This window comes from Candidatus Brevundimonas phytovorans (assembly GCA_029203145.1).
Taxonomy (GTDB): domain Bacteria; phylum Pseudomonadota; class Alphaproteobacteria; order Caulobacterales; family Caulobacteraceae; genus Brevundimonas; species Brevundimonas phytovorans.
The window spans coordinates 2719949-2773983 of the sequence record CP119309.1 but is presented as its reverse complement, the minus strand read 5'-3'; the positions used below and the strand labels follow the sequence as shown (position 1 = coordinate 2773983).

The following is a 54035-nucleotide window of genomic DNA, read 5'->3' as shown; positions in this document are numbered from 1 at the left end:
TCGCTGCTTGAGCGCGAAGGCGATGTTCTAGTGGAAAGGGCGTCTGGAGATTTCTCCGGGCGCCTTTTTCTTTCAGCCCTTGCGGAACAGGTAGTGGCCGAAGCCGAGGTAGGGGGCGCCGAAGTCGAGCATCATCTTGATGCGGTGGGCCGTGGCGGCCACGGTCGGGGCGTCGGCGTGGTCAGGGTGGGCGTCGAGCCAGTCGGCGATGGCCGTCTCCATGGCCGTGCGATAGGTCGCCCATTCGGCCTCGTCGCTGATCTCGGCTGAGACGACCTCAAGGCCTGCGTCGCGGGCGGCGGTCTGCCAGGCCTCGTGGCTGACGTAGTAGCCGCCGGTCTCGACCAGCTGGCGCAGGGGCGCGGGCGGCTCCTCCTTCCAGAACAGGTCGCCCCACAGGAGGGCGCCGCCGGGGCTAAGATGCTCGGCCAGGACGGCGAAGACGGCGGCGGGGTCGCGCAGGCCCTTGCCCGCCGGTTCGGTCGAGCCGATGGCCACGATCAGGCCGAAGGGCGGCAGGGCCGCCAGCGCCGCCGCCGAGGTCTCGCGCCGCACGGTGATCCGGTCCGACAGGCCCGCGGCGCGGATGCGCGCTTCGGCGCCCTCGGCCATGACCGGGTCCAGTTCGACGGCCGTGACGCGGGCGTTAAAGGCGCGCGCCAGATGCATCGACACCTCGCCATAGGCGCAGCCGATATCCATGACGGGCGCGCCGGGCTCAAGGCCCGCAAGGCGCACGGTCGCCGTCAGCCGCGCCATCGACAGGGCGTTGCAGACGGCCAGGGGCTGATAGGCGATGTGATGAAAGGCGACACGCATGGCCAAGGCCTGCCATGCGTCGCGGCTTCCGTCTCAGAAAAAGAACTTTACAACATAAAGCTCTTGGCGCACTGTCCGATCAACAGGCAGGGAGAGACGCCATGACCCGCGACCAAGTGCAGTCCGTCCACGACGATATCGCCTATATGAAGGCCCTGGCCCAGGAGGGGCGGCAGGCTCCGCTGCTGGCCGGGCCGGTGCTGGTGGCCGCCGCCGCCATCTTCGGCGCGGCGAACCTGGGGCAGTGGGCGCTGACGACCGGCGTGGTGACAGCCAGCCCCTGGGCGCCCTTGTGGCTCTGGATCGGGGCCGGCGTGGTCTTCGGGATTGTTCTGGCCATGTTGATCCGGCGGATGAAATCCAAGCCGGGCTGTAACTCCGCCGGCAATCGCGCCGTCGGCACGGCCTGGTCGGCTGTGGGCTATGGAATCTTCGCCACCTGGTTGGGGTTGATGGCGATCGGCATTCAGTCAGGAGACTGGTCGGCGATGCGACTGATGCCGACCATCGTCTTCGTCGCCTATGGCTCGGCCTGGATGGTGGCGGGGGCCATGACCGAGACGCGGTGGATGACCGTGATCGCGATCCTGGCCTATGCCGGCGCCGTGGCCATGGCGTGGTTTTCCAGCTCGCCGGTGCTGTATCTGGTCTTCACCGTCATGCTGATGGCGGTGGCCCTTGTTCCCGGCCTGATCCTGATGCGCCAGGAACCGTCGGAGGTGATCTGATGGGCTCGGATACGGCTGAAACCTTCGACATCGGCCGCCTCGACGAGGTGATCCACGGCCGGATGCGTCTGGGGATCATGGCCTATCTGTCTGGCGTCGGGACGGCGGACTTCAACGAACTGAAGACGCGGCTACAGGCCACCGACGGCAATCTGTCGGTCCACCTGAGAAAGCTGGAGGAGGCGGGCTTTGTCGAGGTCGCCAAGAGCTTTCAGGGGCGCAAGCCGCTGACGCGGGCGACCATGACCGAGGCGGGCCGCGACGCCTTCGTCGCCTATCTGGACGCCATGTCCGGTCTGGTCAGCGCCCGTTAGCCTTGGCGCGCGAATAGGCTAAGGAAGGCGGTCATGAGCGACCGTCTTCTGCCGTTTCAGGCCCTCGATAATTTCCGCGACTATGGCGACTACGCCGTCGGCGCAGGCCGGATCGCGCGCGGGCGTCTGTATCGCTCGGCGCATCAGGCCCGGGCGACCGAGGCCGATCTGGCGCAACTGGCCGCGCTGAACCTGGCCACGGTGGTCGATCTGCGGCGTCCCAGCGAGCGCCGCGACCAGCCGTCGCGACGACCGGCGAACTGGGCCGGGCAGGTGATCGAGAGCGCCCATGACGACGGCGGCGAGGCCCCGCACATCACCTTCCTGAAGACCGCCGACCTGACCGAGCAGTCGGGCCGCGCCTTCATGACCCAGACCTATCGCCGTCTGCCGTTCGAGGCCGCCCACCTCGATCTGTTCCGCCGCTATTTCCGCGCCCTGGCGGAGAGTGATGGCCCGGTGCTGATCCACTGCGCGGCGGGCAAGGACCGCACCGGCCTGCTGGCGGCCCTGACCCATAGCCTGCTGGGCGTGTCGCGCGACGACCTGCTCGCCGACTATCTGCTGACCAATGTCGCCGTCGATCTGGAAGGCCGGGCCGAGGGCATCGCCAGGAAGCTGACCGAGATGACGGGGCGTCCCGCCTCACACGGCGCCGTAGTCGCCTTCCTCGGCGTCGAGGCCGACTATCTGGATGGGGCCTTCAAGGAGATCACGGCGCGGCATGGCTCGCTCGCGGCCTATCTGGAACAGGCCCTGGCCGTGGACGACGCCCTGGCCGAGCGCATCCGGGGGCGGCTGACGGCATGAATCTGCCGGTCGTCCATAGCGCGCGGCTGGGCTGGTGCGAGCCTATGGCCGTCGCCGCGGGGCTGAACCGGCGCGAGGGCGCGCTGGCGCTGCTGGCCGGGGCGGGCGACGTCGCGGCGCATGGCGGGCGCTGGTCCTTCGTCGCTTGCGAGCCGGACCGGGTCCGCGTCGGCGCAGTCGATGACGCGGCGCCCTTCGAGGCCCTGCGCGATCCTGATTTCGCGGGCGGCGGCGTGGTCGGGCTGATGAGCTATGACGCCGGGGCGCGCCCGGCGACGGGGCCGCGCGACGCGGTCTGGCCTGATCTGATGCTGGCCCGCTATCCGGCCCTGCTGGCTTTTGACCATGCGGCGGGCGAGGTCCGGGCTGTCGGTCGAGGCGCGGATGCGGCGGAGGCCGAGGCGCAGGCCGATCGCGCGGCGGGCTGGCGGGCCGAGGCGGTCGTCTTGTCGATCCCGACCGCGCCCGCCGCCGCCTTTGTCGGCGAGGCGTCGTCTGAAGCCTATGAGGCGGCCGTGGCCGACGTGGTGGATCGCATCGCGGCGGGCGAGCTGTTTCAGGCCAATATCGCGCGCGGCTGGGGCGGGCGGCTGGAGGCGGGACGCGATCCCTTCGAGGTCTTCCTGCGGCTGTCGGCCGAGCGCGGCGCGGCCTACGGCGCCTTCTGGCGGCTGGGTCAGCGGGCGCTGGTGTCCAACTCGCCGGAGCTGTTCCTGACCTTTGATCCGGTCTCAGGCCGCATCGAGACCCGGCCGATCAAGGGCACGCGCCCGCGCCACGCCGATCCGGCGCGCGACGCCGAACTGGTCGCCGACTTGGTCGCCAGCGCCAAGGACCGGGCCGAGAACCTGATGATCGTCGACCTGATGCGCAATGATCTGGCGCGGGCGGCCGTGCCCGGATCGGTACGGGTCGAGCGCCTGTTCGAGGTCGAGCGCCATCCGACGGTGCATCATCTGGTCTCGACCGTGACGGCCACGGCTCGGCCCGGCGTCGGCGCCGCCGAGGTGCTGGAGGCGACCTTCCCGCCCGGTTCGATCACCGGCGCGCCCAAGCATCAGGCCATGAAGGTCATCGCCGGGCACGAGGCGCCGCGCGGACCGTGGTGCGGCTCCCTGTTCGGCCTGGGTCTGGCGGGCGACTTGAGCGGCGGCGGGGCGCTGACGGCCTCGGTCCTGATCCGCACGGCCTCGTTCGAGCAGGACGCGGCGGGCTGGCGGTTTCGCGCCCTGGCCGGCGCCGGCATCGTCGCCGACAGCGATCCCCGCGCCGAAGGCGAGGAGACCGAGGCCAAGATTCGGGCGCTGAAGGAGGCCATGATCGGAGAGCAGGCCGCGGACCAGGTCTGAGACCAGGCGGACGCCTAGCAGTCGGTGCAGATCACCTGATTCACGGTGCGCGGGCGCAGATAGTATTTGCGCCCGAAGGTGGTCAGGGTGGGCAGGATGTCCGGGAAGGCGGACCTGTAATCATAGCGGGTTTCGCCGATAATCAGGCTTTCCTTGTCGCCGGCCAGGCCGGGCGGCAGGTCGGCGATCGGGGTGAGCTTGCTCAGCGGCTGCAAGACATTGCTGTTGCTGGTGTAGCTCCAGTCGACCCAGGCGCGACCCTTGTCATCCATGGTCACGCTGGAAATCCGCGTCGTCAGCGGGGAGGCGGAAAAGGGCTTCATCAGCATCTGGCCGATGTCGGACACGCTCTGCAGGTCCTTGACGCTGGTCTTGCCGCTCTGGGCCACCAGGTCGGCGATCATGGCGGCGCTGTGGCTGGCCCGACGCTCGGCCATATAGGCCAGGCTGAACTGCGTCAGGCCGAAATAGATCAGGATCATGACCGGGGCCAGCAGGGCGAACTCGACCGCCGAGACGCCGCGCCGGTCGGCGATCAGCCGCGCGATCAGGCGAGACGACGGAGCCAGGGCGCGGCGCATCATTGATAGGGCTCGTTCTGGAAGGCCATCGTCGTGCTCAGCAGCACCTTGCCGCTGCCGGATTTCGCCAGGGCCTGGGCCAGGAAGGGGGTGACGATCGGGTGCTCGTACCAGACCCGCACCATGATGCGGTCGCCCGGCTTGCCCGGCTGGAACTCGGTCAGGCCGGAGTTGAAGACGCCGGTGAACATGGGGTCGGAGGCGTCCAGCGGGTTGCTGAACCCATTGACCACGCGCACGTCCATGAAGGCGCGCGACGGGCAGTCCCCGGCGAAGACGCTCATCTGGGCGCAGAACTTGTCCATCATCTCCTGCTCCGTGACGGCCTGCATCTGGGCCTGACCCGTGCGGACCAGGCGTCCGGTGTCGGTGACGGCCGTCTCGACCAGGGCGTCGAGCACCAGGATCAGGCCGATCTCCAGAATGGCGAACAGCAGCATGAAGAAGGGCAGGGCGACGAAGGCGAACTCCACCGCCGTGGAGCCTTCGCGCGCCCGCAGCAGCCGTCGAGCGAACGACGGACGTTCCTTATCGCGACGGCAGGGAGGGGCCATGGATCAGGGCGCCGAGGAACTGCGGACGCTGGGCGAGCAGGTGGCGCCGCAGGCCAGGTCGGTGGCGTCGCCGCCGCGCCAGACGCGCACGGCGCCGGTCGATCCGGCGCTGACCACGATCTGGGTCTGGAGCAGGGTGCGGCCAAGGGCGTCCACGGCCACGACGTCGGTCACGCCATAGCCCTTGCCGGTGATGAACAGGGTGTTGGCGTCCACCACGGTGACATCGGCGATCCGCGGGTTGGCCACGATGACCGAGCTGGCGGGCGCGCGCAGCTGGACCCGGGTGGCGCTGTCGATCTCGATGCTGAGCGGGCGGGCCTGGGCCAGGGCGGCCGAGGCCGTCCCGGCGACGAGGCCGGCGGTCGCCAGGGCGACGGCGGATCGGAAGAAGGGGCGGGACATGGGCGGAAGGCTCCGGTGACATGAAAGGGCGCGCGCGCGAGCGCCAGAGGGCAAGGTCGCCTTCAAAGATCAAGATTTCCTGAAGGCCCCAAAACCAGCCCGTCGGGGGTGCGGCTATAGTAAATGTTCAGTAACCAACAATAAATTTGCGACGACTGTTTGGTTTTACTCGACCTTAAGGATCGTTGGCGCATCTTCGTCATGCAAACGGGGGTCAAGCGGGCAAAACCGGTGACCCTGGTGGTGGAACTGTTGCTCGCTTAGAAAACAAGGAAGACACATCATGCGTAACTTCATCAAGAACTTCGCCAACGACGAATCCGGCGCCACGGCCATTGAATATGGCCTGATCGCTGCTCTGATGGCTGTCATCATCATCGCCGGTATCGGCGCGATCGGCACCCAGCTCGGCGACAAGTTCACGACCATCGCTGATAAGATCGGCGGCGCTTAATAGTCAGCACTTCATTTCTGAAGTGATGCGAGACGGCCGGGCGGCGACGCCCGGCCGTTTTCGTTTGTCGGTCGAGGGTTCGATCCAGGAAACCCGGTCTTAAAGAACAGCGGGCCATAGTCTCCGCATGACCGAACTTTCCCTTGCCCTGCTCAGCGTCATGCCGGTTCTGGTGGTGATCGCCGGCCTGCACGACCTGATCACGATGAAGATTCCCAACTGGCTGTCGGGCCTGTTGATCCTCGGTTTCTTCCCGGCGGCCCTGGTCCTGGGGCTGCCGCTGTCGGTGGTGGGCCTGTCGGTGGGGCTGTCCTTCGCCGCCCTGTGCGTCGGCGCGGGGATGTTCGCCCTGCGTTGGCTGGGCGGGGGCGACGCCAAGCTTCTGGCCGCCGTCATGCTGTGGCTGGGCCTGCCCGGCGCCCTGCCCTTCCTGCTGTTCACCGCCATGGCGGGCGGCGGCCTGTGCCTGGTGCTGATCCTGGCGCGGGCCTATCTGCAAGTCTACGCCGTGAACGGCCCCGCCTGGCTGGGTCGCCTGCTGGAGCCCAAGGGCGACGTGCCCTATGGCGTGGCGATCGCCGTCGGCGCCCTTCTGGCCTATCCGGCCAGCCCCCTCGCGACAACCTTCATCGGCGGCTGAGGCCCGGCTCTGAGGCCCCAAGGCTCGGCTTAGGGAGCCGTTAACAGAAAGAGGCCACTATCGTTAACGGCAGGGGGCGAAGAACCGAATCCGCGTCGCCGCGCCTGCCGGAGACCGTCGATGAAACCCGCCAAGATCGCCGTCATCTGTATCGCCGCCGTGGCCGCCATCGGCCTGGCCCTGGTGGTGCGCGCCATGGGCTCCTCCGGCCAGCCGACCGCCGTCGCCGTGGCGGTCGAAGCTCCGCCGATGGCCAAGGTGCTGGTCGCCGCCAAGGATCTGGAGCCGGGCAAGCGTCTGACCGACGGCGACCTGTCCTGGAAGGACTGGCCGATCGCGGAGGTCAATCCCGTCTTCATCACCGACGGCAGCGTGCCGATCCCCGGCGCAGCCGCGCCCGAAGCCGCCGCTGACGCCAAGCCGGCCGATGACAAGGCCGACAAGGCCAAGAAGGCCGCGGACGCTGCACAGGCCGTGACCCGCGCCGCCGCCGACCTGGCCACCGGCGGCGCCAAGGCCGCCTATATCGGCGCCGTCGTGCGCGAACCCATTCTGGCCGGAGAGCCCATCGTCGCCCGCAAGATCGTGCGCGCCGGCGACAGCGGCTACATGGCCGCCTATCTGGAGCCCGGCATGCGGGCCATGGCCATCCGCGTCTCGGTCGAGACCGCTGCGGGCGGCTTCATCCTGCCCGGCGACCGCGCCGACGTCCTGTTGACCCGCGAGATCAAGGCGCAGGGCAGCGAGGCCGCCCGGTTCGTCACCGCCACCGTCATGCAGAACGTCAAGGTTCTGGCCATCGACCAGACCACCCGCGCCGCCGACGACGCCCTGGCCGTGGTCGGCGCCACCGCCACCCTGGAGATCAGCGGCCCCGACGCCGAGGTCCTGGCCCTGGCCAAGTCCGAGGGCGACCTGTCGCTGGTGCTGCGCTCCTATGCCGACACCGCCGGTCCGTCGGGCCGGACCGCCGCCGCGACGCGCCGCAGCGAGGCCGCCGCCAAGATTGTGCGCGTCTATCGCGAAAGCGAGGCCGAGGCCGTGGTCGTTCGATGAGAAAGCCTGCCATGAACCGCATCCTCGCCCTGGCCTGCGCCTCGCTTCTGGGACTGGGCGGCGCCGCCTCGGCGCCCGTCACGGAGGCCCAGGCCCAGGTCGCCGCCTCGACGCCGCGGATGGTCAATCTGCCGCGCGGAACCTCCTTCGCCGTCGAGCTTCCGGCGGACGCACGCGACGTGATCGTCTCCAATCCCCGCGTGGCCGAAGCCATGCTGCACTCGCCGCGCCGGATCACGGTCATCGGCCTGGCCGGGGGCGAGACGGACGCCGTCTTCCTGGACGCCGCAGGGCGCACCATCCTGGCGCTGCGCGTCCGCGTGGACGCCGGGACCAGCGCGCTGCAGGACACGCTCACCCGCGTGGCGCCGGGCGCCAACCTGCGCGCCGAGGCGGTCAACGACAGCATCATTCTGACCGGCACGGCCTCCAGCCCGGCCGAGGCCGATCGCGCCGTTCAGGTCGCCCGCGCCTTTGTCGCCAGCCCCGACAAGGTCATGAACATGATCAGCGTCGCCGGCTCCGACCAGGTGACGCTGCGCGTCCGCGTGGTCGAGGTGCAGCGCAGCGCCATCAAGCAACTGGGCTTCGACACCGAGGCCGTGCTCGGCCGCATAGGCGACACCCAGTGGATGCTGGGCAATATCGCCACCTGGGGCGTCAACGGCGGCCTGCTGGGCGGGGTCAGCGGCGGCGTGTCGCGCGACACCACCAAGAATTATCAGATGCAGACCCCCTGCGGCGCCGCCTTCCCCGCGGGGAGCCTGTGCAATGTCACGGTGAACGGCGGGGCCCCGGGCGATCCGTCGAACTGGGACACCGCCACCCCCGGCACCGGGCCGGGCTCCGACGGCCTGAACAAGGGCAATGCGACGCTCAAGGCCTTTGAACGGGTCGGCCTGGTCCGCACCTTGGCGGAGCCCAACCTGACCTCGGTCAACGGCGAGGCCGCCAGCTTCCTGGCGGGCGGTGAGTTTCCGGTCCCGGCGGGACGCGATCAGAACGGCCAGATCACCGTCGCCTACAAGCCCTTCGGCGTGGGGCTCAGCTTCCGTCCGGTCGTCCTGTCGGAAGGCCGCATCTCGCTGCAGATCAAGGTCGAGGTGTCCGAGCTGACGCCGCAGGGCGGCCTGACCATCGGCGCCGGCACCCCGACGGCGATCGCCCTGCCGGGCCTGTCGGTGCGCCGCAGCGAGAACACCGTCGAACTGCCCTCGGGCGGCTCGATGATGATCGCCGGCCTGTTGCAGGAATCGACGCGCCAGACGGTCGACGGCCTGCCGGGCGCGGTCAACCTGCCGGTGCTGGGCCAACTGTTCCGCTCGCGCGACTATCTGATGGGCGAGACCGAACTGGTGGTGATCGTCGAGGCCTATGTGGTCAATCCGACCGCGCCGGGCCGGATGCAGACCCCCGCCGACGGCCTGCGTATCGCCAGCGACGCCCAGACCATCTTCTTCGGCCAACTGAATCAGGCCTATGGCTCGCCCGCTCCCTCCGCCCAGACGGGCACGGGATGGCAGGGGCCGGTCGGCTATGTGATCGAGTGAACGCCATGACCCGTTCCACCCCGACCCTCCTTTCCTTCGGCGCGGCCTTGGCGCTGGCCGGCCTGACCCTGGCCGGCTGCATGGGCGGTCCCGCCAGCCTGGGCGGCGACGCGCCGCTGACGCCGCTGTCGCGCTACAGTCTTCAGGTCGAGCCGGGCCTGGACCGGATCGCCCTGGCGGTCCACGAGACGGGGCTGTCGGCCAACCAGCAGTCCGCCCTGGGCGAGCTGGTCAGCCGCTTCGCCCTCGAAGGCGCGCCGACCCTGGTGGTCGAAGCCCCCGCCGGCGACGATCCGGTGGCGGCCCAGATGGCTTGGAGCGTCAAGAGCGCCCTGGTCGCGGCCGGCGCCCCCGATCATCGCATCCGTCTGGTCAGCTACGCCGGGCCAGACCCGCGGGCGCCCGTCCTGATCGGGTTCGAGACGGTTCGCGCCGTCGTGCCGCAATGTGGAACCGCCTGGGGCAGCCTGGGCCGCACCGGCGACAACCAGTCGGCCTCGAACCTGGGGTGCGCCGTCAACGCCAACCTTGCGGCCCAGATCGCCAACCCGCGCGACATCGTCGCGCCGCGCGCCCTCGGCCCCAATGACGCCGGGCGCCGCAGCGTGGTGTTCGACGACTACCGCAAGGGCGAGCGGACCGCCGCCCAGCGGGAAGAACTGATTTCCCAATCGCGCGTCTCCACCGCGGTGAACTGATCCTCATGACCCAATCCTTCGCCACTCAGGAGTTCGACGCTCTGGACGGTTTCGATCTCGACGACGACTTCATCGACGCCGCGCCCCGCCCGCTGGACGGACCGGCGTTCGACGCCCGGCCTGAGGCGCCCGAGCGCGTGGTCGAGGCCCTTGATCCGATGATGATCGAGGCGCCGGCTCTGGACGACGACGAGGCCTTCAATCCGGTCGGGCGTCTGGTCGAGACCGCCGAGACGGCGGCGGCGGCCGTCCTGCCGGCGGCTGCCGTCGCGGCCCCGACCCCCGCTCCGGCCCCGATTTTGGCGCCGGCGCCCGTCTTGCTCGACGCCGGCCTTCCGGTCGCCGCCGGGGAGTCGGTCGAGGTGTCGATCCCGCGCATCGCCGTCCACGTCTTCGCCGAGCGCCAGGACACCCTGGCCGCCGCCGAGCGGGCGGGGCAGGACCGGCGCATGTCGCGCGCCACCACCCAGATCCGGGTCGGCGGCGTAGCGGCGGCGATCGAGGCCTATCAGTCCGAACCGACCCCGCCGCTGATCGTGGTCGAGTGCCTGAAGGACCCGCAGACCCTGCTGTGGGAGATCGACCAACTGGCCGAGGTCTGCGACGCGGGCACCAAGGTCGTGGTCATCGGCGCGACCAACGACATCCTGCTGTTCCGCGAATTGATGCGGCGCGGGGTCAGTGAATACCTGGTGGCGCCGCTGCAGCCGCTGCAACTGATCGCGGCCATCGGCGGCCTGTTCGCCGATCCGGCTCAGCCTTTTGTCGGTCGCTCCATCGCCTTCGTCGGCGCGCGCGGCGGGGCCGGGGCCTCGGCCGTGGCCCACAACACCGCCTACGCCATGAGCGAGCGGATCGGCGTCAACACCGTCATCGTCGACTATGACCTGCCGTTCGGCACCGCCGGGCTGGATTTCAACCAGGACCCGCTGGGCGGCGTCGCCGACGCCCTGAGCCAGCCGGACCGCCTGGACGCCACCCTGCTGGACCGGATGATGGTCCGCTGCACCGACAAGCTGAGCCTGTTCGCCGCGCCCGCGTCCCTGGACGCCGACTGGGACATCCAGCCGGACGCCTTTGAGGAAGTCACCAGCCGCATTCGCTCGACGGCGCCCTTCGTGGTGCTGGACCTGCCGCACCTGTGGTCGGGCTGGATGCGCAAGACCCTGATCTCGGCCGACGAGGTGGTGATCGTGGCGACGCCGGACCTGGCCTCTCTGCGCAACGCCAAGAACATGATCGACCTGATCAAGCAGGGCCGGCCCAATGACGCCCCGCCGCGTCTGGTGCTGAACCAGGTCGGCGTGCCGGGCCGCCCGGAAATCCCGGCCAAGGACTTCGGCGCCGCCCTGGGCGTCCACCCCAGCCTGATCATTCCCTTCGACGCCAAGATCTTCGGCTCGGCCGCCAACAACGGCCAGATGATCGTCGACGCCGGGGCCAAGTCCAAGGCCGCCGAGGCCTTCCAGACCCTGGCCCAGATCGTGTCGCGGCGCGAACTGCCGGTGGCGGCCGCGCCGCGCGGCAAGGCCGAGGGGGCGTCGTCGAAAGGCGTCTCCCTGTTCGCCGGCCTGTTGAAGAAGAAGCGCTAGGCCATGTTCGGCAAGCGTTCAGCCCAGCCCGGGGTCGCCGTCGCGCCCCGCCCCGCCCCGGCGCCGCAGCCGGCTGCGGAGCCGCGCTCGCTGGACACGGTCGACGCCTTTTCCGTCGAGGATCTGGAAGCCTCGGCGCGCGCGCCGTCGGACGCCGCCGACCGCCTGGACGCCCTGGCGGCGCGCCCCCGCGCCGAAGCCCCCGCGCCGACGCCGGGCGGACCGGCCAAAGGCCCCCGCGCCACCGCCGGTCTGGAGCAACTGAAAAAGGCCCAGGCGGTCGCCGAGATCGTCCGCGAACAGTCGGACTATTATCACGCCACGAAGACCACCATCTTCAATGCGCTGATGAACACCATCGACCTGTCGCAGCTGGCCCAGCTGGACACCAAGGCTGCGGCTGAGGAAATCCGCGACATCGTCGCCGAGCTGGTGGCGATCAAGAACGTCTCCATGTCGGTGGCCGAGCAGGAGCACCTGGTTCAGGACATCGTCAACGACGTCCTGGGTTACGGCCCGCTGGAGCCGCTGCTGGCGCGCGACGACATCGCCGACATCATGGTCAACGGCGCCGGGCGGGTCTTCATCGAAGTCAGCGGCAAGGTGCAGCTGACCAACGTCCGCTTCCGCGACAACACCCAGCTGATGAACATCTGCCAGCGGATCGTGTCGCAGGTCGGCCGCCGCGTCGATGAATCCAGCCCGATCTGCGACGCCCGCCTGCCCGACGGCAGCCGGGTCAACGTCATCGCCCCGCCCCTGGCCATCGACGGCCCGACGCTGACGATTCGTAAGTTCAAGAAAGACAAGCTGACGATGAAGAACCTGGTGGAGTACGCCTCCATCAGTCCCGAGGGCGCCCGCGTTCTGGGCGTCATCGGCGCGGCGCGATGCAACCTGGTCATCTCGGGCGGCACGGGTTCGGGCAAGACCACCCTGCTCAACACCCTGACGGCCTTCATCGACCCGACCGAGCGCGTCATCACCTGCGAAGACGCCGCCGAACTGCAGTTGCAACAGCCGCACGTGGTGCGTCTGGAAACCCGTCCGCCCAACCTGGAGGGCCAGGGCCAGATCACCATGCGCGATCTGGTCAAGAACTGTCTGCGGATGCGCCCCGAACGCATCATCGTCGGCGAAGTCCGGGGCCCTGAGGCCTTCGACCTGTTGCAGGCGATGAACACCGGCCACGACGGCTCGATGGGCACGCTGCACGCCAACTCCCCGCGCGAGGCCATCAGCCGGATGGAGTCCATGATCACCATGGGCGGCTACGGCCTGCCGTCCAAGACCATCCGCGAGATGATCGTCGGCTCGGTCGACGTCATCATCCAGGCCGCGCGTCTGCGCGACGGCTCGCGCCGCATCACCCACATCACCGAGGTGGTCGGGCTGGAAGGCGACGTGATCGTGACCCAGGACCTGTTCGTCTATGAGATCACCGGCGAGGACGCCCACGGCAAGATCACCGGACGCCACCGCTCGACCGGCATCGCCCGTCCCCGCTTCTGGGACCGCGCCCGCTATTACGGGCTGGAACGCGAACTGGCCGAAGCCCTGGACGCGGCGGAGTAGGCCTGATGCTTCCCATTCTCGCGGCCTTCCTGGCTTTCATCACCATCGGCGGCGTGGGCTGGGTCCTGGTCAGCGGCGACGACACCTCGGGTCAGGCCGTCAAGCGGGCCAAGGCTATCGGCGGCGCGCGCGAGGCCACGGCGGCCAAGCGCAACGCCGCCGCCGTGGCGAATACGCCGGAGGCGCGGCGCAAGCAGATCCTGAGCCAGCTCCAGGAAGTGGAGCGGAACGAGCGCAAGGCGCGCATGACGGTGGCGGCCAAGCTGAAGCAGGCCGGTCTGTCCCTGAGCCTGCGCACCTTCATCATCATCAGCGTGGTGGTCGGCGCGGTCGGCTTCCTGATCGCCCTGGTGGCGGGGCTGCACATCCTGCTGGCGCTGGGCGTCGGTCTGGCCCTGGGCCTGGGCCTGCCGCGCTGGATCGTCGGCTTCCTGGCCAAGAAGCGGATGAAGCAGTTCTCGATGGCCTTCGCCGACGCCGTCGACATCCTGGTGCGCGGCATCAAGACCGGCCTGCCGGTCCACGACTGCTTCAAGATCATCGCCCGCGAGAGCCCCCAGCCCCTGGGCGGCGAATTCCAGCGTCTGGTCGAGAGCATGGGGGTGGGCCTGTCGCTCAGTCAGGCTCTGGAGAAGATGTATGAGCGCATGCCGACGCCGGAGTTGAACTTCTTCGCCATCGTCATCGCCATCCAGCAGAAGAGCGGCGGCAACCTGGCCGAGGCCCTGAGCAATCTGACCACGGTGCTGCGCGCGCGGCGTCTGATGGGCGAGAAGATCAAGGCCCTGTCGTCCGAAGCTGTGGCCTCGGCCGGCATCATCGCCTCCCTGCCGCCGGTGGTGATGATCATGGTGAGCCTGTCCAGCCCTGGCTACATGGGGCTGCTGTTCACCGATCCGCGCGGTCAGTTCCTGCTGCTGATATCAGCGGTGTGGATGGCCATGGGCGTCTTCACGATGAAGCGCATGATCTCGTTCAAGTATTGAGGCAGGCGGGCGCATGAACGGCTTCATCCACTTCATCACCGATGTTCAGAACCTGCTCAGCATCGGGGTGGGCCTGGCCGTCTTCGCCAGCGTCCTGACCCTGCTCAGCTCCTATTCGGGGGGCGCGCCCCTGACCAAGCGGATGCAGGCCGTGGCCGAGCGGCGCGAGGAACTGCGTCGGCGCTCGCGGCAGGCGATGAACGCGGGCGGGGCCGGCGTCGCCGCCAGCCTTCGCCACAGCGACGAGGGCTTCAAGAAGCGCGTGGTCGAGCGGCTCAACCTGGTCAAGCTGCTGGAAGACCCCAAGGTCGCCGAGAACATGATCCAGGCGGGCTGGCGCGGACCCAAGCCGCTGAACGCCTTCTACTTCTTCCGCTTCACCATGCCCTTCCTGTTCGGCGGGCTGGTGGCCTTCTATCTGCTGGTCGTCAACGACTTCGGCCAGCCGCCGACCATGATCCTGGGCATTGTCGGGGCGGCGTTCGCGGCGGGCTTCTACGCTCCGAACATCTATGTGCAGAACCGCATCTCCGCGCGTCGCCAGTCGATTGTCGCCGCCTTCCCCGACTCGCTGGACCTGCTGCTGATCTGCGTGGAGTCCGGCATGTCGATCGAGGCGGCCATCCAGAAGGTCAGTCAGGAGGTCGGCAGCCAGTCGATCGAACTGGCCGAGGAACTGAGTCTCCTGTCGGCTGAACTGTCCTACCTGCCCGAGCGCCGCATGGCCTATGAGGGCATGGCCAAGCGGACCAACCATCCCGGCATCAAGTCGGTGGCCACGGCCATGACCCAGGCCGAGACCTACGGCACGCCGCTGGGCAGCGCCCTGCGGGTGATGGCCAAGGAGAACCGCGACCTGCGCCTGTCCGCCGCCGAGAAGAAGGCCGCGGCCCTGCCGGCGAAGCTGACCGTGCCGATGATCATCTTCTTCCTGCCGGTGCTGTTCGTCGTGATCCTGGGACCGGCGATCATCAACATCACCGACATGATGAAGGCCAACGGCGGCGGTTGATCCGTCGCCCGGCCGTCAGCCCTCGGCGGCGCGCCTCAGGGCCTCGCTGATATCCTCATAGGCGCCGCGAATCCTGCTGCGGTGCTTGTCGTGGAACAGCTCGCCCCTGAGACCCGAGAAGATGACGCCGTTGGAGACGATGCAGTTGCCGCGCTCCAACTCCTCGATCTCGTAATAGCGGATGGCGTTGAACAGCCAGCCGCGCTTTTCGGCCCAGACCAGTTGGGAATAGGGCTGCCAGTCGCCGAGGCGGGCCTGGACCTGACGCTCGGCCATGCCGGGCAGGGCCTCGGTCAGGCTGATGCCGGCGCCAAAGGCCAGGGCCCCCGTCACCCCGGTCTCATAGGGGTTCCAGGTGTGCCAGTTCTCGAGATCCGACAGGATCTCCCAGATGCGGTCCGACGGCGCGCGCACGCCGATACGCTTCTCGATACGGGTCGTGTCCATGCCCTGCCTCTGACACGGCTTTTTGACTTTAGGAAGTCGTCTCGCCCGCATCGGCCTTCAGATCGGCGTCCCGATCGGTCGAGGGGGCGGCGGTTTGAGGCGGCGTCCGTCCTCCAGACCCAGCCGCGCCTTGACCTCGAACAGGTCAGCCCCGGCGGGCACGATCAGCAGCGCCTCGGGACAGCGGGCGTTGACCGCCACCACCGCATTCTTCGGGCAGACGTCGAAACAGTCGGCCCCGACGACCGCCAGGTCGGCCTTTCGCCCCTTGCCCGCGTGCAGATAGCGGCGGAGGGCCTTCTTCAACGTCTGATCGCCGTCGGGACCAAAGCCGCCGTCCAGCTTCTTCGAGCATTTGCGGCATACCAGAACCACCTCGTTCCAGCGGGTCTTGGAAACCTTGAAGGTCTTGGGCGTCTTGTTCATGCCGCCTGAAGATCGGCGTTCGTGCGGGCGGACGCAAGCGGCCATGGGACGCGCCACAGGAAGTTCACAAAGGCCCCGGAAAACTGATTGTTTCTGTTTATCAAGGGGTAAGCATGAGGGCGCATCCTCGCTCCTCCTGACGAGGGTCCGCCGATGCCGCGCCTGCCGCTGAATCTGCCGTCCGCCGCCCCGGCCGCGCCTGCGCGCCGCCGCCTGCGCGACGCGGTCTTCTTCTGCATCTCGTTCGCGGCGGTCTTCGGCGCCGCTCTGCTGGTGATGGAGATGTGGCTGGGGTAAGCCGGGAGCTCGATTTCAGGAGCCCTCCCATGATCACCCGCATTCAGCCCGGCGCCCGCATGAGCGAGGCCGTCATCCACGGGAACACCGTCTATCTGGCCGGTCAGGTCGGCGAGCCGGGCGACGACGTCACGGCCCAGACCAGGACGACCCTGGCCGAGATCGACGCCCTGCTGGCCCAGGCCGGCACGGACAAGTCCAAGATCCTGATGGCCACCATCTGGCTGGCCGACATCGCCGACTTCGAGGCCATGAACGCCGTCTGGGACGCCTGGGTCGACACGGCCAATCCGCCGGCCCGCGCCACCAGCGAAGGCAAGCTGGCCTCGCCCGAATACCTGGTCGAGATCATCGTCGTGGCGGCGGTCTGATGGCCCTCGACAAGGACAGCGAACTGGAGCGGTTCAAGGCGACCCGCGTCACCGCCCTCTATCGCCTCGACCTGATCGAGAAGGGCGCGCAACTGACCTATGAGGACGGTACGCCCGTCGACATGGCGTCCGAGAAGCAGCGGCTGAAGGATCAGGTCGCGGACATGGACCGCCGCATTGCGCGGCTGGAGGCGGCGGGCGAGGCCTGATCTTCGCAGACTGATGAAATGTGGGGCGCGACCCATCCGTCGCCGTCTTTTGCGCGAATAAGGCCGCGCTACCGCCTTTCACTTTCAGGAGTTCGTCCGATGAACCTTCGCACCCTCGCCGTCGCGGCGGTCGCCCTGTCCGCCTGCGCCTTCCCCGCTGCGGCCGAGACCATCTCGACCCATGTGCTGGACCTGGCGCGCGGCGTCGGCGGTCGGGATGTGCCGGTCACCTTGCAGATCAAGTCGGCCGACGGCGGCTGGCGCGATCTGGCGACCAGCCGCACCGATGAGAACGGCCGGGTCCGCTCGTTCGGCGACGCCGTCCAGACCGAGGCGGCGACCTATCGCCTGGTGTTCGACATGTCGCGCTATGGCGCGCCGGAAACCCCGCCCTTCTTCCCCGAGATCGACGTGGTCTTCCAGGTGGTCGATCCCAGCGTCCACTATCACGTGCCGGTGGTGGTCAGCCCCTACGGCTACAGCACCTATCGCGGCAACTGATCGCCTCGGACGTGTTCGGGCGCCCTGATCAGAGGCGTTCGAACACGGTGGCGATGACCGCCTGATAGGCGTCGGTCAGGGCGCGCAGTTCGGCCTCGGGCACGCGTTCGTCGATCTGGTGCATGGTCTGGCCGACCAGACCCAGTTCCAGCACCGGGCACAGGGACCGGATGAAGCGGGCGTCCGAGGTGCCGCCGGTGGTCGAGGCCTCGGGACGCCGGCCGAGCGTCGCCTCCACCGCGTCCTGCACGGCGCTGATGAAGACGCCCGGCTCGGTCAGGAAGGCCTCGCCCGAGCACATATGCTCCAGTTCGATGCGCAGGCCGGTTTCGGCCTGAAGGGCGCCGGCCTCGCGGTTCAGCCAGTCGATCAGGCCGTCGCCGGTGTGGGTCGGGTTGAAGCGGATGTTGAGCCGCGCCTTCGCCTCGGCGGGGATGATGTTGGTCGCCGGATTGCCCACGTCGATGGTGGTGATCTCGAGGTTGGACGGCGGGAACTCCGGGAAACCCTCATCCAGAATGTGAGCGTCGAGGCGCGTCAGCAATTTCGCCACGACCGGCGCCGGATTGGCGGCGCGGTCGGGATAGGCGACGTGACCCTGCTTGCCGTGGACAGTGATCCAGGTGTTCAGCGAGCCGCGCCGTCCGACCTTGATCATGTCGCCCAGGTGGTGGGCCGACGAGGGCTCGCCGACCACGCAGGCGTCGATGACCTCGCCCTCGGCCATCAGGGCCTCGACCACCCGCTTGGTGCCGTGCAGGGCCGGGCCTTCCTCGTCGCCGGTGATCAGGAAGGAGAGGGAGCCGGGGACCTCGCCCCCCTCTTCGGCGTAATGCGCCAGAATGCGCGAGACGGCGGCGACCCAGGCGGCGATGCCGCCCTTCATGTCCACGGCGCCGCGGCCATAGAGTATGCCGTCGCGGGTCTCGCCCTCGAAGGGGGCGGCGGTCCAGGCGGCGAGGTCGCCGGTCGGCACCACGTCGGTGTGGCCCGCAAAGCAGAGGTTGGGCGAGGCCGTGCCGCGTCGGGCGTAGAGGTTCTCGATGCGGGCGTCGTGACCCACGCCGGTCGGCCCCTCGAACACCATGCGGCGGCAGGTGAAGCCAAGGCCGGTCAGGGTGCGTTCCAGAACGTCCATCGCCCCCTCGTCGGCGGGGGTGACGGAGGGAATGCGGATCAGGTCGCGGGTCAGTTCGACAGGATCGATGACGGAATGTGATGCGGCGCTCATAGGCTCTATGCTTTAGGCATATCCCGCATCCGCGAGAAGGCCCGAAACCGTGCCGAAGATCGACATCGAAACTGCGCCGACCGGGCATGGCACCGGCTACCCCGAAGAATTCGCCGCCCCGTGCAAGTCGCGGCGGCGCTGGCGGCTGGGCGACGCGGTCGGCCTGGACCAGTTCGGGGTCAACCTGTTGCGCCTGCCCGCCGGGGCCTGGTCCAGCCAGCGCCACTGGCACGCGGCCGAGGACGAGTTCGTCTGGGTGGTCGAGGGCGAGGTGGTCCTGGTCGAAGAGGACGGCGAGACGGTGCTGCGCCCCGGCGACTGCGCCGGCTTCAAAGCGGGCGTCGCCAACGGCCACAAGATTGAAAACCGCAGCGACCGTGAGGCGGTGCTGCTGGAGGTGGGGTCGCGCCGCCCGGCTGAGGACGCCTGCGACTATCCCGATATCGACATGATCCTGCCAAAGGGCGCCGACCGCTATTTCCATCGCGACGGAACCCCCTATCCGAAGACGCCCCGAAGAACGTGACCACAGACAGTATCGACGCCGCCCCGACGGTTCCGCCCCAGCCGCCCCTGCCGCCTGACTCGCACGATGGCGGGCCGTCCAGTCCCCATTCCAGTCCCTGGGCTATTCGCGATTTCCGCCTGCTCTGGCTGGGCCGGGTGGCGGCGGTTCTGGGCATCCAGATCCAGTCTTCGGCCCTATTGTGGCAGGTCTATGAGATCGCCCGGCGTGACCATCCGATCGCGGAGGCCAGCCTCTATCTGGGGCTGGTGGGCCTGTGTCAGTTCCTGCCGCTGCTGGCCTTCACCCTGCCCGCCGGGGCCATGGCCGACCGGCGCGACCGCAAGCACACCGTGACCCTGTCCATCGTGGTCGAGAGCCTGTGCGCCTTGGCCTTCCTCGCCATGGCCCTGCACGGCTCGCCGCCGCTGTGGGGGCTGCTGGCGGTGGCGGCTGTGTTCGGCGCAGCGCGGGCCTTCCTCGCCCCGGCCAGCCAGGCCTTCCTGCCGATGGTAGTGGGGCGCAAGGCCCTGCCGCCCGCCATCGCGGCCCAGTCCATCGCCTTCCAGACCGGGGCCATCGCCGGGCCGGCGCTCGGCGGGGTCATCGTCGGCTTCGCTGTGCCCTGGGCCTATGCCTCGGCCATGGCGCTGTTCTTCGTCGCCATCGCCTGCTTCCTGCTGATCCGCACCTCGGGCAAGCCAAAATTCGTCGAGACGGGCGTGGGGCCGCTGGAACTGGTCAAGGAGGGTCTGTCCTATGTCTGGAAGACCAAGATCGTCCTGGGCGCCATCTCGCTGGATCTGGTCGTCGTCCTGTTGGCGGGCGTGGCCCTGCTGACGCCGATCTTCGCGCGCGACATCCTGCATGTCGGGCCGCAAGGGTTCGGCCTGCTGCGGGCCTCGTTCGGGGTCGGGGCCCTGCTGGTGGCCCTCTATCTGAGCCGCTTCCCCATCGTGAAGCATGGCGGGCGCTGGATGTTCGCGGCGGTGGCTGTGTTCGGCCTGTCCACGCTGACCTTCGGCCTGTCGCACTGGGTCTGGCTGAGCGCGCTGGCCCTCTTCATCGGCGGCGGGGCCGACATGATCAGCGTCAATATCCGCCAGACCTTGATCCAGCTGGCTACGCCCGATCACATGCGCGGGCGGGTGTCCTCGGTGTCCATGCTGTTCATCGGGGCCTCCAATGAACTGGGCGAGGCCTATTCGGGGGTCATGGTGAGGCTGCTCGGCCCGGTCGGGGCGGCGGTGTTCGGCGGGGTGGGGGCGCTGGCCGCGACGGGGATATGGGCGAAGGTCTTCCCCAGCCTGAGGAAGGCGAACCGGCTGACCTGATAAAAGAAAAGCGCCGCGATCTTTCGACCGCGGCGCTCACACCCCTCATCCGAGCGCCTTCGGCGCCCACCTTCTCCCTCAAGGGGAGAAGGGCATTAGCCCCAGGGGCGGAAGTGTTTCGACAGCTTCAGGCCCTGGCTCTGGTAATGGCTGCCGCCTTCGCCATAGAGGCGCGACGGGCGTTCCGTCAGCGGCTCATAGACCAGGCGGGCGACGATCTGGCCGTGTTCCAGCAGGAAGGGGGTGTCGTGGGTGCGAACCTCCAGCACGCCCTTGGACCCAGCGCCGTGGGCCTCGTCCGTGCCGAAGCCGGGGTCGAAGAAGCCGGCGTAGTGGACGCGGAACTCGCCGACCGAGGGGTCGATCGGGGTCATCTCGGCGGCCTGATCGACCGGGATCTCGACCGCTTCGCGCGAGGCCAGGATGTAGAACTCGCCCGGATCGAGCAGCAGTTCGCCGCGACGGAGCGTCAGCGGCTCCCAGAAGTCGCGCGGGTCGTGACCGTCGATGTGATCCATGTTGACGACCCCGGCGTGGCGACGGCCGCGGAAGCCGACGACGCCGTGCTCGCCCGCTTCCAGATCGACGCCGACGCTGCGGGTTTCCAGTTTGGGCGGATCGCCAGCCTTGAGGCGCAGCTGGTTCAGGCGGGTGCCGGGCTGGACCAGGATGGAGAAGGTCTGGGGCGCGATTTCGAGGTAGAGGGGGCCGTCATAGCCCTCGTCCACGTCGTCGAAGCTGCCGCCCTGATCGGTCAGCAGGCGGACGAAGACGTCCACGCGGCCGGTCGAGCTCTTGGGGTTGGCGCGGGCGTTCAGGCCGCGCGGTAGGGTCAGGCGCTCCTGCAGGCGGGCGATATAGACGCAGCCCTTTTCCAGCACCACGCCGCCCGACAGGTCGACCGCGTGCATGGCCACGTCCTTGATCCGGTCCTCGACCTTGCGCTGACCGGGCAGGAAGGAGGCGCGCACGCGCCAGGCCTGGTTCGACAGGCGCAGGTCCAGGCTGGCCGGCTGCACCTGATCATGATCGAAGGGGGTGTCGGACCGGATCGCGCCTGTGGCGATCAGGGTCTCGATGCTCTGATAGGGCAGAATGCCGGGCTGGGCGGGAATCTCGAAGATGCTCATGCCGTCCTGTCTCACACGGATTTTTCCGCCTGTCTCGCTTCGGAATGCGACATCCGATGCGCCAGACGGGTTGAACCCCGAGGTCGGCGGGCTGCATATAGCGCATGCACGCCCCTCCTGCCTATACCGCCGAAACCGAAGGCGTCGTCGTTCGCGTCCGTCCCTCCTATCTGGCGGCCCAGTCGGACCCGGCGGCGGGACGCTGGGTCTGGGCCTATCAGATCGAGATCGTCAACCTGACCGGATCGCCGGTGCAGTTGGTGGCGCGGCGCTGGACCATCACCGACGCCTACGGCCATGTCGAAGAAGTGCGCGGCCAGGGCGTGGTCGGCGAGCAGCCGGTGATCGAGGCTGGCGACAGCTATTCCTACGCCTCGGGCTGTCCGCTGGGCGCGTCGTCCGGGTCCATGGTCGGGGCCTATTACATGACCGACGCCGAGGGCCGGATGTTCGAGGCGGCCATCCCGGCGTTTAGTCTGGATGTGCCGGATACGCGGCGGACGCTGAACTAAAGGCTTGCGCTGATCCTCCCCCGTGAACGGGGGAGGAGAGGAGGCAACCAGGGCCCAAAGAAAAACCTCCGCCGCGAGGCGAGGGCGATAGGGCTGCGTCAACCCGGATGAACCGCAGCCCCCTGATTTCATCCGGCGGGCCGGACGAAATCAGTTTCTTGTTGGGCCGCGGTCAAAAGGCTCCGCCTTTTCGACCCGACGCGGCCTGGCGCTTCGCGCGCGCTCAAGCAGCGAGCCGCCGCGCGGCGAGCGATAGCGCTCTTAGATATAGCGGCGAAGCGAACGCGCCAGTTCGGTGGCGCCGTCCTTGGTGGCGCCGCGGCGGACTTGCGGCTGGTAGGCGACGCGGGCGTGTTCGCCGCAATAGACGTTTTCCGTGGCGCGGCGGCCGCAGAAGCTGAACTCGCGCGACGAGGGGTCGCCGATCGGCCATTTGCACATATGGGCGCCGAGGGTCATCACCGTGGCCGTGCCGGGCAGTTCCGGCATGGGGGCGGGGGCCGAAGGCTGGACGGCCATGACCGGACGCGGGGCGGCGGCCTCGATGCGGCGCGGGGCCGAGGGGGCCTGAACCGGCGCGGCCGGCGCGGCGGGGCGCGGACGGGCGGCGGCGCGGAAGGTGGTGCGCGCCGGTTGCGACGGCGCGGCGCGGCCCGACAGGCCCAGGCGGTGCACCTTGCCGATCACGGCGTTGCGGGTCACGCCGCCGCCGAGGGTCTTGGCGATCTGGCTGGCCGACTGGCCTTCCAGCCAGAGCTTCTTCAACGCGCCGACGCGGTCTTCAGTCCAGCTTGCTGCGGTCATGGCCACCCTCCCGGGGATCGGATTCAATATCTTGGGTCGCCGACGAATTTCCCCGCCTCGACCTGCTACTAATCGTAAAGCAGCACTTAAAACACGCAAGATGTGGCAATTCAGCTGTCCACAGAAACCAGATGTAGTGTGGTTAACGTCCCGTTTTGAATCAGTTTTGCGCCCCTTCATCGAACATCGGGCGCCTTGCGAAACCAGCTTAGCGGGCGCATCTGGGCGCCTATGAAGACCGATCTCGCCTCTACTCGCCCCACGCAAAGCCCTGGCGGCCTGCCCCAGCCGCGTCGCTACGACGGCATCAACTGGGTGGGTCTGCGTACGCTCTACCTGCGCGAAGTGCGCCGTTTCTGGAAGGTGGGGGCCCAGACGGTGGCCGCGCCGGTGGTGACGACCCTGCTCTACATGATGGTCTTCGTGGTGGCGCTGAAGGGCGCGCGGCCGCCGTTGCACGGCACCCCCTTCGCCGAGTTCGTGGCCCCGGGCCTGATCATGATGGCCATTCTTCAGAACGCCTTCGCCAACGCCTCGTCCAGCCTGATCCAGGCCAAGATCATGGGCACGGCCACCGACTTCCTGACGCCGCCGCTCAGCCCGCTGGAGCTGACCATCGGCTTTACCCTGGGCGCGGCGACGCGCGGGGTGGCGGTCGGTCTGGTGACGGCCCTGTGCGTCATGCCCTTCGCCAGGCTGGGAGTGGCCAACATCGCCCTGATCGTCTGGTTCGGCCTGATCGCCTCGCTGCTGATGGGGATGACGGGCGTGCTGGCGGGCCTGTGGTCCGAGAAGTTCGACCACCTGTCGGCGGTGCAGAACTTCGTGGTCATGCCGATGACCTTCCTGTCGGGCACCTTCTACCTGATCGACAGCCTGCCGGAGCCCTTCGCCAGCATCAGCCGCTTCAACCCCTTCTTCTACCTGATCGACGGTTTCCGGGCCGGCTTCATCGGTCACGCCGAGGGCAATCTGATGATCGGCGTGGTCATGAGCGCCGTGCTGACGGTGCTGATGGGCGCGGCCTGCTGGCTGGTGTTCCGCTCGGGCTGGCGCCTGAAGAGCTGAGCCGTTAGTCAGGCCTGAACGCCCCCCTGGGGAGGGGGTAGGGAGGTCCTGTATGCTGTTTCGATCCGTTCTCGCCTCGGCCGTCGCCGCCGCTGCGCTTCTGTCCACGCCGGCTTTGGCGCAGGATGCGGAAGCCTTGAAGGCCCAGGTCGGCGCCTACGTCCAGCCGTCCAACGCCGAGCGGATGAACGTCCTGGTGGCTCAACTGCGCGCCGCCGGCTTCAACCCGACCGTCGAGACCTTCGAGGGCGGCGGTCGCGCCGGGCCGATGCAGGGTTCGAACGTGGTCGTCACGATCGGCGACGGCCCCAGGGAAATTTTGCTGACGGCCCACTATGACGCGGTGAAGCTTCGCGACGGGACCATGTCCCAGGGCGTGGTCGACAACGCCGGGTCGGTGGTGGCCCTGATCGAAGCGGCCAAGATCCTGCGCGACAAGCCTCTGACCCACCGCGTCCGCGTCATCTTCTTCGACCAGGAAGAGCTGGGCCTGATCGGCGCCAGGAAGTGGATCGAGGCGCACGGCGTGGCCAATGTCGCCGCCGTGGTGAACTCCGATGTCGCCGCCTATGGCGACACCCTGATGTACGGCCAGAACAACGGGGCGCAGTCGGCCTTCGTCACCCGCGCGACCCAGGAAGTGTGCGCCGAGCGCGCCCTGCCATGCGTCGGCTTCCCCGAGTATCCGCCGTCCGACGACCGCGCCTTCTCGGCGGCAGGCGCGCCGGTGGTGTCGCTAGGCTTCCAGGATCAGGTCGGCGCCCACCAGATGTGGCTGGCCTTCAACGGCGGCAAGGAAAATGGTCTGGCCGAGGGCTTCGTGCCGCAAGTCTTCCGCGTCATCCACTCCAAGGACGACGCCATTGAGGCGGTCGATGGCGCAACTATCGCCCTGGCCGGCGCCACTTACGCCGCCCTGATCCAGAAGCTGGACGCACAACTGCGCTGACTGCGGTCGGCGCGGTGTTGACTAAGCGCAAATAGCGCCCGACAAGTTCGTCGCCTTTTTCAAAGCGGTCCCGCAACCAAGGTTGCGGGACCGTCGCTCTTTATGGAGTCTGCCTGTGTCCGGTCATCTGATGGGTGTCTATAATCGCGCGCCGCTGGAAGTGGAGCGCGGCCAGGGCGTCCGCCTGTGGTCCACTGATGGGACCGAATATCTGGACTGCGTCTCGGGCATCTCGACCAACGCCCTGGGCCACGCCCACCCCAGGCTGGTGCAGGCGGTCAAGGATCAGGCCGAGAAGCTGTGGCACGTCTCCAACATCTTCAAGATTCCGGGTCAGGACGCCCTGGCGGACGCCCTGTGCGAAAAGTCGTTCGCCGACGTGGTCTTCTTCACCAACTCGGGCACCGAGGCGGTCGAGTGCGCGCTGAAGACGGCGCGCAAGTTCCACTCGACCAACGGCCAGCCGGAACGCATCGACATCTACGGCTTTGACGGGTCCTTCCACGGCCGCACCTATGGCGCGATCAACGCCGCCGCCAACCCCAGCTACACTGAGGGCTTCGGGCCCAAGATGGAAGGCTTCCATCAGCTGAAGTGGGGCGACCACGACGCCATCAAGGCCGCTATCGCCAACCCGACCACCGCCGCCATCATCGTAGAGCCGGTGCAGGGCGAGGGCGGCTGCCGCGCCATGCCGGAACAGTGCCTGCGCGGCCTGCGCGACCTGTGCGACGCGCATGGCGTCCTGATCATCTTCGACGAGGTCCAGTGCGGCATGGGCCGAACCGGCAAGCTGTGGGCCCACGAATGGGCCGGCATGACCCCGGACATCATGGCCATCGCCAAGGCTCTGGGCGGCGGCTTCCCCATCGGCGCCTGCCTGTCCACGGCCGAAGCGGCCAAGGGCATGACGCCCGGCGCCCACGGCTCGACCTTCGGCGGCAACCCCCTGGCCATGGCGGTCGGTCGGGCCGCCTTCGCCGAGGTGTCGTCGGACGCCATCCTCGCCAACGTCAACGAGATCGCCGGCTATCTGAAGCAGCAGCTGCACGGCCTGGCCGAACGCTTCCCCGATGTGATCGTCGAGGTGCGCGGCAAGGGTCTTCTGCTGGGCGTGAAGCTGGTTCCCAACAACCGCGACTTCATGGGCTGGGCCCGCGACGAGGCCAGGCTGCTGGTCGCCGGCGGCGGCGACAACCTGGTCCGCATCCTGCCGCCGCTGAACATCACCCTCGAAGAGGCCCGCGAGGCGGTCGAGAAGTTCGAAACGGCCTGCGAGTTCGCCCGCACCAAGCTGGCGGCCTAGTGGCTTTCTCCCTCCCCTTCGTGGGGAGGGTGGCCGAGCCCTGAAGGGCGAGGTCGGGTGGGGACGCTGTCCCTTCATTTCCAGGTTTCCGCAAGGCCGTCCCCACCCGGTCCCTGCGGGAACACCCTCCCTGGAGCGGGGAGGGAGAGGCTCTGTCATGGTCCGTCACTTCCTCGACATCCACCGGCTGGACACGGCCGACCTGCGCGCCATTCTGGACGACGCCCACGCCCGCAAACAGGCGCGCAAGGGCTGGCCCCAGGGGCGTCCCGACGCTGACGCGCCGGGCCAGGATCGCGTCCTGGCCATGATCTTCGAGAAGAACTCGACGCGCACCCGTTTCAGCTTCGACGCGGCCATTCGTCAGCTGGGCGGCTCGGCCATCATCGCCACCGCCGCCGACATGCAACTGGGGCGCGGCGAGCCGGTCGAGGACACGGCCAAGGTGCTGTCGCGCATGGTCGACGCGGTGATGATCCGCGCCAACAACCATGAGGACGTCGAGCGCTTCGCCCGCGTCTCGACCGTGCCGGTGGTCAACGGGCTGACCGACCGCAGCCACCCGTGCCAGATCCTGGCCGACCTGCTGACGATCGAGGAGCATCTGGGCCCGATCGAAGGCAAGACCGTCGCCTGGATCGGCGACGGCAACAACGTCTGCCACAGCTTCATGCACGCAGCGGCCAAGTTCGGCTTCCGTCTGAACGTCGCCTGCCCGGCCGAGTATCATCCCGACCTGCGCGATCTGGAAAAGGGCGGCGCCCACGTCCACCTGACCAGCGACCCGCGCGAGGCCGTGGTCGGCGCCGATGTCGTCGTCACCGACACCTGGGTGTCGATGGGCGATCAGGACTATGAGGCGCGCCTGGCCGCCTTCGAGCCCTATACGGTCGACGAGGCCCTGATGGAGCTGGCCAAGGCCGACGCCGTCTTCCTGCACTGCCTGCCGGCCCACCGCGGCGAAGAGGTGACGGACGCCGTCATCGACGGCCCGCAGTCGCTGATTTGGGACGAGGCCGAGAACCGCATTCACGCCCAGAAGGCGGTCCTCGCCTGGTGTTTCGCAGGCGAGTGAAACTCGCCTGCTCATTCTTCTTTGGCCCTAACGCGCGTCGCGCTGCTTGAGGGCCGGCGGGCGCTGTCTGTGACTGAAGCAGCGCCCGCGGCTACGTCCTGACCTATTGCAGATGGACGTCGGCGACGTCGCCGGCGTCGGGCAGGGTCTTGGTGACATTGGCCTTGGCGATCTCCCAGGCGAATTTGAACAGGCCGCCGTCGCTGACCCAGACCCGGCCGTCGTCGGCGTCGAAGCGCAGCAGGGTCAGTTTCGGGTCGTCCTTGCCTTCGGGATACCAGGCGGCGAGCACCGGATTCCAGTAGCGGTCGATGATCGCGCGGTCATGGCCGTGCACCGACAGGGCGCCGTGGATGCAGGCCCAGAGCTTCTGGTCCTTCGAGCCATAGCTGAACATGGCCGACTGGCCCGGCGCGGCGGCGTCGCGCGCCAGATCGGTGTCGTCGCGGGTGAAGAACCAGATCGTTCCGGTCTCCGCCTCGCGAAAGGCGGTCATCGGCTGGCTGTGATAGCCGGGCCGGTCCAGGCCCAGCATGCCGGTATTGCTGTGCTTCAGGCTTTTCCAGAATTCGGCTTCGGCGTCGGCGGGGGTCAGATCCTGGCTCATCCGGGGGTCCTTTTCTGCGAGTGAGGCAGAAGAACCGTCGGCGAACCGTCTCGTTCCGTCAGGCGGGGAAGGTGCGGCCGCCCAGCACCGAGGCCAGGTGAATCAGCAGCAGCACCGCCAGGGCGCCGGCGACCAGCATGATGAACCGCCACGGCATCATGCGCGGCCCCTTCATCAGGTCGGGCGGCCGGGCGCCGCGCCAGCCGCAAAAGACGGCGACGACGCCAGAGGCGGCCAGCAGGGCGAGGGTCAGGGAAGGGCTCATGGCGAGGGCAGTTGGCGTCTGCGGCGGCGCTTCGCAAGACAGAAGTCTGCGAGAAGATGAATCTAAACGCGACGTTAACCATGTCGGCGTGAAAAGCGCTGTGTCGCAATCAAGCGTTGCCGGTGATTCGTTCGCCGTGGCGCCAGATGTTGCGGTTAACGATACGTTTACACGCTTGATCTTGGGCGGTAGCGTCCGACAAAGGCTCGGGAGGCGAATCAGTGAGCGCAGCAGCGCCGTGGAGCGTGAAGGGGATCGACCCCAAGGCTCGCGAGATCGCCAAGGACCTTGCGCGCCGTTCGGGCATGACGCTCGGCGAGTGGCTGAATTCCATGATCATGGAAGAACCGGGCGAGGACGAGGGCGTCACGCCCCTGCCGCGCCGCACGCCTATTCCCGACCCCTATGATCGCCGCAGCCGCTCGCGCCGCCTGGACGACGCCTATGGACCCGAAGCCGACGGCGCGGTCCGGGCCGAGGCCTCGATCGAAGTCATCGCCGCCCGGCTGGAGGCCGCCGAGCGTCGCTCCACGGTCGCCATCCAGGGCATCGACCAGGCCGTCGCCGGTCTGGTCCATCGTCTTGACGGTCAGGAAAAGGCCGACGCTGCACAATCGCGCCGCATCGACGACATCGCCGACGAACTGCGCGAGGGCCACAAGCGTCTGCGCCGCTTTGAGCGCGAGGTCGGGCCGCGCGCCGAGGAAGGTCTGGCGCGGGTCGAGGCGGCGCTCAGCGCGGTCTCCAGCCGCCTCTATGACCTGGACGAACGTCAGCGCGCGGGCGCCGAGACCCTGCGCCAGCGCATCGACGCGGTCGAACAGGTCGCCGGGCCGGGACCGGGAACCGACCTTCTGGTCGAGGTCAGCGCGCGTCTGGATGAGGCGCAGGAGCGCACCTCTGCGGCCCTCAAAGGGCTGGAACGCTCGTTCGCCGCGCTGGACCTGCGTCTGCGCGACGCCGAGAGCCGCATCGAACCCGAACACGCCCGCGAGGCCGCCCGCTTCGAGAAGCTGGCCGAGACCCTGACCCGCCAGGTCGAGGGCAGCCGCGTCGAGATGATGCGCCGCCTGGAGGTGGTCGAGACCGAAAGCCGCGTCGACCGCATCGAGCGCGCCCTGGCCGCGATCGGCGACCAGACCCGCGCCGCCGAGCAGCGCTCGGCCGACGCCGTCGAGGCCATGGGCCGCGAGGTCCTGCGCATCGCCCAGAACCTCAACGCGCGGGTCGAAAAGGTCGAGACCGTCGGCTCCGCGGATCAGGTCGAAGTCCTGGGCCGCGAACTGAACGAGAAGCTGGATCGCGAGATGCAGCGCCACGCCCAGGCCGTGGACCAGCGCCTGACCCGTTCCGACGACCAGCACGCCCTGGCGCTGGAGCGTCTGGGCGGCGAGATCACCCGCATCTCGGATCGCCTCAGCGAGCGCATCGCCCAGTCGGAGCGCCGTTCGGCCCAGGCTCTGGACGATATCGGCCGCCGTCTGGCCGAGAACACCGACAAGATCGAGCAACGCCACGAGCGCGCCTCGGGCGAATTGGGCGAGCGGATGCGCCAGAGCGAGGAGCGCACCGCGCGCCTGCTGGCCGAAGCCCGCGAAAGCATCGAACAGCGGGGGGCGCGCAGCGGACGCCGCGAGATTCCGCTGGAAAGCCCCGAGCCTGCGCCGTGGAGCCCGGCGGACAGCCCCAGCGGCGATTGGCGCGCCGCCGCCTTCGCCGACGACATCTGGTCCGACGACACCCTGGGCGGGGTGCTGGACGCCGCGCCCTTCCCCTCGCCGACGGTGCGCGATCCCGAGCCGGTCTTCGCCGATCCTCTGGACGCCGAGCTGAACGTCTTTGCTTCGGCCGAGAACGGGGAGGCCGCGCCGACGGCCCTCTTCGGCTCCAGCCCCGAGCGCGCCCGTTTCGGCGCCGTCTCGACCGATGTGCTGGACGAGGAGGCCGAGGCCTCGGTCTTTGTCGAGCCGGGCTTCGCGGTCAGCGACTTCATCACCGATGACTTCGGCGGCGCCGAGGTGGGCGACGTGCAGGTCGAGGCCTGTGAGGAGATGCGGGACGAGGCCCAGGGCGAGGACGAGCCGGCGACGGAAGGCTTCGCCGGTCTGCCGCCGCTGGTCGACGGTCCGACCGAGACACATGGCGACGACGGCTTCTCGGCTGAGATCGACTTCATCGACCCTGACGCGCTCAAGGCCGGGGCCGCCGCCGGGCGCGCCTCGACCCGCGACACTCTGGATGCCGCGCGCGCCGCCATGTCCAGCGCTGACGAAGCCCCGCGCAAGGGCTTCGGTCTGAAGCGCGGCGGCAAGTCCAAGCTGCAGGAGCGCCTGGACAAGCAGGCCAGCCGCGAAGGCTCGACCATGCGCAAGGCCCTGGGGGCCATGGCGGTGGCCGCCCTGGCCACCGGCGGCGGTTACGCCTCGTTGCAACTGGCCGAGGGTTCGGGACTGGCCCTGCCCGACCTGGCGACGCTGACGGGCGGCGTGGCGCCGACCTCCGAGGCGGACCCGGCCCCGATCGCCGCCCTGGCCCTTAACGCCACGCCGACCGAAGCCGTGCCGTCGCCGGACGTGGCGGCGACCGAGGGCGCGGCCCTGTTCAACCGCGCGGTGCAACTGATCGACAGCGGCGACGACAGCGGCCTGGAACCGCTGAAACGCGCGGCCAACCTGGGTTACGGCCCGGCGCAGATGCGTCTGGCCGCCCTCTATCAGGAAGGCGGCGCCGGCCTGACCCCCGATCCGGTCGAGGCGCGCGCCTGGGCGCGGCGCGCGGCCGAGGGCGGCGAGCCCCGCGCCATGCACTATTACGGCATGCAGCTGTTCGACGGAGAAGGCGGGGCCCAGAACCGGGCCGAGGCCCTGACCTGGCTCAAGAAGGCGGCGGAGGCCGGTCGCGTCGATAGCCAGTACAACGTCGCCTATCTGTATGAGAAGGGCGACGTGGGCGTGCCGGTCAACGCGGTCGAAGCCTTCAAATGGTACATGATCGCAGCGCGGCGCGGCGACCAGCAGGCCCTGGCGGCGGTGCAGCGGCTGACGCCCGTGACCTCGGCCGAGACGCGTCGCGTGGCGCGCGAGGCGGCGGACGCCTTTACGGTCGAGCCGGTCGCCTAAGGAAACGCGTCGAAACGGCGGCGGGGGTGGCGGTTCGTCGCGGCCCTCGCTAAGACCAGAAGCCTAGAGCCTGATCGGTTGAGGTGGAATCGCTTCGCGATTCCGCCGACGCCGTGAAGCAGGCTCCAGGATTAGTCGCCTTTCCGGCGCAGTTCTGCGTTCCCTTCCAGCCGAAGGCGCGTGCCGTGGATATTTACCTGCCGATCGCCGAGGTTTCGGTGAACTGGCCGTTCCTGGTGATGCTAGGCGCGCTGGTCGGCTTTGTCTCGGGCCTGTTCGGCATCGGCGGCGGCTTCCTGATGGCGCCCGTCCTGGTCTTCATGGGCATTCCGCCGACCGTGGCCGTGGCCAGCCAGGCCAGCCACGTCGTCGCCTCCTCGACCTCGGGCGTGATCCGCTATTCCGGCATGAAGGCGGTCGATTACCGCATCGGCGGCATCATGGCTGTCGGCGGGGCCCTGGGCGCGCTCGCGGGCGTCGAGCTGTTCCGCTACCTGCGTCTGCTGGGCCAGGCCGATCTGGTGGTGGCGGTCTCCTATCTGATCTTCCTCGGCTCGATCGGCAGCATGATGCTGTACGAAAGCCTGACCCAGATCCTGCACCGCGTGCGCGGCGAGACCCCGCCGAGGAAAGAGCGCCGTCGCCCCCTGTGGCTGTACGGCCTGCCGTTCAGGATGCGCTTCCCACGTTCGGGCCTCTACATCAGCGCCATTCCGCCGTTTGGACTGGGGGTGTTTGCGGGCGTCCTGTCGGCCATCATGGGGGTGGGCGGCGGCTTCATCCTGGTCCCGGCCATGCTCTATGTGCTGCGGATGCGGGCCAGCGTCGTGGTGGGCACCAGCCTGTTCCAGATCATCATCACCACCGCCATCACCACCATCCTGCAGGCCGGGCGCAACCAGACGGTGGACATCGTCCTGTCGACCATCCTGCTGCTGGGCGGGGTGGTCGGGGCCCAGTTCGGGGCGCGGCTGTCGGGCCGCTTCCGGGCCGAGGAGATGCGCGCGGCGCTCGGCCTGATCGTCCTTCTGGTCGGCATCCAGATGGGGCTGGAGCTGTTCGTGCGGCCCAGCGACCTCTTCCTGCTGGCGCCGGGGGTGGGGGACTGATGGTCCAGGCCCTGCCGCCCGAACCGGCGCCCATCGTCGCGCCCGCGCCCAGCGTCGCCGCGCCGGGAATGATCGAGCGTTCGGTCGCCACCGAGGGCGAGGTGCGCGTCGCCGCCGCCCTGACCGACGCCCAGGTGGAAGTCGACTCCAGCTTCCGCGGCGCCTCCATTGTGCTGTACGGCGCGGTGTTCAATCCGACCGACACGCCCGCCGACGTGGTGGTGGTGGTGCGCGGCCCCGACGCCCCGGTGCGTCTGGTCAAGAAGACCCGCAACATGGGCGTCTGGCTGAACAGCCGCCCGGTCCTGTTCGAGGGCGCGCCCGGCTTCTACATGACCGCCTCGACCCGGCCCTTGTCGGACGTGGCTGATTTCGGCCAGTTGAGGCGTCTTGGCGTCGGGGTGGATCACCTGCGCATCGACGCCCCGCAGGAGAGCCGCACCGTCACCCGCTATGGCGTGCGCGACGTGGTCGTCAGCCGTCTGGGCGAAAACTACCTCGACTGGCGCCGCGCCGTGATCCGGCTGAAGGAGGCCGCGGCCCTCTACAACACCGATCCAGACGGGGTCCAGTTCGTCGACAAGGGTCTGTTCCGCGCCGAGGTCGAACTGCCGACCGTGGCGCCGACGGGCAAGTACTACGCCGAGGTCTGGCTGTTTCAGGAAGGGGCGCCGGTCTCGGTGTCCAACCTGACCCTGACGGTCGAGAAGGTCGGACTGGAGCGCGACATCTATGAGTTCGCGCATCGGCGGCCGTGGTCCTATGGCGTGCTGTGCGTGATCCTGGCGGCGCTGACGGGCTATGCGGCGTCGAGAATTTTCCGCAGCCGCTGAGGCTAGCCACCAACCACCGCTCATCCCGGCGGACGCCGGGATGAGCGGGAGGGGAAGAAACGCCTCAAAAGAAAGGGGCGGCTCTTGCGAGCCGCCCCTTCCGTTTTCAACCGGCCTTGAAGATCAGGCCGCCTTCTTCTCCGGGGCGAAGCGGCCGTAGAAGGTCTCGCCCTTGGCGGCCATTTCGCGCAGCAGGTCCGGCACCTTGAAGCGGTCGCCGTAGGTCGCGGTCAGGCGATCGGCGGTCTCGACGAAGGCCTTGAGGCCGGTCTGGTCGATCAGGGTGATCGGGCCGCCCGACCAGGGGGCGAAGCCCCAGCCCAGGATGGCGCCCAGATCAGCTTCGCGCGGATCGTCGATAACGCCCTCGGCCCAGCAGCGGGCGACCTCGACGGCCTGACGATAGAGCAGGCGCGTCTTCAACTCGTCGACCAGTTCCGGGGTCGAGTCGTTGAACTTGACCGGAGCCAGTTCCGACAGGCCCGCCCACAGGGTCTTGGGCTTGGTGTCGTAGTCGTAGAAGCCCTTGCCGTTCTTGCGACCGTAACGGCCGCCTTCGACCATCCTGGCGACGATGTCGGCGCCCTCGGACGGGACATAGGCGTCGCCCAGGTCGATCGCCGTCTGCTTGGCGATCTTGTAGGAGAGGTCCAGGGCGACGTCGTCGTGCATCTCCAGCGGGCCGCGCGGCATGCCGGTCATGCGACCGACGTTGTCGATCAGGGCCGGGGCATAGCCCTCCTCAAGCATGGCCATGCCTTCCATCAGGAAGGTGGAGAAGCAGCGCGAGGTGTAGAAGCCGCGGCTGTCGTTGACGACGATCGGCGTCTTCTTGATCTTGAGGACGTAGTCGATGGCCTTGGCGATGGCGGCGGGGCCGGTCTTCTCGCCGAGGATGATCTCGACCAGCATCATCTTGTCGACGGGCGAGAAGAAGTGGATGCCGATGAAGTCCTCGGGACGGACCGAGGCCTCGGCCAGGCCGGTGATCGGCAGGGTCGAGGTGTTGGAGCCGAAGACGGCGCCTTCAGCCAATTGGGCCTCGGCGCGCTTGGTCACGTCGGCCTTGATCTCGCGGTTTTCGAACACGGCCTCAATGACCAGATCCGAGCCCTTGATCAGGTCATAGTCGGTGGTGGCGGTGACGAGGGCCAGGGTGGCGTCGAACTTCTCCTGGGTCATCTGGCCGCGCGACAGCCGCTTCTTCAGCAGTTCCTCGACGTGGGCCTTGCCCTTGTCGGCGGCTTCCTGGGTCTGGTCGATCAGGACGGTCTCGATGCCGGCCATGACCTGCACATAGGCCACGCCTGCGCCCATCATGCCGGCGCCCAGAACGGCGACCTTTTTGGCGTCGGACTTCGGCACGCCCGCCGGGCGCACGGCGCCCTTGTCCAGTTCCTGCTTGGACAGGAAGAGGCTGCGGATCATGGCCTGGGCCTGCGGCGTCATCAGGGTCTTGATGAAGTAGCGGGTCTCGATGCGCAGAGCGGCGTCCATCGGCACCTGAACGCCTTCATAGACGGCCTTCATCAGGTTGGTGGCGGCGGGATAGTTGCCGTAGGTCTGCTTGCGGATCATCGCATTGCCGACCAGGAAGTTCTGGATGCCGGCCGGGTGATAGGGGCCGCCGCCGGGCAGTTTGAACGACTTTTCGTCCCACGGCTGCACGGCCTTGCCGCCGTTCCTGATCCAGGTCCTGGCGGCCTCGACCGACTGACCCTTTTCAGCGATTTCGTGGACGATGCCCGCGCCCTTGGCGTCGTTCGGACGGAAGGACTTGCCCTCGGTCATGGCCATCATGGCGGGCTGTACGCCGATCAGGCGCGTCAGGCGCTGGGTGCCGCCGCCGCCGGGGAAGAGGCCGACCTTGATCTCGGGCAGGCCCAGCTGGATCCTGTTGTCATTCTCGACCACGCGATAGTGGCAGGCCAGCGTCAGCTCCAGGCCGCCGCCGAGCGCCAGGCCATTGATGGCCGCAGCCACCGGCTTGCCGCAGGTTTCCAGCGCGCGCAGGGCGCCGTTCATCTTCCACCCGGCGTCATAGGCGTCCTGCAGGCTGGCGCCGCCGATCATGCCGCCGGCCATGTCGCCGAGGTCGGCGCCGGCGCAGAAGCCGGAGGTCTTGCCCGAGGTCAGGACCGCGCCCTTGATGGCGTCGTCGGTCTTGATGCGTTCCACCAGCTGCGGAATCTCGGCCATGACGGACGAGGTCAGGGTGTTCATCGAGCGTCCGGGGACGTCGAAGGTGATCAGGGCGACGCCGTCGGCGTCCACATCGATCTTGAAGTTTTCCATAAGATCAATCCTTGAGGCGTGAGGATTCTTTGCCGTCACGCGTATTTCTATTTCTGAAGCTCACAGCCAGTTGCGTTCCTAGAGCGACGCCTGAAATCGCGCCGAACGAGAAGCCTCGACTCAGGTTGTCGAAGAAGGCTCCGCAAATGATCCCGAGGGCGAGGCAGGCCGCGAAGCCGACCCAAAATCTCGCCCAGGGGGCGGCCATCATCACACCCGCTCGATCGCTGTGGCGGTGCCCATGCCGCCGCCGATGCACAGGGTGATGAGGGCGGTTTCCTTGTCCGAGCGTTCCAGCTCGTCCAGCACCACGCCGGTGATCATGGCGCCCGTGGCGCCGAGCGGGTGGCCCATGGCGATGGCGCCGCCGCAGACGTTGATCTTGTCGTGCGGAATGTCGAGCGCCTGCATGTAGCGCAGGACGACGGCGGCGAAGGCCTCGTTCAGCTCATAGAGGTCGATGTCGGTGGACTTCATGCCCAGACGACCCAGCAGCTTATTGGTCACGAACTCAGGCCCGGTCAGCATGATCGACGGCTCCGAGCCGATCGAGGCGGCGCCGCGGATTTTCGCGCGCGGCTTCAGGCCCAGGGCCTTGCCGGCTTCCAGCGAACCGATCAGGACGCCCGCCGAACCGTCGACGATGCCCGAGGAGTTGCCCGGCGTGTGGACGTGGTTGACGCGCTCGACCTCGGGGTAGCGCTGATTGATCACGCTGTCGAAAGCCAGTTCGCCCATCATGGCGAAGGAGGGGTTCAGGGCGCCGAGCGTCTGCATGTCCGTGGTCGGACGGATGGTTTCGTCGCGGTCCAGGCGGACCAGACCCAGCTGGTCCAGAACCGGGATGACCGACTTCTTGAAGCGGCCCTCGGCCCAGCTCCTGGCCGAACGCTTGTGGCTCTCGACGGAATAGGCGTCCACGTCGGCGCGGCTGAAGCCCCACTTGGTGGCGATCATGTCGGCCGAGACGCCCTGGGGCACGAAATAGGTCGGGAAGGCCGAGGACGGGTCCACCGGCCAGGCGCCGCCGTCCGAGCCCATCGGCACGCGGCTCATGGCCTCGACGCCGCCGCCGACGGCGAAGTCGGCCTCGCCGGATTTCACCTTGGCGGCGGCCATGTTCACGGCTTCCAGGCCCGAGGCGCAGAAGCGGTTGACCTGAACGCCCGCCGTGGTCTGGGCCCAGCCCGCGTTCAGCACGGCGGTGCGGGCGATGTCGGCGCCCTGCTCGCCCACCGGCGAGACGCAGCCGAGGATGACGTCGTCCACCTTGGAGGTGTCCAGGCCGTTGCGGTCGCGGATCGCCTCCAGCACCTGCGTCGCCAGGGACAGGGCGGTGATCTCGTGCAGGGACCCGTCCTTCTTGCCCTTGCCGCGCGGGGTGCGCACGGCGTCGTAGATGTAGGCGTCGGCCATGAATGTCTCTTTCTTTGGGTCCCTACCGCTCGGCGCGCGGCGCCTCGCTGCTGGAGGGACGTGCGTCGTGTCGGGACGGGTCTGGAATTGAAACCTGGTGCGTAGAAACCCGACGTTTACGTCAACGTCAAGTAACAAGGCGCGTGAGAGCGTTCTGACCCGCTCATCCCCGCGGAGGCGGGGACCCAGTGAGGGCGCGGGTCAGAGGCTGATCCATGGAACGAAGCGCGTGAAGCCAAAGCCCTGGGTCCCCGCCTCCGCGGGGATGAGCGGACTTTAGAGAGGCGGCGCCTACTGTTTGGCCAGCCGGACCAGCTTGCCGTCGTCCTCGTCGGTGATGACCCAGACGGCCCCGTCGGGGCCGACCGCCACATCGCGGATGCGGGCGTTCAGGTCGGTCAGCAGGCGTTCTTCGCCGACGACGCGGTTGTTCTCGATCACCAGTCGCGCCAGCTGCTTGCCGCCCAGGCCGGTGACCAGCAGGTTGCCCTGCCAGCCGGGGAACATGGCGCCCTCGTAGAAGGTCATTCCGCCCGGCGCGATGACCGGATCCCAGTAGTAGACCGGCTGCTCGGTGCCGTCCTTGACCGTCACGGCCTCGGGAATGGCCGAGCCGTTGTATTCGATACCGTAGGCGACGCCGGGCCAGCCGTAGTTCTTGCCGGCCTGATCCAGATTGATCTCGTCGCCGCCGCGCGTGCCGTGCTCGACGGTCCAGATGGCGCCCGTGCCCGGCTGGACGGCGATGCCCTGCATATTGCGGTGGCCCAGCGACCAGATTTCAGGCCGCGCGCCTGCCTGTCCGACGAAGGGGTTGTCGGACGGCACGCTGCCGTCGGCGTTGATGCGGATGGTCTTGCCCATATGCGAGCCCAGGTCCTGGGCCTGCGGCCGCATCGGCTTGTCGGAGCGCTCGCCCAGGGTGATGAACAGCTTGCCGTCCGGGGCGAAGGCCAGCGAGGAGCCGAAATGCTTGTCGCCGTCATAGACAGGCAGGGCGCGGAAGAGGACCTCGACGTTCTCGAGCCTGGTCAGGTCGTCCGACAGGCGGCCGCGCGCGACCGAGGTGGCGTTGCCGCCTTCCCGAGGCTCGGCGTAGCTCCAGTAGATCAGGCGATCCTGAGCGAAGCTCGGCCCGACGATGACGTCCAGCAGCCCGCCCTGACCGCGTGCGGCGACGGGGGGCAGGCCAGCGATGGGGGCGCCGACCTGACCCTGGGCCGAGACCACCCGCATCCGGCCGGGCTTTTCCGTCACCAGCCACTGACCGTCCGGCAGCAGGGCCAGACCCCAGGGGTGGACCAGACCCGAGGCCACGACGCTGTGGCTCAGCGCCGCCTCGGTGCGGACGCCCGGCGCGCGGGTCTGGCCCTCGAAGGCGGGCTTCTGCTCCGGGTTGTTGGCGGGGCGGGTCTCGACGGGGGCGCCGGGCGCGGCGGGCGCATCCTGGCCGTTGGCCCCGCAGGCGGCGGCGAGAACGAGAAGCGAGGCGGACGCGGCGAGGACGATCGGACGCATGGGGCTCTCCTGAAAGCGGTGTCTCTTGCAATCCAGAATGAAGCCTTGCCGTTCCCGGCGCGAGCCGAAACCGCCCGCGACGGATCGTCCCGTGCGATTTCCGCACTTAAGCGGCTTGAACCCGGTCGAAGGCGGCGATATACGCACGCCTCTCGCGCTGCCCGGTCGTCACGACCTCGCGCGGGTTCCCGTAAGGGGTTGGGTAGCTCAGATGGTTAGAGCGGTGGATTCATAACCCACAGGTCGGCGGTTCGATCCCGCCTCCAACCACCACGGAATTTCTTCCAGACGCTTGTTGACGCACCGGTCGTTCCGACGACCGTCGGCCCTGTCACGCTTACGAGAGTTTAACTGGCGTCATGCGCCGGGACCGGGGCAACAAGGCTGCAACAAGGCTTTGGGGGCGTTCATGTTCAAACCTGTCTGGATCGCGGTCGCAGCGGCGTGTGTTTTGGTCTCGGGGTGCAGCGCCACGCGCTATCCCGCTCTGCCGACATGGTCGGCGGATGCGATCCTGGCCATGGACTGCAACGGCCTGCGTCAGGCGCGCGACGTGGCTTTGGGGACAGAGCGTCAGATCGCCAACCTCGCCGCCGGGGGACGCGCCGAACGGCCGAGGCTCTATTCGACGACCAGAGCGGATGCGGACCGCGCCGTGCAGGCGCGGCTCGCCAGTATCGACGCCGCCCTGTCCGCCAAGACTTGCCCGGCGTGACGGTCTTCGGCGCGCCGGGTCGGAGGGTCAGGGAATACGGGTCGCCCCGCCGGTGATCTTGCACACATAGTCGGTCTGGGCCCGGCCGGTCGTCAGGCCGCTGGGCGACAGGATGCCGCCGCGCGCGACGCACTGGGCGTTCAGGGCGTCGTATTCCTGCTGATAGGTCGGCAAGGGGTTTCCGGTGGCGCAGGCGACGAGCGCCAGAGGGGCGACGACGGCGGCGAGGATAACAATGGCCTTGGGGGCGGCGCGCATGACGAACTCCTTGCGACTGACGGCTTAACGGTTGGCCGGGAGCGGACGTTCCGTTAGTCGCATCCTTGATGCAAGCCCGCTGTCAGAAGGCCAGCACGCCCAGGTGCTCCAGCAGGATCTTGAGGCCGAGCGCGATCAGGGCGACGCCGCCGACCAGTTCCACGACCTTGCCCAGTCGCGTGCCCGCGGCCTTGCCAATCAACAGGCCGAGCGTGGCCAGGGCGAAGGTGGTCAAGCCGATGCAGGCGGCGATCAGCCAGATGTTCTCGCCCAGCAGGGCCAGGCCCACGCCGACAGCGCCCGCGTCGATCGAGGTGCCGACCGCGGTGGCGACCAGGGCGACCAGGCCGCGCGACACGGCCTTCCTGGCCTCGGCGGCTTCCTCGTTCTCGTCCTCCGGCTTCAACGCCTCCCAGATCATCTTGCCGCCGACCGCGCCCAGCAGACCAAAGGCGATCCAGTGGTCGACAGCGGCGACGAAGCTGGCGGCGGCGAGACCCAGACCAAAGCCGATCAGGGGGGTGATGGCCTCGATCACCCCGAAGACCAGACCCGAGCGCAGGGCCTGCGGCAGGGTGGGGCGGTGCTGCGCCCCGCGCCCGATGGCGGCGGCGAAGGCGTCCGCAGACATGCTGAGCGACAGGATGGCGATGGCGATGGGGGTCATGAACAAAAACAATCCGCCGGGCGCGTGACAGCACGTCCGGGCGCAGGCCGGCGCGGCCCCCGGATCGTGCTGGTCTCGCTAGGCGGACGGGTATCCGCTGATCGCGCCATGCCCCCTGCGGAGGCAAGTGTGTTGACGCGATCCCGGCTGACAGACGCCGGAAGCTACTCCCCAACGCGGCCCGTCTAGCGGCTGGGGCGGCAGGGTTCAACCCCGCCGGGCGGGCTGAAGGCGACAAGGCCCCCCATCTGTGCTAGACGCCGCGCCTTCACCCCCGCCGCAGGATATCCAGCCTTGAGCATCACGCTCGACCTTTCGCGTGCTTCCGCCCCGGTTAAAGCCCCCGTCAACCTCGCCGGTCTGACGCGCACGGGCCTGCGCCAGGCCCTGATCGACGCGGACATCTGTCTGCCCGCCAAGGCCAAGATGCGCGCCACCCAGATCTGGCGCTGGATCCACCACTACGGCGTCACCGACTTCTCGCTGATGAGCGATATCGGCAAGGAGACCCGCGCGGCTCTGGCCGAGGTCTTCACCCTGGCCCGCCCCGAGATCGTCGAGCGTCAGGTGTCCAAGGACGGCACGCGCAAATATCTGATCCGCACGGCGCCGGGCATCGAGGTCGAGGCCGTCTATATTCCCGACGTGGGCCGGGCCGGCGCCCTGTGCGTCTCGTCCCAGGTCGGCTGCACCCTGAACTGCACCTTCTGCCACACCGGCACGCAAAAGCTGGTGCGCAACCTGACCGCCGCCGAGATCGTGGCCCAGGTCCAGGTCTGCCGCGACGACCTGAACGAATGGCCCTCGCCCAGCGAAGACCGCCGCCTGTCCAACATCGTCTTCATGGGCATGGGCGAGCCGCTCTACAATCTGGACCATGTGTCGGACGCCATCGACATCATCTCGGACCCCGAGGGCATCTCCCTGTCGCGGCGGCGGATGACGGTGTCGACCTCGGGCGTCGTGCCGCAACTGGATGCCCTGGGCACGCGCACCCAGGCCATGCTGGCGATCAGCCTGCACGCCACCAACGACGCCCTGCGCGACGTTCTGGTGCCGCTGAACAAGAAGTATCCGCTGGATCAGTTGATGGCTGGCATCCGCGCCTATCCGGGCCTGTCCAACGCGCGCCGGGTGACGTTCGAATACGTCATGCTGAAGGGCGTCAACGACAGTCCCGACGAGGCCCGCGCCCTGGTCAAGCTGATCGAGGGCATCCCGGCCAAGGTCAACCTGATCCCGTTCAACCCCTGGCCCGGCACCGACTATGAGTGCTCGGACTGGAAGACCATCGAGCGTTTCGCCGCCATCCTGAACAAGGCCGGCTTCGCCTCGCCCATCCGCACCCCGCGCGGCCGCGACATCCTGGCCGCCTGCGGTCAGCTGAAGTCCGAGAGCGAGAAGCAGCGGGCCTCGGCGGTCAGGAAGGCCAACGTGAGTGAGGTCGAGGCTGAGGCCGTTTGATTGGTCCGTAGGCCACGCGCTGGATGACGAGGCCGACGACAGCTCCGTCAAGTGCAAGCAGCAGATGGCCTAGTCCGATCTCCATTTGCGCCCAAGCGGCCAGAACGTAGACGCCGGCAAATGTGATGAGTGCGCCGGTGCCGATGGCCGTCATTGCGTCTCGGCGCCCCAGGCGCTCCAGACACAACCAGATCGGGAGGCCGAGCATGACTATCCCGATCAGGAAAGGGATCGAAGCATAGAGAGTCACGAAGCTCACCATGACGATCGCCATGCCGACTTCCATCAGACGTGGCGGGCCGTTTGCAGCCAGTAACGTCGCGACAAACGCCACCGCCACCGGAAAGCCGCCAACCAATGCTCCGGCCAGGATGGCGAGTGCTTTTCTGTAGCCCGAAGCATGAGGGGTCATTTGCATCCCGCCGACCTAAGTGTGGCAGAGCGTTCGACCATCCCCTCCGGCGTCCGCACGTTCCACGCCAGCCCCAGCCGTTCCAGCAACTGGATGAAGCGGAAGCCCCAGTCGCTCTGGCCGGGATAGAGGCCGATGCGGGCGGAGCCGGGATAGGCGTGGTGGTTGTTGTGCCAGGCCTCGCCCATGGTCGGGATGGCGGCCCAGGGCACGTCGTGGGCCTGAACGCCTGCCTCCTTCACTAGCCAGGTCTGCGGGCCGCGCCGGTGGGCCAGATGGCCGACGAACCAGTGGCCGATGACGCTGATCGACACGCGGGCGCAGACGCCCCAAACCACGAAGCTCCAGCCGCCCATCAGCCACAACAAGCCCGCGACCGGCGCCTGCTGCCACATCCAGGTGCGCTCCAGAAAACGGTAGAAGGGATCGCGTCCGATCCGACCCAGATCGAAGGCGGGCGGTCGATCCAGCACCAGTCGGCAATGCATCTGCCAAACGGCGTCGATCGCCATGGGGCGTCGATGCGCCAGGTAGTCGTGACAGTCGGACTGACGTTGCGCCCAGTCACGCAGGTCGTGGGTGCGGATCATCCAGAAGGGGCCGCTCATGCCCACTAGAGTTCCAAACCAGACCAGCAGCCGTTCCAGCCATAGCGGACAGTCGAAGCTGTCGTGGATCAAGAGCCGGTGAAACCCGACCGAATGGCCGAGCAACAGGGTGGCGCCGGTCAGAACCACGAAAACGGCGAAGGCGCTCAGGCTCAAGGTTGTAAGCCCGAAGGTCAGGGTGATCGCCAGCATGGCGCCGTTCCACAGGGAATGGACCGGGTCCCAGACGACGCGACCCTCGGTCGGGCTGCTGCCAGGGGTCTCGATGAGGCTGTTGACGGCGCAGGGGTCATGCTCGTGCATCGGTCCGCTCCAGATAGTATTTAAGTAATAACTTAAACTCTGAAATGAGACGACTGGCAAGTGCTTAGCAAATCACTTAAATAGCGGCCCATGCAGCGCGTGTTTGAAGCCCTCTCCAGCCCCGTCCGGCGCAAGATCCTAGCCTATCTGGCCCATGCCGATCTGACGGCGGGCGAGATCGCGGCCAAGTTCGAAATTTCCAAGCCGGCGGTGTCGCAACACCTGTCGGTGCTTGAGGTCGCGGGTTTGGTCACGAGTGAGAAAAAGGGGCAGTTCGTCCACTACAGCCTGGCGCCCGATCAACTCGCCAATACCCTGAACGGCTATGTTCAGGAGGTCTGTCCCGTTTCCAAGCCGCTGAAGCGCGAAAGCGCGGCGATCGCCAAGGCGCGACGGGACGAAACGGACGCGTCCTGACTGTCGTCTAACGCTGTTTTCCTGATCGGGTGTGGCTCCGGCGCCCTTGCGGAAGGCGGGGCGGATCGGGCAAGGCTTGTTTTGCTTTCGTTCCGTTTTCAGCAGGGGGCTGCGGGCTCGCACATCATGGACTCGTCGTCTCTGCCCAGCGTCCTGTCGAGCCCCGAGGTCCAGGCCTTCGCCACCGGCTTTCCGATTCTCATCCTGCATCTGGCCGTGACCTTCGGCCTGCTGGCGATCGGGGCGACGGTCTATGCCCTGCTGACGCCGTGGCGCGAGGTGGCGCTGATCCGTCAGGGCAATCCCGCCGCCGCCGTGGCTTTCGCCGGGGTGCTGGTTGGTCTGGCCATTCCGCTGGCGACCTCGCTGTCGATCTCGACCTCGATCCGCGACATCGCCATCTGGGGCGTGGCGACGGTGGTGCTGCAACTGCTGGCCTTCCGCGTCGTCGACCTGCTGCTGACCGGCCTGCCGCAGCGCATCGAAAAGGGCGAGGTCGCCGCCGCCGTGGTGCTGGCGGGCGCCAAGCTGGCTACGGCCCTGATCCTGGCCGCCGCCCTGACGGGCTGAGCGGCGCGATCATGCGCTTTCCCCATCTTCCCGACTGGACCATCTATGCGGCGGTGATCGGCGCCCTGCTGATCGTCTCGCTGGGGCGGCGGGAGAAGGCTGACGCCCCGCACGCGCCCGAGGACGAGGGGGCCCACGGCGCCCTGCTGGGGCCGGTCACGCCCTTTGATCCGTCCGTCACCGTCATTGCACCCGACGTGCCCTTCCAGCCCTCGTCCGGCACCGCCTTCTCGATCGCCGGGGATGGTCGCTGGGTCACGGCGCGCCATGTGGTCGAGGGCTGCCCGCGTCCCGCCCTGGTGATCGGCGGCGGGCGCGCCCTGGCCGCCGACGTGCGGCTGGCCGAACGGGCCGATGTGGCCCTTCTGCTGACCGAAGGCGGGCCGCCGGCCCTGCCGGTCGCGACGCAGACCCCGCTGCGCAAGGGCCAGCGCGCCTATCATCCGGGCTTCCCGCAAGGGCATCCGGGCGAGGTCGCTTCGCGTCTGCTGGGGCGCGAGACCCTGCGTGTCCGGGGGCGGGGCGAGCGTGACGAGCCGGTCCTGGCCTGGGCCGAGGCCGGCCGCACCAAGGGCCTGAAGGGGACGCTGTCGGGCCTCTCCGGCGCGCCGGTGCTGGACGGGCGCGGCCGGGTTCTGGGCGTGACTATCGCTGAGGCGCCGCGCCGGGGCCTGATCTACACCACCTCGCCCGACACCTTCGCCCCCGCCATTCGGGGCGAACAGCGCGCCGACGAGAAGGCCCTGGGCGAGGCCGTGACGACCGACAATTATGGCAAGGTTTCCGACCGCTTGCGCCGGGACCTGCGGGTGGCCCAGGTGGTCTGCCTGACGACCTGATCCCACCGTCATCCTCCGGTCAAGCCGGAGGATGACGGACGACGGGGGCCTCCCCGCCGTGAGCGACGGGGAGGCTTGAACCCTTAGCGCAGTGTGGCGCTGTCCAGGTTCAGGTCGGTCAGGGGGATGACCTCGACGTTCGGGTATTTGGCGCGCAGGCCGTCGATGAACTTCGATGCGTCGCCGACGATGACCAGGCTGGCCCGATCGGTGGGCAGGTGTTCGGCGAAGGCGGCCTCGACCTGTTGCGGGGTGACGGAGCGGACGCGCCCGGCGTAGTCGGCCAGATCGCTCATCGGCAGGTCGTAGAGGGCCAGGTTGGCGACCAGACCGCCCAGACCGTCCACTGTCTCCAGCGAACGGCCGAAGCCGCCGATCAGGGTGGCGCGGCGCGGGGCCAGTTCGGCTTCCGTGGCCGCCGTCGTTCCCAGCTTGCCGACCTCGGCCAGGATCAGGTCGGCCACCTCGGTCGCCGTCTCGTTCTTGGTCTGGGTCGAGGCGGTGAAGACGCCGACCTCCTGCTGGGCGCCGACCGAGGAGCGGGCGCCGTAGCTGAGGCCGCGCTTGATGCGGATTTCCTGGTTGAGGCGCGACGAGAAGCCGCCGCCCAGCAGGGTGTTGCCCAGCGTCAGCGGGAAGTAGTCGGCGTCGGTGCGGCTGATGCCGCGGATGGCGGCGATGACGGCGGCTTGCCCCGCGCCCGGCTGGTCGATGACGACGACGCGGGTGGGCAGGGTCTGGCCCGCCTTGGCGACGGGGGAGGGGGCGGCGGCCGACGGATCACGCCAGTCGCCGAAGGCCTGTTGCGCCAGGTCGCGGGCCTCGGCCGGGGTCACGGCGCCCGAGAAGACGATGGTGGCCTGGGACGGGCGATAGCGGGCGGCGTGGAAGGCGGCCACGTCGTCACGGGTGATGGCCGGGACGCTGGTCAGGGTGCCGCCGCCGGGCGCGCCGTAGGGGGCGTCGCCGTAGATGACGCGGCCGACCGACTGGGCGGCGATGGAGCCGGGCTGGCTGAGGGCCACGCGCAGGCCGTCCAGGGTCTGCGACTGCTGGCGCTCCAGTTCCTCGGCGGCGAAGGCCGGGTTGCGCACCAGATCGGCCATCAGGCTGAGCGAGCGGCCAAACACGTCCTTGGGCGCGTTGGCGTAGACATTGGTGAAGTCGGCGCCCGAGCCTGCGCCGATATTGGCGCCCAGCTGTTCGATGGCGGTGGCGATCTCGGGCGCCGACTTGGTGGTCGTGCCCTGAGTCAGCAGGCTGGCGGTCATGGCGGCGACGCCCGGCTTGCCCGCCGGGTCATTGGCCGAGCCGGCGTTGAAGTTCAGGCGCGCCGAGACCAGGGGCAGGCCGTCGGTCGGCGCGACCAGAACCCGCATCCCGTTGGCCAGGCGGAAGTCGGCCACGGCGGGGGTGGCGGGGGCCACCTCGGCGCCCGGCTGGGGCAGGCGAGCGCGCTCGGCTTCCGGCAGCAGGACGGCGACCGGACCAGCGGGGGCCAGTTCGGCCACGGTGACGGGGGCGTCGACGTTCATCTTCTGCACGCTGGCCGGATGCTCGTCGTCGGCGGGCAGGTAGTTGATGGTGATCTGGCGCTGCGGCGTCAGATAGCGGCGGGCCACGCGCTGCACGTCGGCGGCGGTGACGGCCTGGATCTCGGCGATCTCGCGGTCGGCGGCGGTGGCGTCGCCGGTCATGATCAGGGCCATGCCCAGGGTGGTGGCGCGGTCGTCGATGCTTTCGCGGCCACGCAGCGCATTGGCGACCAGCTCGTTCTTGGCCTCGCTCAGTTCGGCGGCGGTGATCGGCGCTTCGCGCAGGCGGGCGATCTCGACCTCAAGGGCCTCCTTGCCGGCCTCGACCGTCTGGCCGTCGGCCATGATGGCGTAGGCGGTCAGGTTGCCGGCCTGCTGGGCGAAGTCGGGGTTGGAGCCGATCGAAGCGGCGATCTGCTGATCATAGACCAACGAGCGATAGAGGCGGCTGCTCTCGCCCGTCGACAGCACCCCGTCCAGCACGGTCAGGGCGGCGCGGTCGGCGTCGCGATAGGCCACCGTGTTCCAGGCCAGGACCACGGCGGGCAGGGGCACGTTGGGCGCGTAATAGGTGGCGGTGCGCGGGCCGGTCGGCTCGGGCTCTTTCACATCATTGACCGGCATGGGCGTGGCCGGGCGCTTCAGCGGGGCGAAGTATTCGTTCACCCAGGCGTCCAACTGGGCCTGATCGAAGTTGCCCGCCACGATCAGCATGGCGTTGTCGGGCCGGTAATAGGTGGCGTGGAAGCGCAGCACGTCATCCAGCGTCGAGGCGTTCAGTTCCTCGATCGAGCCGATGCCCGGGCGGCGATAGGGGTGGTCCTGATAGATGGTTTCGGGCGTGAACAGGCCGAACAGGCGGCCATAGGGGCTGGCCAGAATGCGTTGGCGGTATTCCTCCTTCACCACGTCGCGCTCGGAGACGAAGGTCGGCTCATCGACCACCAGCGACCCCATGCGGTCGGCCTCCGCGAAGAGGATGCGCTGCAGATGGTTGGCGGGGACCACCTCGTAATAGGCGGTGACGTCGTCGGCGGTGAAGGCGTTGTTCATGCCGCCGACGTCCTCGGTCAGACGGTCGAACGTCTCCGACGGCATATTCTTGGTGGCCTTGAACAGCAGGTGTTCGAACAGATGGGCGAAGCCCGAACGGCCCGCCGGATCGTCCTTGGAGCCGACGCGATACCAGACCTGAACCGTGACGTTCGAGGTCGAGGCGTCGCGGGCGGTGTAGACCTCCATGCCGTTGGCGAGGACACGCTTGTGGAAGCCCAGCGGCGGGACGGCGACGCCGCCCTGTGCGGCGGTGGTTACGGTCGCGGGCGCTGCGCCCTCAGCGAAAGCGGCGGCGGGCAGGCCCAGCAGCAGGGCCGAGGCGCAGGCGGTCAGGATCAGGCGGGTCTTCATGGGCGTCAGGTTCCGGTCGCCCCACGAGCTGCGCCGGGGGCAGGTAGGCCGGACCCTAACAGCGCCTCGCCGCCGCGCACCTTACGGTGCTGTAATGAAGTGAGCGGGCCCGCATTCCCGCTCATCCCCGCGGAGGAGAGTTACTGGTCGAAGACCTGCACGCCGATTTCGCCGTCGGTGGTCAACCAGGCGCGCTTCATGCCCTGGCTGTTGAAGGGGGCCACGATATTGCCCTCGCGGTCCAGGGCGATCAGGCCGCCGTCGCCGCCCAGGCCGCCGATGCGGTCGATCACGGCTTGAGAAGACTGGGCCAGCGACTGACCGGCGGCCACGCCGATGGCGGTGCGGGCGGCGGCGGCGACGCGGATGAAATACTCGCCCTGACCGGTGCAGGAGACGGCGGCGTGGTCGTCGGCCCAGGTGCCGGCGGCGGGAATGGGGGTGTCGCCGACGCGGCCCGGCATCTTGCCGAAGACGCCCGCGGTCGAGGTGGCGGCGGCGAGGCGACCCTCAGCGTCCAGCACGCAGCAGCCGACGGTGCCGTGGCTGAGCGTGCCCGGCGGGTGGTTGTCCTCGCCTTGACCGGCCTGGGTGAACCAGGCGGCTTCGTCGCCGATGGCCTCCAATCCCTGATCATGGGCGAACAGGGCGGCGCCTTCGCCGACCAGCATGACGTGGGGGGTGCGGTCCATGACGGCGCGGGCGGCGACGACCGGGTTGCGGAAGCCCTGCAGGGCGGCGACGGCGCCGGCCTTGCCCGAAGCGCCGTCCATCAGGCTGGCGTCCAGCTCATAGGCCCCGGCCAGATTGGGCGAGGCGCCGCGACCGGCGACATAGAGGCCGGAGTCTTCCAGCATGACCACAGCCTCGACGGCCACGTCGACGGCGGAGGCCCCGGCGTCCAGCCGCGCCTTCATCGCCTCGACCACCTTGCGCATGTGAACCACCTCGGCGTCGTAGTTGCGCTCGCGCCGGGCGCCGGCGCCGCCGTGGAGGATGAGGGCGGTTCGCGCCATGGTCGTCTCCTGAAAGTCTGTTCAGCCTCTTTGCATCGGGCCGCGCGCTGATTAGCGTCGCAATCGTGTCGGCGCCATGGCCCGACGGGGGATCACGAAAGAAACCAGCATGCGCGCAGTCCTGTCCAAGGCCGTCGGCGGCCCTGATAGTCTCGTCGTCGAGGAGGTCATGGACCCCACGCCCAAGCCGGGCGAGGTGGTGATCGAGGTCAAGGCCGTGGGGATCAACTTCCCCGACACCCTGATCATCGAGGACAAGTATCAGTTCAGGCCCGAGCGCCCCTTCTCGCCCGGCGGCGAGGTCGCGGGCGTGGTCGATGCGGTGGGCGAGGGCGTCAAGGGCGTGTTCCGTGGCGACCGGGTCATCGCCGCGCCCGGATGGGGCGGTCTGGTCGAGCGCCTGGCGGTTCCGGCCTCCAGCCTGATCCCCATGCCTGACGGCATGAGCTTCGAAGAGGCCGCGGCCCTGACCGTGACCTACGGCACCAGCTATTACGCGCTGAAGGATCGGGCCCAGCTGAAGCCGGGCGAGACCCTTCTGGTGTTGGGCGCGGCTGGGGGCGTGGGCGCCGCCGCTGTGGAACTGGGCAAGGCCATGGGGGCGCGCGTCGTCGCCGCCGCCTCGACCAACGACAAGGTCGAGTTCGCTCTTGAGCTGGGGGCCGACAACGGCCTGATCTATCCGTCCGGTCCGATGGACAAGGCGGCGCAGAAGGCCCTGTCGGGTGAGCTGAAGCTGGCCACGGGCCGCGACGGCGCCGACGTGGTCTATGACGCGGTCGGCGGCGACTACGCCGAGCCGGCGCTGCGGGCCATGGACTGGAACGGCCGCTATCTGGTGGTCGGCTTCCCGGCGGGCATTCCGTCCCTGCCGCTGAACCTGACCCTGCTGAAGTCGGTCTCGGTGATCGGGGTCTTCTGGGGCGCGGCGGTGGCGCGCGATCCGGCCGCCCACGCGGTCAACATGGCCGAACTGATGCAACTGTGGGCCGACGGCAAGATCAAGCCGCGCGTCAGCCGCACCTATCCCCTGGAAGAGGCGCATGACGCCATCAAGGCCTTGGGCGACCGCAAGGCCGTCGGCAAGATCGTCGTGGTGACCGAGGGATGAGCGACGGTCTGAACCTTGCGGTCGAAGAGGTTGACTTCGCGGTCGCCGCCGAACGGCTGGCGCGCACCGGCCGTACGCGCGTGCCGGGTCTGTTGGGCGAAGGGGCCGGACGGCTGTATGACGAGGTGGCGGGCCCGAGCCATGACTGGGCGCGGGCCTTCCACAATCCGTTCGGCGTTGATGTGTCCGCCGCTGGGTTCGACGCTCAATCGGATGAGGATCGCCAGGCGGCGCTGGATCGCATCCATGCCGGAGCCGCCAAGGGGCTTCAGTTTCTCTTTGACCGGTTGCTGATCCACACGACGGGTGATCAGGCCAGCCACACGCCGCCTCTGCTCAAGGCGGCTGTCGAACTGTTCAACAGCGAGGCCTATCTGGCGTTCGCGCGCCGCCTGACCGGCGACGACCGCATCGTCTCCGCTGACGGTCAGGCGACCCGCTACCTGCCGGGCCATTTTCTGAACCGGCATACCGACGCCAATGAGGCTTCGGGGCGTCTCTACGCCTATGTGCTGAATCTCTCGCCGCGCTGGCGGGCGGAGTGGGGCGGTCATCTGCAGTTTCTGGATGAGACAGGCGAGGTGACCGAAAGCATGATTCCGGCCTTTGGCGCGCTGAACGTCTTCAAGGTGCCCCAGTCCCACGCCGTCTCGGTCGTCGCGCCGTTTGCGCCCGCGCCGCGCTATTCCATCATCGGCTGGTGGCGCTCGCAGGCGCTGACCTAGTTCGCCTCATCGCGGACGCGCTTTAGCGCCGTCTCGGCCTGTTCATGGTGCCTGCGTTTCACGTGGGCTCCGAGCGTCGCCAGGACGGCGGCGATCACCGCCGCGTCGTCGGTGAAGCCTATGCCGGCGAAGATGTCGGGGATGGCGTCGATGGGCATGACGAAATAGGCCAGCGCCCCCAGCATGATCCCCTTGGCCGCCAGCGGCGTCTTGGGGTCCTGGGTGGCGTACCAGGCGGCGAGCGCCTGACCCGCGAAGGGGATGCGGGTGGCCGTGCTGCGGATCTTGGGCCAGAAGCCCTTCTTGACGCGCATTTCGTTGACCCTCTGCACCGTGGGGACCAGAGCCTTTTCAGGATCGATGGCGTCGGCGGGCGACACCGGTTTGGCTTTGGCGGTCATGGCCGCTAAATCCTCGCGCAGACACTCGGTTCACAAGAATATAGGGACGATCTTCATGAAACTCGACGGTTCGATTGCAGCGGTGGTGACGGGCGGGGCTTCGGGCCTGGGCGAGGGCACGGCGCGGGCGCTGGCGGCCAAGGGCGTCAAGGTCGCCCTGTTCGACCTGAACGAGGAGCGCGGCGAGGAGATCGCCAAGGAAATCGGCGGCGTCTTCTGCAAGGTGGACGTGACCTCCGACGAGAGCGTCGCCGCCGGCTTCGTCAAGGCCCGCGCCGCCCACGGCCAGGAGCGCCTGACCGTCAACTGCGCCGGCATCGCCACGGGCCAGAAAACCGTCAGCCGCAAGCGCGACACCGGCGAGGTCCGCGCCCACGACATGGCCTCGTTCGAGCGCACCGTCACGATCAACCTGTTCGGCACCTTCCGCGTCCTGTCGCAGTCGGCCCTGGGCATGGTCCAGGCCGAGCCGATGGCTGACGGCGAGCGCGGTCTGATCATCAACACCGCCTCGGTCGCGGCCCAGGACGGCCAGATCGGCCAGGCCGCCTATTCGGCCTCCAAGGGCGGCGTCTACGCCATGACCCTGCCGGTCGCGCGCGACCTGGCCCAGGACGGCGTGCGGGTGAACACCATCCTGCCCGGCATCATGTGGACGCCGATGATGGCCGGCATGGACCAGAAGGTTCAGGACAGCCTGGCCGCCGCCATTCCCTTCCCCAGCCGCCTGGGCACTCCGGCGGACTACGCCTCTCTGGCCCTGCACCTGGCCGAGAACGTCTACATCAACGGCGAGTGCATCCGTCTGGACGGGGCTATCCGGCTGGCGCCGCGCTGATCCTCAGCGCGGCTGAGGCCGCTATCGCGCGCCGCGCGGCGGCTCGCGGCTTGAGCGGGTTGGCGCGCGTGATTGAAACCTAGCGGCTGTTTTCCAGCGGCCCTCGCGGCGCTTCCTTCGGGGGCGTTGCGGGGGCCGCTTTCGTTTGAAATTCCAGAACTATTCGAAAAAAAGCAGCGGATTGTCGGAAAATCCAAAAAGGGGGTTGCGCGGTCTGAGAAGGGTCGGCTAAAAGCCCCTCCTCGACGGGGAGCAGCACATCGCTCCCACGGGAATGCGGGCGTAGCTCAGTGGTAGAGCACAACCTTGCCAAGGTTGGGGTCGAGAGTTCGAATCTCTTCGCCCGCTCCAGTCGAGACTGGGAACACGGGGTCCGATCGCAAGATCGGGCCCCGTTTCGCATTTCAGGCCCCCGTCCTTCGCATGACCGTCTGATTTCGCGGGAACGACAGTCGCTCCGTCTCGGGAGGAATTGTCGTCTCTCTGTGTCCTGTTCGCAGGATCCTTTTCGCGAAACCGTCGCGGCCACGTCGCCGCACGCCGTTAGCCAACCCCGCCATGGACCGGAGCGTGACGCGCCCCGGCGAACGGGGATGACTGAAATGAAACTTCGCCTTCTTCTGAGCGCGGCCATCCTGCCGCTGACCTTCGCCGTGGCCGCCCAGGCCGCGGATGTCGCGCCGAGCGCGGTGGTCGAACCGGCCGGCGACGGCGTGATTGGCCGTGTGGTCAACGCCGAGGGCGCGCCCCTGCCGGGCGCCGAGATCGTCGAGCGCAGCACGGGCCGCCGCGTGGTCAGCAACACCCAGGGCGAGTTCATCCTGACCGGCGTCTCGGGCCAGGTCGAACTGGACGTGCGCTACATCGGCATGCCCTCGACCCGTCAGACGGTCACGGCCGCGCCGGGCCGCCTGACCTCGGTCACGGTGACCATGGGCGGCGACGCCGCGACCACGGTCGCCGACGTGGTGGTGACAGGCGTCATCACCGACGGCGTGGCCCGCTCGCTGAACCAGCAGAAGAACGCCGACGGCACCATCAACGTCCTGTCGTCGGACGCCATCGGCCGCTACCCCGACCCCAATGTCGCCGAGTCGCTGCAACGCGTCCCCGGCATCGCCATCCAGCGCGACCAGGGCGAGGGCCGCTATATCAACGTGCGGGGCGCCCCCTCGGCCTTCACCGCCGTCTCGGTGGACGGCGTGACCGTTCCGGCGGTCGATCCCGGCACCCGCGCCGTCGATCTGGACACCCTGCCCAGCGACATCGTCGCCAACATCGAGGTCTCCAAGTCCCTGCTGCCCAGCCAGGACGCCGACTCGATCGCCGGCGCCGTCAACATCAAGACGCGCTCGCCCTTCGACACCCGTCGTCTGGCGGTCAGCGGCTACGCCGGCGGCAGCTACAACGACTACGGCGGCAACGACACCCGCGCCGGGGCCACGGTTTCCAACGTCTTCGGCGCCAACCAGACCTTCGGCGCCCTCGTGTCGCTCAGCTATTCCGAGACCAACCGTCGCCCCGAGAACATCGAGAACGCCTGGGTCGAGGAAGACGGCGTCTTCGTGCTCGAAGAGACCCTGTTCAAGCAGTACGAGACCCAGCGCACCCGTCAGGCCCTGACCGGCGCTCTGGAATGGCGCCCGTCGGACCAGACCCGCCTCTATGTCCGCGGCTCCTATGCCGACTTCGAGGACAACGAGTACCGCAACACCCTGATCCTGGGCTACGCCGACGGCGCGCTGCAGGCCGGGGCCACGGACACGACCGCGACCTATACCGGCGCCCGTATCTATCGGGGCCTGCGTCACCGGACCCAGAACAACCAGATCACTACCCTGGTCCTGGGCGGCGAGCACACCTTCGACAACGGCATGATCTGGGACGCCGACCTGTCCTGGGCCAACAGCGAGCAGACCTATCCGCACCGCGACGAGCTGGTCTATCGCTCCTCGGCGACGACGCTGAGCTACGACACGACCAACCACTACGCTCCGAGCTACTTCTACGCGCCGGGCAATCCGATCTTCGGCGACGCGGCGACCGGCTTCTTCGCTACGCCGGGCAACTTCTCGTTCCGCGAGAACACCTTCCGATCGAACACGACCCAGCAGGAAGACGTCGCCTTCCGCACCAATATCGAGATCCCCAGCCAGTTCGCCGGGCGCGACGTCGCCTGGAAGTTCGGCCTGAAATACGCTGCCCGCGAGGTCGACGCCGACGAAGAGCGTCAACGCGACCGCGCCGGCTCGGCCAACCCCGGCGCCCTGGCCTCCCTGTGGGGCGACGAGCAGGGCCG

At 68.4% G+C, this 54035-nt stretch carries 57 protein-coding genes, 2 tRNA genes and 1 riboswitch (1 of these 60 cut by a window edge); of the genes, 38 read left to right on the top strand and 21 right to left on the bottom strand.

Annotated elements, in window-relative coordinates:
• Positions 1-72: 72 nt before the first annotated feature.
• A complete protein-coding gene (locus P0Y52_13660; GenBank protein WEK57570.1) occupies positions 73-819 on the bottom strand; it encodes a methyltransferase domain-containing protein in 747 nt (248 codons plus the stop codon).
• 101 nt (positions 820-920) lie between these two features.
• Between P0Y52_13660 and P0Y52_13655 the strand changes: the two genes are divergently transcribed.
• From P0Y52_13655 to P0Y52_13640, 4 genes are read left to right on the top strand one after another with little or no spacing between them, the layout of a single operon-like run.
• Complete coding sequence (locus P0Y52_13655) at positions 921-1547, top strand: hypothetical protein (GenBank protein WEK57569.1); 627 nt, start codon at positions 921-923, stop codon at positions 1545-1547.
• Entirely contained in the window at positions 1547-1861 is a 315-nt protein-coding gene (locus P0Y52_13650) for a transcriptional regulator (GenBank protein ID WEK57568.1), read from the top strand. Before P0Y52_13655 ends, P0Y52_13650 begins: the two co-directional genes overlap by 1 nt.
• Before the next feature lie 33 nt (positions 1862-1894).
• Entirely contained in the window at positions 1895-2671 is a 777-nt protein-coding gene (locus P0Y52_13645; protein WEK57567.1) for a tyrosine-protein phosphatase, read from the top strand.
• Positions 2668-4020, top strand: coding sequence for an anthranilate synthase component I family protein (locus P0Y52_13640; GenBank protein WEK57566.1), 1353 nt, complete (start codon positions 2668-2670; stop codon positions 4018-4020). The genes P0Y52_13645 and P0Y52_13640 overlap by 4 nt, the downstream gene beginning before the upstream one ends.
• Positions 4021-4034: 14 nt before the next feature.
• Here the strand turns inward: P0Y52_13640 and P0Y52_13635 are convergent, their stop codons facing one another.
• From P0Y52_13635 to P0Y52_13625, 3 genes are read right to left on the bottom strand one after another with little or no spacing between them, the layout of a single operon-like run.
• Positions 4035-4604 (bottom strand): pilus assembly protein, encoded by a 570-nt coding sequence (locus P0Y52_13635; protein WEK57565.1) that lies wholly within the window; start codon positions 4602-4604, stop codon positions 4035-4037.
• Positions 4601-5155: a pilus assembly protein gene (locus P0Y52_13630; protein ID WEK57564.1), complete on the bottom strand. Its 555-nt coding sequence runs from the start codon at positions 5153-5155 to the stop codon at positions 4601-4603. Before P0Y52_13630 ends, P0Y52_13635 begins: the two co-directional genes overlap by 4 nt.
• 3 nt (positions 5156-5158) lie before the next feature.
• Complete coding sequence (locus P0Y52_13625; GenBank protein WEK57563.1) at positions 5159-5560, bottom strand: pilus assembly protein N-terminal domain-containing protein; 402 nt, start codon at positions 5558-5560, stop codon at positions 5159-5161.
• A gap of 283 nt (positions 5561-5843) precedes the next feature.
• On the opposite strand from P0Y52_13625, the gene P0Y52_13620 reads away from it, so the two are divergent.
• The 9 genes from P0Y52_13620 (at position 5844) to P0Y52_13580 (ending at position 15123) form a co-directional block, all read left to right on the top strand.
• Positions 5844-6014: a Flp family type IVb pilin gene (locus tag P0Y52_13620; GenBank protein WEK57562.1), complete on the top strand. Its 171-nt coding sequence runs from the start codon at positions 5844-5846 to the stop codon at positions 6012-6014.
• Positions 6015-6141: 127 nt separating this feature from the next.
• The gene (locus P0Y52_13615; GenBank protein WEK57561.1) at positions 6142-6654 is read left to right on the top strand and encodes a prepilin peptidase; all 513 of its coding nucleotides are present in this window, start codon (positions 6142-6144) and stop codon (positions 6652-6654) included.
• A 120-nt stretch (positions 6655-6774) separates the two neighbouring features.
• Positions 6775-7710, top strand: coding sequence for a Flp pilus assembly protein CpaB (cpaB, locus tag P0Y52_13610; GenBank protein WEK57560.1), 936 nt, complete (start codon positions 6775-6777; stop codon positions 7708-7710).
• 11 nt (positions 7711-7721) lie between these two features.
• A complete protein-coding gene (locus P0Y52_13605; GenBank protein WEK57559.1) occupies positions 7722-9260 on the top strand; it encodes a type II and III secretion system protein family protein in 1539 nt (512 codons plus the stop codon).
• Positions 9261-9265: 5 nt separating this feature from the next.
• Positions 9266-9958: a CpaD family pilus assembly protein gene (locus P0Y52_13600; GenBank protein ID WEK57558.1), complete on the top strand. Its 693-nt coding sequence runs from the start codon at positions 9266-9268 to the stop codon at positions 9956-9958.
• Positions 9959-9963: 5 nt separating this feature from the next.
• Entirely contained in the window at positions 9964-11550 is a 1587-nt protein-coding gene (locus P0Y52_13595; GenBank protein WEK57557.1) for an AAA family ATPase, read from the top strand.
• Between the two features lie 3 nt (positions 11551-11553).
• Positions 11554-13125, top strand: a complete 1572-nt coding sequence (locus P0Y52_13590; protein ID WEK57556.1) for a CpaF family protein — start codon at positions 11554-11556, stop codon at positions 13123-13125.
• Positions 13126-13130: 5 nt separating this feature from the next.
• Complete coding sequence (locus P0Y52_13585; protein WEK57555.1) at positions 13131-14111, top strand: type II secretion system F family protein; 981 nt, start codon at positions 13131-13133, stop codon at positions 14109-14111.
• 13 nt (positions 14112-14124) lie between these two features.
• On the top strand, positions 14125-15123 hold the full coding sequence (locus P0Y52_13580; GenBank protein ID WEK57554.1) for a type II secretion system F family protein: 999 nt from the start codon (positions 14125-14127) through the stop codon (positions 15121-15123).
• 15 nt (positions 15124-15138) lie between these two features.
• Here P0Y52_13580 and P0Y52_13575 read toward each other — a convergent pair whose 3' ends face one another.
• A complete protein-coding gene (locus tag P0Y52_13575; GenBank protein ID WEK57553.1) occupies positions 15139-15570 on the bottom strand; it encodes an SRPBCC domain-containing protein in 432 nt (143 codons plus the stop codon).
• A gap of 57 nt (positions 15571-15627) precedes the next feature.
• On the bottom strand, positions 15628-15996 hold the full coding sequence (locus P0Y52_13570; protein WEK57552.1) for a hypothetical protein: 369 nt from the start codon (positions 15994-15996) through the stop codon (positions 15628-15630).
• A 153-nt stretch (positions 15997-16149) separates the two neighbouring features.
• Between P0Y52_13570 and P0Y52_13565 the strand changes: the two genes are divergently transcribed.
• The 4 genes from P0Y52_13565 to uraH all read left to right on the top strand — a co-directional run bounded on the left by P0Y52_13565 (position 16150) and on the right by uraH (position 17374).
• Positions 16150-16293, top strand: coding sequence for a hypothetical protein (locus P0Y52_13565; protein ID WEK57551.1), 144 nt, complete (start codon positions 16150-16152; stop codon positions 16291-16293).
• 29 nt (positions 16294-16322) lie between these two features.
• A complete protein-coding gene (locus tag P0Y52_13560) occupies positions 16323-16664 on the top strand; it encodes a RidA family protein (GenBank protein ID WEK57550.1) in 342 nt (113 codons plus the stop codon).
• The gene (locus P0Y52_13555) at positions 16664-16873 is read left to right on the top strand and encodes a hypothetical protein (protein ID WEK57549.1); all 210 of its coding nucleotides are present in this window, start codon (positions 16664-16666) and stop codon (positions 16871-16873) included. Before P0Y52_13560 ends, P0Y52_13555 begins: the two co-directional genes overlap by 1 nt.
• A 99-nt stretch (positions 16874-16972) precedes the next feature.
• Positions 16973-17374 carry a hydroxyisourate hydrolase gene (uraH, locus tag P0Y52_13550; GenBank protein ID WEK57548.1) on the top strand — a complete coding sequence of 134 codons (402 nt, stop codon included), beginning with the start codon at positions 16973-16975 and terminating at the stop codon, positions 17372-17374.
• Between the two features lie 28 nt (positions 17375-17402).
• Here the strand turns inward: uraH and dapE are convergent, their stop codons facing one another.
• Positions 17403-18605 carry a succinyl-diaminopimelate desuccinylase gene (gene dapE / locus P0Y52_13545; GenBank protein WEK57547.1) on the bottom strand — a complete coding sequence of 401 codons (1203 nt, stop codon included), beginning with the start codon at positions 18603-18605 and terminating at the stop codon, positions 17403-17405.
• A 49-nt stretch (positions 18606-18654) separates the two neighbouring features.
• Here dapE and P0Y52_13540 point away from each other — a divergent pair, with 49 nt between their 5' ends.
• Together P0Y52_13540 and P0Y52_13535 are read left to right on the top strand one after the other, a co-directional pair.
• A complete protein-coding gene (locus tag P0Y52_13540; protein ID WEK57546.1) occupies positions 18655-19131 on the top strand; it encodes a cupin domain-containing protein in 477 nt (158 codons plus the stop codon).
• Positions 19128-20444, top strand: a complete 1317-nt coding sequence (locus P0Y52_13535) for an MFS transporter (protein ID WEK57545.1) — start codon at positions 19128-19130, stop codon at positions 20442-20444. Before P0Y52_13540 ends, P0Y52_13535 begins: the two co-directional genes overlap by 4 nt.
• 95 nt (positions 20445-20539) lie before the next feature.
• Here P0Y52_13535 and P0Y52_13530 read toward each other — a convergent pair whose 3' ends face one another.
• Positions 20540-21574 (bottom strand): 2'-deoxycytidine 5'-triphosphate deaminase, encoded by a 1035-nt coding sequence (locus P0Y52_13530; protein ID WEK57544.1) that lies wholly within the window; start codon positions 21572-21574, stop codon positions 20540-20542.
• A 104-nt stretch (positions 21575-21678) separates the two neighbouring features.
• On the opposite strand from P0Y52_13530, the gene apaG reads away from it, so the two are divergent.
• Positions 21679-22086 carry a Co2+/Mg2+ efflux protein ApaG gene (gene apaG / locus P0Y52_13525; protein ID WEK57543.1) on the top strand — a complete coding sequence of 136 codons (408 nt, stop codon included), beginning with the start codon at positions 21679-21681 and terminating at the stop codon, positions 22084-22086.
• Positions 22087-22347: 261 nt separating this feature from the next.
• On the opposite strand, the gene P0Y52_13520 is transcribed toward apaG, so the two are convergent.
• A complete protein-coding gene (locus P0Y52_13520) occupies positions 22348-22890 on the bottom strand; it encodes a GcrA family cell cycle regulator (GenBank protein WEK57542.1) in 543 nt (180 codons plus the stop codon).
• Between the two features lie 231 nt (positions 22891-23121).
• Between P0Y52_13520 and P0Y52_13515 the strand changes: the two genes are divergently transcribed.
• From P0Y52_13515 to argF, 4 genes are all read left to right on the top strand, one after another.
• Complete coding sequence (locus P0Y52_13515) at positions 23122-23958, top strand: ABC transporter permease (protein ID WEK57541.1); 837 nt, start codon at positions 23122-23124, stop codon at positions 23956-23958.
• Positions 23959-24010: 52 nt separating this feature from the next.
• Entirely contained in the window at positions 24011-24907 is an 897-nt protein-coding gene (locus P0Y52_13510) for a M20/M25/M40 family metallo-hydrolase (GenBank protein ID WEK57540.1), read from the top strand.
• 130 nt (positions 24908-25037) lie between these two features.
• Complete coding sequence (locus P0Y52_13505) at positions 25038-26213, top strand: aspartate aminotransferase family protein (GenBank protein ID WEK59502.1); 1176 nt, start codon at positions 25038-25040, stop codon at positions 26211-26213.
• Between the two features lie 157 nt (positions 26214-26370).
• The gene (gene argF / locus P0Y52_13500) at positions 26371-27288 is read left to right on the top strand and encodes an ornithine carbamoyltransferase (GenBank protein ID WEK57539.1); all 918 of its coding nucleotides are present in this window, start codon (positions 26371-26373) and stop codon (positions 27286-27288) included.
• Positions 27289-27391: 103 nt separating this feature from the next.
• Here argF and P0Y52_13495 read toward each other — a convergent pair whose 3' ends face one another.
• Both P0Y52_13495 and P0Y52_13490 read right to left on the bottom strand, forming a co-directional pair.
• Positions 27392-27895 carry a pyridoxamine 5'-phosphate oxidase family protein gene (locus P0Y52_13495; GenBank protein WEK57538.1) on the bottom strand — a complete coding sequence of 168 codons (504 nt, stop codon included), beginning with the start codon at positions 27893-27895 and terminating at the stop codon, positions 27392-27394.
• 58 nt (positions 27896-27953) lie between these two features.
• Positions 27954-28160 carry a hypothetical protein gene (locus P0Y52_13490; protein ID WEK57537.1) on the bottom strand — a complete coding sequence of 69 codons (207 nt, stop codon included), beginning with the start codon at positions 28158-28160 and terminating at the stop codon, positions 27954-27956.
• 221 nt (positions 28161-28381) lie between these two features.
• Here P0Y52_13490 and P0Y52_13485 point away from each other — a divergent pair, with 221 nt between their 5' ends.
• The 3 genes from P0Y52_13485 to P0Y52_13475 all read left to right on the top strand — a co-directional run bounded on the left by P0Y52_13485 (position 28382) and on the right by P0Y52_13475 (position 33221).
• Complete coding sequence (locus P0Y52_13485) at positions 28382-31279, top strand: hypothetical protein (protein WEK57536.1); 2898 nt, start codon at positions 28382-28384, stop codon at positions 31277-31279.
• Positions 31280-31464: 185 nt separating this feature from the next.
• The gene (locus P0Y52_13480) at positions 31465-32388 is read left to right on the top strand and encodes a sulfite exporter TauE/SafE family protein (protein ID WEK57535.1); all 924 of its coding nucleotides are present in this window, start codon (positions 31465-31467) and stop codon (positions 32386-32388) included.
• Positions 32388-33221 carry a TIGR02186 family protein gene (locus P0Y52_13475; protein ID WEK57534.1) on the top strand — a complete coding sequence of 278 codons (834 nt, stop codon included), beginning with the start codon at positions 32388-32390 and terminating at the stop codon, positions 33219-33221. The genes P0Y52_13480 and P0Y52_13475 overlap by 1 nt, the downstream gene beginning before the upstream one ends.
• 123 nt (positions 33222-33344) lie before the next feature.
• Here P0Y52_13475 and P0Y52_13470 read toward each other — a convergent pair whose 3' ends face one another.
• The 3 genes from P0Y52_13470 to P0Y52_13460 form a co-directional block, all read right to left on the bottom strand.
• On the bottom strand, positions 33345-35516 hold the full coding sequence (locus tag P0Y52_13470; GenBank protein WEK57533.1) for a 3-hydroxyacyl-CoA dehydrogenase NAD-binding domain-containing protein: 2172 nt from the start codon (positions 35514-35516) through the stop codon (positions 33345-33347).
• 210 nt (positions 35517-35726) lie between these two features.
• Entirely contained in the window at positions 35727-36932 is a 1206-nt protein-coding gene (locus P0Y52_13465; protein ID WEK57532.1) for an acetyl-CoA C-acetyltransferase, read from the bottom strand.
• 291 nt (positions 36933-37223) lie between these two features.
• A complete protein-coding gene (locus P0Y52_13460) occupies positions 37224-38450 on the bottom strand; it encodes a PQQ-dependent sugar dehydrogenase (protein WEK57531.1) in 1227 nt (408 codons plus the stop codon).
• Between the two features lie 196 nt (positions 38451-38646).
• On the opposite strand from P0Y52_13460, the gene P0Y52_13455 reads away from it, so the two are divergent.
• A tRNA-Met gene (locus P0Y52_13455) sits at positions 38647-38723 on the top strand.
• A gap of 136 nt (positions 38724-38859) precedes the next feature.
• Positions 38860-39165: a hypothetical protein gene (locus tag P0Y52_13450; protein WEK57530.1), complete on the top strand. Its 306-nt coding sequence runs from the start codon at positions 38860-38862 to the stop codon at positions 39163-39165.
• 27 nt (positions 39166-39192) lie between these two features.
• Here P0Y52_13450 and P0Y52_13445 read toward each other — a convergent pair whose 3' ends face one another.
• Both P0Y52_13445 and P0Y52_13440 read right to left on the bottom strand, forming a co-directional pair.
• On the bottom strand, positions 39193-39423 hold the full coding sequence (locus tag P0Y52_13445; protein ID WEK57529.1) for a hypothetical protein: 231 nt from the start codon (positions 39421-39423) through the stop codon (positions 39193-39195).
• A gap of 82 nt (positions 39424-39505) precedes the next feature.
• The gene (locus P0Y52_13440) at positions 39506-40090 is read right to left on the bottom strand and encodes a manganese efflux pump MntP family protein (protein WEK57528.1); all 585 of its coding nucleotides are present in this window, start codon (positions 40088-40090) and stop codon (positions 39506-39508) included.
• Positions 40091-40171: 81 nt separating this feature from the next.
• Positions 40172-40270, bottom strand: a riboswitch (yybP-ykoY riboswitch).
• Positions 40271-40384: 114 nt separating this feature from the next.
• Here P0Y52_13440 and rlmN point away from each other — a divergent pair.
• Positions 40385-41554 (top strand): 23S rRNA (adenine(2503)-C(2))-methyltransferase RlmN, encoded by a 1170-nt coding sequence (rlmN, locus tag P0Y52_13435; GenBank protein WEK57527.1) that lies wholly within the window; start codon positions 40385-40387, stop codon positions 41552-41554.
• Here the strand turns inward: rlmN and P0Y52_13430 are convergent.
• Both P0Y52_13430 and P0Y52_13425 read right to left on the bottom strand, forming a co-directional pair.
• Positions 41511-41966 carry a hypothetical protein gene (locus P0Y52_13430; GenBank protein ID WEK57526.1) on the bottom strand — a complete coding sequence of 152 codons (456 nt, stop codon included), beginning with the start codon at positions 41964-41966 and terminating at the stop codon, positions 41511-41513. The genes rlmN and P0Y52_13430 overlap by 44 nt on opposite strands.
• Positions 41963-42877 carry an acyl-CoA desaturase gene (locus P0Y52_13425; protein ID WEK57525.1) on the bottom strand — a complete coding sequence of 305 codons (915 nt, stop codon included), beginning with the start codon at positions 42875-42877 and terminating at the stop codon, positions 41963-41965. The genes P0Y52_13430 and P0Y52_13425 overlap by 4 nt, the downstream gene beginning before the upstream one ends.
• A 90-nt stretch (positions 42878-42967) precedes the next feature.
• Between P0Y52_13425 and P0Y52_13420 the strand changes: the two genes are divergently transcribed.
• The 3 genes from P0Y52_13420 (at position 42968) to P0Y52_13410 (ending at position 44703) form a co-directional block, all read left to right on the top strand.
• On the top strand, positions 42968-43294 hold the full coding sequence (locus tag P0Y52_13420) for a metalloregulator ArsR/SmtB family transcription factor (protein ID WEK57524.1): 327 nt from the start codon (positions 42968-42970) through the stop codon (positions 43292-43294).
• Between the two features lie 126 nt (positions 43295-43420).
• Positions 43421-43864 (top strand): DUF350 domain-containing protein, encoded by a 444-nt coding sequence (locus tag P0Y52_13415; protein WEK57523.1) that lies wholly within the window; start codon positions 43421-43423, stop codon positions 43862-43864.
• 11 nt (positions 43865-43875) lie between these two features.
• Complete coding sequence (locus P0Y52_13410; GenBank protein WEK57522.1) at positions 43876-44703, top strand: serine protease; 828 nt, start codon at positions 43876-43878, stop codon at positions 44701-44703.
• An 83-nt stretch (positions 44704-44786) separates the two neighbouring features.
• Here P0Y52_13410 and P0Y52_13405 read toward each other — a convergent pair whose 3' ends face one another.
• A complete protein-coding gene (locus P0Y52_13405; GenBank protein WEK57521.1) occupies positions 44787-47645 on the bottom strand; it encodes a pitrilysin family protein in 2859 nt (952 codons plus the stop codon).
• Between the two features lie 140 nt (positions 47646-47785).
• Positions 47786-48661 carry an isoaspartyl peptidase/L-asparaginase gene (locus tag P0Y52_13400; GenBank protein ID WEK57520.1) on the bottom strand — a complete coding sequence of 292 codons (876 nt, stop codon included), beginning with the start codon at positions 48659-48661 and terminating at the stop codon, positions 47786-47788.
• 109 nt (positions 48662-48770) lie between these two features.
• On the opposite strand from P0Y52_13400, the gene P0Y52_13395 reads away from it, so the two are divergent.
• Both P0Y52_13395 and P0Y52_13390 read left to right on the top strand, forming a co-directional pair.
• Complete coding sequence (locus P0Y52_13395) at positions 48771-49772, top strand: NADPH:quinone oxidoreductase family protein (GenBank protein ID WEK57519.1); 1002 nt, start codon at positions 48771-48773, stop codon at positions 49770-49772.
• Positions 49769-50497: a 2OG-Fe(II) oxygenase family protein gene (locus P0Y52_13390; GenBank protein WEK57518.1), complete on the top strand. Its 729-nt coding sequence runs from the start codon at positions 49769-49771 to the stop codon at positions 50495-50497. Before P0Y52_13395 ends, P0Y52_13390 begins: the two co-directional genes overlap by 4 nt.
• On the opposite strand, the gene P0Y52_13385 is transcribed toward P0Y52_13390, so the two are convergent.
• On the bottom strand, positions 50494-50898 hold the full coding sequence (locus tag P0Y52_13385; protein WEK57517.1) for a YkvA family protein: 405 nt from the start codon (positions 50896-50898) through the stop codon (positions 50494-50496). The two genes, P0Y52_13390 and P0Y52_13385, sit on opposite strands and share 4 nt — an antisense overlap.
• A gap of 55 nt (positions 50899-50953) precedes the next feature.
• On the opposite strand from P0Y52_13385, the gene P0Y52_13380 reads away from it, so the two are divergent.
• From P0Y52_13380 to P0Y52_13370, 3 genes are all read left to right on the top strand, one after another.
• Positions 50954-51736 (top strand): SDR family oxidoreductase, encoded by a 783-nt coding sequence (locus tag P0Y52_13380; GenBank protein ID WEK57516.1) that lies wholly within the window; start codon positions 50954-50956, stop codon positions 51734-51736.
• A gap of 276 nt (positions 51737-52012) precedes the next feature.
• Positions 52013-52087, top strand: a tRNA-Gly gene (locus P0Y52_13375).
• Positions 52088-52338: 251 nt separating this feature from the next.
• Positions 52339-54035 carry the 5' portion of a TonB-dependent receptor gene (locus P0Y52_13370; protein WEK57515.1) on the top strand. The gene runs 1135 nt beyond the window's last position, so 1697 of the gene's 2832 nt are visible here — the first part of the coding sequence; it begins with the start codon at positions 52339-52341; its stop codon lies off the right edge, out of view.

Coding starts and splice junctions, on each gene's coding strand:
- P0Y52_13660 (WEK57570.1), bottom strand. CDS start 819: ATGCGTGTCGCCTTTCATCACATCGCCTATCAGCCCCTGGCCGTCTGC.
- P0Y52_13655 (WEK57569.1), top strand. CDS start 921: ATGACCCGCGACCAAGTGCAGTCCGTCCACGACGATATCGCCTATATG.
- P0Y52_13650 (WEK57568.1), top strand. CDS start 1,547: ATGGGCTCGGATACGGCTGAAACCTTCGACATCGGCCGCCTCGACGAG.
- P0Y52_13645 (WEK57567.1), top strand. CDS start 1,895: ATGAGCGACCGTCTTCTGCCGTTTCAGGCCCTCGATAATTTCCGCGAC.
- P0Y52_13640 (WEK57566.1), top strand. CDS start 2,668: ATGAATCTGCCGGTCGTCCATAGCGCGCGGCTGGGCTGGTGCGAGCCT.
- P0Y52_13635 (WEK57565.1), bottom strand. CDS start 4,604: ATGATGCGCCGCGCCCTGGCTCCGTCGTCTCGCCTGATCGCGCGGCTG.
- P0Y52_13630 (WEK57564.1), bottom strand. CDS start 5,155: ATGGCCCCTCCCTGCCGTCGCGATAAGGAACGTCCGTCGTTCGCTCGA.
- P0Y52_13625 (WEK57563.1), bottom strand. CDS start 5,560: ATGTCCCGCCCCTTCTTCCGATCCGCCGTCGCCCTGGCGACCGCCGGC.
- P0Y52_13620 (WEK57562.1), top strand. CDS start 5,844: ATGCGTAACTTCATCAAGAACTTCGCCAACGACGAATCCGGCGCCACG.
- P0Y52_13615 (WEK57561.1), top strand. CDS start 6,142: ATGACCGAACTTTCCCTTGCCCTGCTCAGCGTCATGCCGGTTCTGGTG.
- cpaB (WEK57560.1), top strand. CDS start 6,775: ATGAAACCCGCCAAGATCGCCGTCATCTGTATCGCCGCCGTGGCCGCC.
- P0Y52_13605 (WEK57559.1), top strand. CDS start 7,722: ATGAACCGCATCCTCGCCCTGGCCTGCGCCTCGCTTCTGGGACTGGGC.
- P0Y52_13600 (WEK57558.1), top strand. CDS start 9,266: ATGACCCGTTCCACCCCGACCCTCCTTTCCTTCGGCGCGGCCTTGGCG.
- P0Y52_13595 (WEK57557.1), top strand. CDS start 9,964: ATGACCCAATCCTTCGCCACTCAGGAGTTCGACGCTCTGGACGGTTTC.
- P0Y52_13590 (WEK57556.1), top strand. CDS start 11,554: ATGTTCGGCAAGCGTTCAGCCCAGCCCGGGGTCGCCGTCGCGCCCCGC.
- P0Y52_13585 (WEK57555.1), top strand. CDS start 13,131: ATGCTTCCCATTCTCGCGGCCTTCCTGGCTTTCATCACCATCGGCGGC.
- P0Y52_13580 (WEK57554.1), top strand. CDS start 14,125: ATGAACGGCTTCATCCACTTCATCACCGATGTTCAGAACCTGCTCAGC.
- P0Y52_13575 (WEK57553.1), bottom strand. CDS start 15,570: ATGGACACGACCCGTATCGAGAAGCGTATCGGCGTGCGCGCGCCGTCG.
- P0Y52_13570 (WEK57552.1), bottom strand. CDS start 15,996: ATGAACAAGACGCCCAAGACCTTCAAGGTTTCCAAGACCCGCTGGAAC.
- P0Y52_13565 (WEK57551.1), top strand. CDS start 16,150: ATGCCGCGCCTGCCGCTGAATCTGCCGTCCGCCGCCCCGGCCGCGCCT.
- P0Y52_13560 (WEK57550.1), top strand. CDS start 16,323: ATGATCACCCGCATTCAGCCCGGCGCCCGCATGAGCGAGGCCGTCATC.
- P0Y52_13555 (WEK57549.1), top strand. CDS start 16,664: ATGGCCCTCGACAAGGACAGCGAACTGGAGCGGTTCAAGGCGACCCGC.
- uraH (WEK57548.1), top strand. CDS start 16,973: ATGAACCTTCGCACCCTCGCCGTCGCGGCGGTCGCCCTGTCCGCCTGC.
- dapE (WEK57547.1), bottom strand. CDS start 18,605: ATGAGCGCCGCATCACATTCCGTCATCGATCCTGTCGAACTGACCCGC.
- P0Y52_13530 (WEK57544.1), bottom strand. CDS start 21,574: ATGAGCATCTTCGAGATTCCCGCCCAGCCCGGCATTCTGCCCTATCAG.
- apaG (WEK57543.1), top strand. CDS start 21,679: ATGCACGCCCCTCCTGCCTATACCGCCGAAACCGAAGGCGTCGTCGTT.
- P0Y52_13520 (WEK57542.1), bottom strand. CDS start 22,890: ATGACCGCAGCAAGCTGGACTGAAGACCGCGTCGGCGCGTTGAAGAAG.
- P0Y52_13515 (WEK57541.1), top strand. CDS start 23,122: ATGAAGACCGATCTCGCCTCTACTCGCCCCACGCAAAGCCCTGGCGGC.
- P0Y52_13510 (WEK57540.1), top strand. CDS start 24,011: ATGCTGTTTCGATCCGTTCTCGCCTCGGCCGTCGCCGCCGCTGCGCTT.
- P0Y52_13505 (WEK59502.1), top strand. CDS start 25,038: ATGGGTGTCTATAATCGCGCGCCGCTGGAAGTGGAGCGCGGCCAGGGC.
- argF (WEK57539.1), top strand. CDS start 26,371: ATGGTCCGTCACTTCCTCGACATCCACCGGCTGGACACGGCCGACCTG.
- P0Y52_13495 (WEK57538.1), bottom strand. CDS start 27,895: ATGAGCCAGGATCTGACCCCCGCCGACGCCGAAGCCGAATTCTGGAAA.
- P0Y52_13490 (WEK57537.1), bottom strand. CDS start 28,160: ATGAGCCCTTCCCTGACCCTCGCCCTGCTGGCCGCCTCTGGCGTCGTC.
- P0Y52_13475 (WEK57534.1), top strand. CDS start 32,388: ATGGTCCAGGCCCTGCCGCCCGAACCGGCGCCCATCGTCGCGCCCGCG.
- P0Y52_13470 (WEK57533.1), bottom strand. CDS start 35,516: ATGGAAAACTTCAAGATCGATGTGGACGCCGACGGCGTCGCCCTGATC.
- P0Y52_13465 (WEK57532.1), bottom strand. CDS start 36,932: ATGGCCGACGCCTACATCTACGACGCCGTGCGCACCCCGCGCGGCAAG.
- P0Y52_13460 (WEK57531.1), bottom strand. CDS start 38,450: ATGCGTCCGATCGTCCTCGCCGCGTCCGCCTCGCTTCTCGTTCTCGCC.
- P0Y52_13450 (WEK57530.1), top strand. CDS start 38,860: ATGTTCAAACCTGTCTGGATCGCGGTCGCAGCGGCGTGTGTTTTGGTC.
- P0Y52_13445 (WEK57529.1), bottom strand. CDS start 39,423: ATGCGCGCCGCCCCCAAGGCCATTGTTATCCTCGCCGCCGTCGTCGCC.
- P0Y52_13440 (WEK57528.1), bottom strand. CDS start 40,090: ATGACCCCCATCGCCATCGCCATCCTGTCGCTCAGCATGTCTGCGGAC.
- P0Y52_13430 (WEK57526.1), bottom strand. CDS start 41,966: ATGACCCCTCATGCTTCGGGCTACAGAAAAGCACTCGCCATCCTGGCC.
- P0Y52_13425 (WEK57525.1), bottom strand. CDS start 42,877: ATGCACGAGCATGACCCCTGCGCCGTCAACAGCCTCATCGAGACCCCT.
- P0Y52_13420 (WEK57524.1), top strand. CDS start 42,968: ATGCAGCGCGTGTTTGAAGCCCTCTCCAGCCCCGTCCGGCGCAAGATC.
- P0Y52_13415 (WEK57523.1), top strand. CDS start 43,421: ATGGACTCGTCGTCTCTGCCCAGCGTCCTGTCGAGCCCCGAGGTCCAG.
- P0Y52_13410 (WEK57522.1), top strand. CDS start 43,876: ATGCGCTTTCCCCATCTTCCCGACTGGACCATCTATGCGGCGGTGATC.
- P0Y52_13405 (WEK57521.1), bottom strand. CDS start 47,645: ATGAAGACCCGCCTGATCCTGACCGCCTGCGCCTCGGCCCTGCTGCTG.
- P0Y52_13400 (WEK57520.1), bottom strand. CDS start 48,661: ATGGCGCGAACCGCCCTCATCCTCCACGGCGGCGCCGGCGCCCGGCGC.
- P0Y52_13395 (WEK57519.1), top strand. CDS start 48,771: ATGCGCGCAGTCCTGTCCAAGGCCGTCGGCGGCCCTGATAGTCTCGTC.
- P0Y52_13390 (WEK57518.1), top strand. CDS start 49,769: ATGAGCGACGGTCTGAACCTTGCGGTCGAAGAGGTTGACTTCGCGGTC.
- P0Y52_13385 (WEK57517.1), bottom strand. CDS start 50,898: ATGACCGCCAAAGCCAAACCGGTGTCGCCCGCCGACGCCATCGATCCT.
- P0Y52_13380 (WEK57516.1), top strand. CDS start 50,954: ATGAAACTCGACGGTTCGATTGCAGCGGTGGTGACGGGCGGGGCTTCG.